Annotated in this window: 44 protein-coding genes (1 of these 44 running past the window's edge); 21 read left to right on the top strand and 23 right to left on the bottom strand. The window is 71.2% G+C overall.

Annotation, left to right across the window (positions count from 1 at the left end; genetic code table 11):
• Positions 1-248, top strand: the 3' portion of a protein-coding gene (locus ABZU75_RS03495) for a peptidase inhibitor family I36 protein (protein ID WP_355549070.1). 202 nt of this gene lie to the left of the window's left edge; only the last 248 of its 450 coding nucleotides appear in the window; its start codon lies beyond the left edge, outside the window; its stop codon occupies positions 246-248.
• A 74-nt stretch (positions 249-322) separates the two neighbouring features.
• On the opposite strand, the gene ABZU75_RS03490 is transcribed toward ABZU75_RS03495, so the two are convergent.
• The 4 genes from ABZU75_RS03490 to miaA all read right to left on the bottom strand — a co-directional run bounded on the left by ABZU75_RS03490 (position 323) and on the right by miaA (position 5,554).
• Positions 323-1,081, bottom strand: coding sequence for an SDR family oxidoreductase (locus tag ABZU75_RS03490; protein WP_355549068.1), 759 nt, complete (start codon positions 1,079-1,081; stop codon positions 323-325).
• 155 nt (positions 1,082-1,236) lie between these two features.
• The gene (locus ABZU75_RS03485; RefSeq protein WP_355549066.1) at positions 1,237-3,513 is read right to left on the bottom strand and encodes a tetratricopeptide repeat protein; all 2,277 of its coding nucleotides are present in this window, start codon (positions 3,511-3,513) and stop codon (positions 1,237-1,239) included.
• Between the two features lie 147 nt (positions 3,514-3,660).
• Positions 3,661-4,467, bottom strand: coding sequence for a diaminopimelate epimerase (gene dapF, locus ABZU75_RS03480; protein WP_355549064.1), 807 nt, complete (start codon positions 4,465-4,467; stop codon positions 3,661-3,663).
• 181 nt (positions 4,468-4,648) lie between these two features.
• Complete coding sequence (gene miaA, locus ABZU75_RS03475) at positions 4,649-5,554, bottom strand: tRNA (adenosine(37)-N6)-dimethylallyltransferase MiaA (protein WP_355549062.1); 906 nt, start codon at positions 5,552-5,554, stop codon at positions 4,649-4,651.
• 74 nt (positions 5,555-5,628) lie between these two features.
• Here miaA and ABZU75_RS03470 point away from each other — a divergent pair, with 74 nt between their 5' ends.
• Positions 5,629-5,904, top strand: coding sequence for an Rv0909 family putative TA system antitoxin (locus tag ABZU75_RS03470; RefSeq protein ID WP_355549060.1), 276 nt, complete (start codon positions 5,629-5,631; stop codon positions 5,902-5,904).
• Between the two features lie 36 nt (positions 5,905-5,940).
• Here the strand turns inward: ABZU75_RS03470 and ABZU75_RS03465 are convergent, their stop codons facing one another.
• The 4 genes from ABZU75_RS03465 to miaB all read right to left on the bottom strand — a co-directional run bounded on the left by ABZU75_RS03465 (position 5,941) and on the right by miaB (position 9,752).
• Entirely contained in the window at positions 5,941-6,456 is a 516-nt protein-coding gene (locus ABZU75_RS03465) for a methylated-DNA--[protein]-cysteine S-methyltransferase (protein ID WP_355549058.1), read from the bottom strand.
• 98 nt (positions 6,457-6,554) lie between these two features.
• Positions 6,555-7,244 carry a hypothetical protein gene (locus ABZU75_RS03460; RefSeq protein ID WP_350955596.1) on the bottom strand — a complete coding sequence of 230 codons (690 nt, stop codon included), beginning with the start codon at positions 7,242-7,244 and terminating at the stop codon, positions 6,555-6,557.
• Positions 7,245-7,384: 140 nt separating this feature from the next.
• Entirely contained in the window at positions 7,385-7,930 is a 546-nt protein-coding gene (locus ABZU75_RS03455) for a hypothetical protein (protein WP_355549056.1), read from the bottom strand.
• Positions 7,931-8,258: 328 nt separating this feature from the next.
• Entirely contained in the window at positions 8,259-9,752 is a 1,494-nt protein-coding gene (gene miaB / locus ABZU75_RS03450; protein WP_355549054.1) for a tRNA (N6-isopentenyl adenosine(37)-C2)-methylthiotransferase MiaB, read from the bottom strand.
• Between the two features lie 173 nt (positions 9,753-9,925).
• Between miaB and ABZU75_RS03445 the strand changes: the two genes are divergently transcribed.
• From ABZU75_RS03445 to ABZU75_RS03425, 5 genes are all read left to right on the top strand, one after another.
• A complete protein-coding gene (locus tag ABZU75_RS03445) occupies positions 9,926-10,681 on the top strand; it encodes an amino acid ABC transporter ATP-binding protein (RefSeq protein WP_326637213.1) in 756 nt (251 codons plus the stop codon).
• Positions 10,682-10,745: 64 nt separating this feature from the next.
• Positions 10,746-11,540 carry a glutamate ABC transporter substrate-binding protein gene (locus ABZU75_RS03440; RefSeq protein ID WP_355549051.1) on the top strand — a complete coding sequence of 265 codons (795 nt, stop codon included), beginning with the start codon at positions 10,746-10,748 and terminating at the stop codon, positions 11,538-11,540.
• A gap of 59 nt (positions 11,541-11,599) precedes the next feature.
• The gene (locus tag ABZU75_RS03435) at positions 11,600-12,268 is read left to right on the top strand and encodes an amino acid ABC transporter permease (protein ID WP_350913151.1); all 669 of its coding nucleotides are present in this window, start codon (positions 11,600-11,602) and stop codon (positions 12,266-12,268) included.
• Positions 12,265-13,209, top strand: a complete 945-nt coding sequence (locus ABZU75_RS03430) for an amino acid ABC transporter permease (RefSeq protein WP_355549048.1) — start codon at positions 12,265-12,267, stop codon at positions 13,207-13,209. The genes ABZU75_RS03435 and ABZU75_RS03430 overlap by 4 nt, the downstream gene beginning before the upstream one ends.
• Positions 13,210-13,459: 250 nt before the next feature.
• Positions 13,460-15,337 (top strand): prolyl oligopeptidase family serine peptidase, encoded by a 1,878-nt coding sequence (locus tag ABZU75_RS03425; protein WP_355549046.1) that lies wholly within the window; start codon positions 13,460-13,462, stop codon positions 15,335-15,337.
• A 72-nt stretch (positions 15,338-15,409) separates the two neighbouring features.
• Here ABZU75_RS03425 and rny read toward each other — a convergent pair whose 3' ends face one another.
• The 3 genes from rny to recA all read right to left on the bottom strand — a co-directional run bounded on the left by rny (position 15,410) and on the right by recA (position 19,259).
• Positions 15,410-17,020, bottom strand: coding sequence for a ribonuclease Y (rny, locus tag ABZU75_RS03420; protein WP_355549044.1), 1,611 nt, complete (start codon positions 17,018-17,020; stop codon positions 15,410-15,412).
• Positions 17,021-17,305: 285 nt separating this feature from the next.
• Positions 17,306-18,109, bottom strand: coding sequence for a recombination regulator RecX (gene recX / locus ABZU75_RS03415; RefSeq protein WP_355549196.1), 804 nt, complete (start codon positions 18,107-18,109; stop codon positions 17,306-17,308).
• A 19-nt stretch (positions 18,110-18,128) separates the two neighbouring features.
• The gene (gene recA, locus ABZU75_RS03410; protein ID WP_355549042.1) at positions 18,129-19,259 is read right to left on the bottom strand and encodes a recombinase RecA; all 1,131 of its coding nucleotides are present in this window, start codon (positions 19,257-19,259) and stop codon (positions 18,129-18,131) included.
• Positions 19,260-19,585: 326 nt separating this feature from the next.
• On the opposite strand from recA, the gene ABZU75_RS03405 reads away from it, so the two are divergent.
• The gene (locus ABZU75_RS03405) at positions 19,586-19,864 is read left to right on the top strand and encodes a hypothetical protein (protein WP_355549040.1); all 279 of its coding nucleotides are present in this window, start codon (positions 19,586-19,588) and stop codon (positions 19,862-19,864) included.
• A gap of 17 nt (positions 19,865-19,881) precedes the next feature.
• On the opposite strand, the gene ABZU75_RS03400 is transcribed toward ABZU75_RS03405, so the two are convergent.
• On the bottom strand, positions 19,882-20,076 hold the full coding sequence (locus tag ABZU75_RS03400; protein WP_030904097.1) for a DUF3046 domain-containing protein: 195 nt from the start codon (positions 20,074-20,076) through the stop codon (positions 19,882-19,884).
• Positions 20,077-20,312: 236 nt separating this feature from the next.
• On the bottom strand, positions 20,313-20,801 hold the full coding sequence (locus ABZU75_RS03395; protein ID WP_355549037.1) for a VOC family protein: 489 nt from the start codon (positions 20,799-20,801) through the stop codon (positions 20,313-20,315).
• A gap of 275 nt (positions 20,802-21,076) precedes the next feature.
• On the opposite strand from ABZU75_RS03395, the gene ABZU75_RS03390 reads away from it, so the two are divergent.
• Together ABZU75_RS03390 and ABZU75_RS03385 are read left to right on the top strand one after the other, a co-directional pair.
• Complete coding sequence (locus ABZU75_RS03390; protein WP_355549035.1) at positions 21,077-26,125, top strand: ATP-dependent helicase; 5,049 nt, start codon at positions 21,077-21,079, stop codon at positions 26,123-26,125.
• A gap of 134 nt (positions 26,126-26,259) precedes the next feature.
• Positions 26,260-26,406: a bacteriocin gene (locus ABZU75_RS03385; protein WP_355549033.1), complete on the top strand. Its 147-nt coding sequence runs from the start codon at positions 26,260-26,262 to the stop codon at positions 26,404-26,406.
• A gap of 128 nt (positions 26,407-26,534) precedes the next feature.
• On the opposite strand, the gene ABZU75_RS03380 is transcribed toward ABZU75_RS03385, so the two are convergent.
• Genes ABZU75_RS03380 through ABZU75_RS03350 form a run of 7 tightly spaced genes read right to left on the bottom strand, consistent with a single transcriptional unit; the run spans position 26,535 to position 38,277 of the window.
• Positions 26,535-32,219 (bottom strand): amino acid adenylation domain-containing protein, encoded by a 5,685-nt coding sequence (locus tag ABZU75_RS03380; protein ID WP_355549031.1) that lies wholly within the window; start codon positions 32,217-32,219, stop codon positions 26,535-26,537.
• The gene (locus ABZU75_RS03375) at positions 32,216-33,445 is read right to left on the bottom strand and encodes a 2-oxo acid dehydrogenase subunit E2 (protein ID WP_355549029.1); all 1,230 of its coding nucleotides are present in this window, start codon (positions 33,443-33,445) and stop codon (positions 32,216-32,218) included. Before ABZU75_RS03375 ends, ABZU75_RS03380 begins: the two co-directional genes overlap by 4 nt.
• Positions 33,438-34,421 carry a transketolase C-terminal domain-containing protein gene (locus ABZU75_RS03370; protein WP_355549027.1) on the bottom strand — a complete coding sequence of 328 codons (984 nt, stop codon included), beginning with the start codon at positions 34,419-34,421 and terminating at the stop codon, positions 33,438-33,440. Before ABZU75_RS03370 ends, ABZU75_RS03375 begins: the two co-directional genes overlap by 8 nt.
• A complete protein-coding gene (locus ABZU75_RS03365; protein ID WP_355549025.1) occupies positions 34,412-35,335 on the bottom strand; it encodes a thiamine pyrophosphate-dependent dehydrogenase E1 component subunit alpha in 924 nt (307 codons plus the stop codon). Before ABZU75_RS03365 ends, ABZU75_RS03370 begins: the two co-directional genes overlap by 10 nt.
• Positions 35,328-35,567, bottom strand: coding sequence for a phosphopantetheine-binding protein (locus ABZU75_RS03360; protein WP_350913125.1), 240 nt, complete (start codon positions 35,565-35,567; stop codon positions 35,328-35,330). Before ABZU75_RS03360 ends, ABZU75_RS03365 begins: the two co-directional genes overlap by 8 nt.
• A complete protein-coding gene (locus ABZU75_RS03355; RefSeq protein ID WP_355549022.1) occupies positions 35,546-36,811 on the bottom strand; it encodes a condensation domain-containing protein in 1,266 nt (421 codons plus the stop codon). The genes ABZU75_RS03360 and ABZU75_RS03355 overlap by 22 nt, the downstream gene beginning before the upstream one ends.
• Positions 36,811-38,277: a class I adenylate-forming enzyme family protein gene (locus ABZU75_RS03350; RefSeq protein ID WP_355549020.1), complete on the bottom strand. Its 1,467-nt coding sequence runs from the start codon at positions 38,275-38,277 to the stop codon at positions 36,811-36,813. The genes ABZU75_RS03355 and ABZU75_RS03350 overlap by 1 nt, the downstream gene beginning before the upstream one ends.
• A 366-nt stretch (positions 38,278-38,643) precedes the next feature.
• Between ABZU75_RS03350 and ABZU75_RS03345 the strand changes: the two genes are divergently transcribed.
• The 7 genes from ABZU75_RS03345 (at position 38,644) to ABZU75_RS03315 (ending at position 50,313) form a co-directional block, all read left to right on the top strand.
• Positions 38,644-44,862: an amino acid adenylation domain-containing protein gene (locus ABZU75_RS03345; RefSeq protein ID WP_355549018.1), complete on the top strand. Its 6,219-nt coding sequence runs from the start codon at positions 38,644-38,646 to the stop codon at positions 44,860-44,862.
• Position 44,863: 1 nt separating this feature from the next.
• Complete coding sequence (locus ABZU75_RS03340) at positions 44,864-45,037, top strand: MbtH family protein (RefSeq protein WP_350913117.1); 174 nt, start codon at positions 44,864-44,866, stop codon at positions 45,035-45,037.
• Positions 45,038-45,039: 2 nt separating this feature from the next.
• On the top strand, positions 45,040-45,336 hold the full coding sequence (locus ABZU75_RS03335; protein WP_350913115.1) for an acyl carrier protein: 297 nt from the start codon (positions 45,040-45,042) through the stop codon (positions 45,334-45,336).
• A 28-nt stretch (positions 45,337-45,364) separates the two neighbouring features.
• Positions 45,365-46,744 (top strand): hypothetical protein, encoded by a 1,380-nt coding sequence (locus tag ABZU75_RS03330; protein ID WP_355549015.1) that lies wholly within the window; start codon positions 45,365-45,367, stop codon positions 46,742-46,744.
• A gap of 124 nt (positions 46,745-46,868) precedes the next feature.
• Entirely contained in the window at positions 46,869-48,713 is a 1,845-nt protein-coding gene (locus ABZU75_RS03325) for a N,N-dimethylformamidase beta subunit family domain-containing protein (RefSeq protein WP_355549013.1), read from the top strand.
• 41 nt (positions 48,714-48,754) lie between these two features.
• Entirely contained in the window at positions 48,755-48,964 is a 210-nt protein-coding gene (locus ABZU75_RS03320) for a hypothetical protein (protein ID WP_355549011.1), read from the top strand.
• A gap of 389 nt (positions 48,965-49,353) precedes the next feature.
• A complete protein-coding gene (locus ABZU75_RS03315; protein WP_355549009.1) occupies positions 49,354-50,313 on the top strand; it encodes an NlpC/P60 family protein in 960 nt (319 codons plus the stop codon).
• Here the strand turns inward: ABZU75_RS03315 and ABZU75_RS03310 are convergent.
• From ABZU75_RS03310 to ABZU75_RS03300, 3 genes are all read right to left on the bottom strand, one after another.
• Positions 50,252-50,521 carry a LuxR C-terminal-related transcriptional regulator gene (locus ABZU75_RS03310; RefSeq protein ID WP_355549194.1) on the bottom strand — a complete coding sequence of 90 codons (270 nt, stop codon included), beginning with the start codon at positions 50,519-50,521 and terminating at the stop codon, positions 50,252-50,254. The genes ABZU75_RS03315 and ABZU75_RS03310 overlap by 62 nt on opposite strands.
• A 27-nt stretch (positions 50,522-50,548) precedes the next feature.
• On the bottom strand, positions 50,549-51,193 hold the full coding sequence (locus ABZU75_RS03305; RefSeq protein WP_355549007.1) for a M15 family metallopeptidase: 645 nt from the start codon (positions 51,191-51,193) through the stop codon (positions 50,549-50,551).
• 266 nt (positions 51,194-51,459) lie between these two features.
• On the bottom strand, positions 51,460-52,632 hold the full coding sequence (locus tag ABZU75_RS03300) for an ROK family transcriptional regulator (RefSeq protein ID WP_355549005.1): 1,173 nt from the start codon (positions 52,630-52,632) through the stop codon (positions 51,460-51,462).
• Positions 52,633-52,839: 207 nt separating this feature from the next.
• On the opposite strand from ABZU75_RS03300, the gene ABZU75_RS03295 reads away from it, so the two are divergent.
• The 4 genes from ABZU75_RS03295 to ABZU75_RS03280 all read left to right on the top strand — a co-directional run bounded on the left by ABZU75_RS03295 (position 52,840) and on the right by ABZU75_RS03280 (position 57,630).
• On the top strand, positions 52,840-54,177 hold the full coding sequence (locus tag ABZU75_RS03295; RefSeq protein ID WP_350913098.1) for a sugar ABC transporter substrate-binding protein: 1,338 nt from the start codon (positions 52,840-52,842) through the stop codon (positions 54,175-54,177).
• A 2-nt stretch (positions 54,178-54,179) separates the two neighbouring features.
• Positions 54,180-55,190 carry a sugar ABC transporter permease gene (locus ABZU75_RS03290; protein ID WP_355549002.1) on the top strand — a complete coding sequence of 337 codons (1,011 nt, stop codon included), beginning with the start codon at positions 54,180-54,182 and terminating at the stop codon, positions 55,188-55,190.
• Positions 55,187-56,068, top strand: coding sequence for a carbohydrate ABC transporter permease (locus tag ABZU75_RS03285; RefSeq protein ID WP_355549000.1), 882 nt, complete (start codon positions 55,187-55,189; stop codon positions 56,066-56,068). The genes ABZU75_RS03290 and ABZU75_RS03285 overlap by 4 nt, the downstream gene beginning before the upstream one ends.
• Positions 56,069-56,175: 107 nt before the next feature.
• Positions 56,176-57,630, top strand: coding sequence for a glycoside hydrolase family 3 protein (locus tag ABZU75_RS03280; RefSeq protein WP_355548998.1), 1,455 nt, complete (start codon positions 56,176-56,178; stop codon positions 57,628-57,630).
• Positions 57,631-57,671 lie beyond the last annotated feature (41 nt).

The raw sequence follows: 57,671 nt of genomic DNA, 5'->3' as shown, positions 1-57,671 counted from the left end.
GCTTCAACGGACCGGGATACAGCATCCCCGCGGGCTACCCGACCGATCTGAACAACGTGCCGATGCCGGGCGGGGTGGGTGGCTCCTCCACCGCCGCGAACAACGTCTCGTCATGGATCAACAACACCGGCTACTACGTCCTGCTGATCGACTACGAGGGCGAGGAGCGCACGCTGTATCCCGGCAACTCCTTCGAGGAGCCCCCCGAGACCAACGACAGCGTCGACGCCGTCGACTGGCGCTACTGACCCCGCCCCCCTTTCTTCTCCCCGCGCGCCCGCCCGTCCGGGCCTCGGGGAGAAGGTCTCCGCGACCGCCCAGGTCAGGTGATCAAGATCCCGCCGTCGACCGGGATCACCGCACCGGTGACATACGAGGCGGCGTCCGAGGCGAGAAAGATCGCCACCGCGACGAGTTCGGCCGGATCTCCGGGGCGCTTCATCAGCACCCGGTGCTCAAGCTGCCAGGCCAGGTAGCCCTCCGCGTACTGGTCGGTCATCTCCGAGGCGAAGAAACCCGGCTCGACGCAGTTGACCCGGATCCCGCGACGTCCCGTCCACTGCTGGGCGAGGTCACGGGTGAGGCCGACGACCCCCGCCTTGGACGCGCTGTAGGCGGCCTGCGGCAGCCCGGCGGTCGTCTCGCCCAGGATGCTGCCGACGTTGACGATCGAGGAGCCGGGCTTCATGACCCTGGCGCAAGCCTGCGCCATCCAGTAGGTGCCGTGCAGGTTGATCTCCACCACCTGCCGGAACTGCTCGGGCGTCTCCCTCAGCGCCGGGACCGCGGTGCCCACACCCGCGTTGTTGATCAGGATGTCCACCGCACCCAGTTCGGCGACCGCGGCTTCGGCCAGGGCCTGACAGTCCTCGGGCTTGACCACGTCGGTGACGAGGGCCACGCAGCGCCTGCCGGTCTCCTCGACCAGGGCGCGGGTCTCCTCAAGACGGTCCTTCCTGCGAGCGCCGATCACGATGTCCGCACCCGCCTCGGCCAGGCCCCTGGCGAACGCGACACCGAGCCCCGAGGACGCGCCGGTGACGATCGCGACCTTGCCGTCCAACCGGAATCGGTCCAGCATTTAATCCTCCCCAGTCCGCCCCACATGCCGAACAAGATTCTAATGACCAAGAAAAGAACCGCCCGTGAGGGGCCTCCTCACGGGCGGTGCGCTTTTCCGGGCTCAAGGCTCCGAACGGCGCCGCGGGCTTCGGGAACGGCCCGCGGCGATCCGTCCTACAGGCCGTACTCCTTGGTGATCCGCTCGTGCCGCTCCACCTCGACATCGACGGCCTTGGCCAGATCGAGCCAGGCCAGCGGGTGCACCCAGCGCTCGGTGGCGTCGTCCAGGAGCGCGTCGAGCTCGACCGGGCTGATGTCCGGCGGGACCGCGATCCAGCCGAACACGCCGGGCAGCGGCTCGCCCGTGGTCGGGTGGGTCACGGTGTAGTTGTCGTCGCTGTAGACCCACATCGGCCAGCCACGCTCGGCCATGACCTCGTTGAACTCCGTCCAGTCGGCCTGGCTGGGCGCGGCACCGTCGAAGAACCAGCTGGTGTAACCACCGGGGCGGAGCATGCTCACCGCGGCGAAAGGCGGGACGAACTTCTCCTGCTCCTCGGCGCTCTCCGGAATCGGCTCCAGCAACTGCGGCTCGAAGACGACCAGGTCACCGGCGTTGTACTCCATGCCGGGAGGCTGGGGAATGGCCAGGCGCGCCGTCGCGGGGCCCGTGCGCACGCTCAGGACCTGACGCTGGCTGCCGTCGGGGGCGGGGAGGATGATGCGCACCAGGCCCATCTCCTCCTCGATCGGTCCCTCGCTCGACTGCAGCGGAATCCCGATCCTGGCGGCGCCCAGGCGGACGGTCTCCCAGTCTTCGGCGGCCGTCGCCATGACGACCATCCTCCACAGATCCTGCTGCTCGATCTCCTCGGAGTCGAGGAGATCGCGCAGGATGCCCGCGCCCTTGGCGTTGTCGCCGAGCTGCTGCGCCGCGGCCGACCACAGCCTGGCCGCGTCGATACCGCCGCCGGCGGCGACCGCCGCCTCTCCCTCGGCCGCCGCCTGCTCCCAGCGCTCCCGTGCGGTGTGCAGGCGCCCCAGGGCCATGTGGCGCTGCACGGCGGGCAGCCGCTCGGCCATCTGCTCCAGGCGCTCGTCCTGACGGGCCTCGATCAGCAGGCTGCTGAGGTACGCGGAGTCCTGCGGGTCGGCGTTCTCGATGTCGCCGGACTCGACCAGCATGGTCCAGTAGATGTCGGCACCCCTCGCCGGGTAGCCGAGAAAGCCCAGCGTGGTGGTGTGGCGCCGGGTGCCCTCCACGTCGCGGCCGGACAGCGGGGCCAGCCAGCCCACCCAGCGCTCCGGGTCGGCGTTGAAGCCGTCGGCGGCGTCGAAGGAGCCGACCAGCTCGTCCTCGGAGACCGGGGCAGGAAGCGCGGTGGCCTCGTCGGCGGCGGCGCGCAGCGCGGCGATCCGCTCGGCGACGTCACCGGAGTTCCTGAGCTCTCCCGCCGCCGACTCCGCCAGGTCGGCCAGGAGACGGACCTGCCAGATTCCCTGGCGGGCGACCGCCAGTTGCCCGGCGACGAGCGCCAGCTCGACCCGGGCGCGGTAGCCGCCCATCATCGCGAAGTAGTCGATCCACTGCTTGAGCACCCGGCCCAGCTGCCAGGTGTTGGTGATCTGCGCCGACCCGGCGAGCGCACGGATGGCGTACGACCACTCGACCCAGGCGCGGGGGTGCTCGCCGACCACGTCGAGATCGGGCAGGGCGTCGACGGACTCCTGCACGCGATCGAGGGTCACGAGCACGAGCGCACGGAGCACTCCCTCGCGATACCCCTTGGCCACCGGGTCGTCCGGCTTGAAACCGGCCGCGGCGTCGAGCGCGGTGAGCGCGTCCTCGGCGCGGCCCGCGGCGAGCAACGCGCGGGCCGAGGCGGCCCCCAGCTCCCAGCTCGCCTCGCGGCCCGCGCCGCCCAGCGCCGCCACGGCGGTCTCGGCGTGGGAGACGGCCTCCTCGACGCGCCCCGCGTCGAGGAGCGCCGCGACATAGTGCTCGGCGACGGAGGCGAAGGCCAGCGAGCCGGGCTCGACCTCCAGTGCCGAGAGCGCGGCCAGCCGCTCGGCGGCGTAACCGGGGCCGTCGGCGTTCGCCTGGGCGAGGGCCAGCGCCACGACGGCACCGGGCGCGGCCGGGCATTCGCGGACGTCCTCGCGCCTGGTGAACTCGACCAGTGCCTCGGCGTCGGAGATCGCGACCGCCCCCTGCGCGCGGTCGCCGATACGGCCGATCAGATGCCAGTAGCGGGCGTAGAACTCCAGCCAGGGCATCTGCAGGTTCTCCGCCTGCTGCGCGATCGCGGGCGCGAGCACGTCGAGCTGCGCGTATCGGCCTTCCAGCGCCTGCGCGGGCACATCTCCGATCGCCATAGCCAGACCGGTGTTACCTGCTTCATGCAGTTGCCGCTGGGTGTCGCCCACCCAGGCCCAGATGTCCACGTCCATGAGACGTCAGTCTGCCAGGTCGGGAAGCATGCCCCAAACGACTTGGCGATCCCGCACGGTCCAGAGGGGCGGCGTTACGGCTTCTGCCTGCACGGCTTGGAGCGTGACCTCACCGGACCCGACGCGCCCGCGACGGTGCCGCGCGGGTCAGAGCGTGATCTCACCGGACGCGACGAGGACGGCGGGCCCCGCCAGATAGCTGGTCCGCTCGTCCAGGGTGACGGTGACGGTGCCGCCGAGCACCTCGACCGCCCAGGTGCCACTGGTCTCACCGGCCAGTCGCGCGGCGGCCACGGCCGAGGCGACCGCGCCGGTGCCGCAGGAGCGCGTCTCACCGGAACCGCGCTCGAAGACCCGCATGACGACCCGGCGCGGACCCACCGGATTGAGCAGCTCGATGTTGACTCCGGAGGGGAACACCTCGGGATCGAACGCGGGCTGGTGGCTCAGGTCGAGCTGGGCCACCGGATCGCCGATGACGCAGGCCAGGTGGGGGTTTCCCATGTCGACGTGGATGCCTTCGTACTCGTGGCCCGCGACGATCGCGCGGCTCGACCCCAGCACCCGGGGCGGGCCCATGTCGACGGTCACGTCCCCCGTCTCCGCCAGCCGTACGCGCCTGACCCCCGTGCGTGTCGCGACGCCGAACTCCCCTGGCGCGGCGAGCCCCTCGTCGACCAGGTAACGGGCGAAGACCCGCACCCCGTTGCCGCACATCTCGGCGATGCCGCCGTCGGCATTGCGATAGTCCATGAACCACTCGGCCTCGCCGGCCTGGCCGGACACCTCCGGGCTGAGCTTCGTCCGCGTCACCCGTAGCACGCCGTCCGCGCCGATCCCGGCGCGCCGGTCGCACAGCGCCGCCACGAGTGTCGCGGGCAGCTCCAGCCCACCGTCCGGGTCGGGAAGGATGACGAAGTCGTTCTCGGTGCCGTGCCCCTTCGCGAATCGCATGCCCCAACTCTATCCAGGCCCGCGTCCGCCCCCCGTCGCCCCGGTGAACGGCCCATCCTCCGGCACATCGGCCGGGGAACCGCCGGATCGCCGGCCGGCGCGTCAGAGCGGGTCAGGCCGGTTCGGCGTGGTTCCCGGTCCCGCCCGGCCGGGAAGGCCGGCGCCGGGAAGGTCAGCGCGGTCAGCCGCGAATCGCGGCGAGCGCGCGTCCCAGCAGGTCGGGTTCCTGCTGGGGGAGCCAGATCACCCGGGGGTCGCGACGGAACCACGACTCCTGACGGCGGACGAACCTGCGCGTCGCCCGTACCGTCTCCTCCTTCGCCTCCTCCTCGGTGCACTCACCGCCGAGGAAGCGCAGCACCTGCGCGTACCCGAGGGCACGACTGGCCGTGCGGCCTCCGGCGAGCCCATGTGCGGCGAGCTCCCTGACCTCGTCCACCAGCCCGGCCCGCCACATGCGCTCGACCCGCGCCTCGACCCGGGCGTCCAGCACCGCCCTCGGCACCTCCACCCCCAGCTGAACGCTGTCGTAGACGGCGTCGTACGACGGCATCGTGGCCGAGAACGGCCGCCCGGAGATCTCGATGACCTCCAGTGCGCGGACGATCCTGCGGCCGTTGCTCGGCAGGATCGTCTCGGCCGCCTTGGGGTCGCGCTCGCGGAGCCGCTCGTACAGCGGGGCGGGGCCGTGCAGGTCGAGCTCGGCCTCCAGCAGGGCACGGACCCGCGGGTCGGTACCGGGGAACTCCAGGTCGTCCAGGGCGGCCCGCACGTACAGCCCGGACCCGCCCACCAGGATCGGCACCACCTCCTTGGCCCGCAGGTTGTCGATCAGCGGCCGGACCAGCGACTGGTACTCGGCCACGCTGGCGGTTCTGGTCACGTCCCAGATGTCCAGCAGGTGGTGGGGAACCCCCCGCCGCTCCCCCATGGAGAGTTTCGCCGTCCCGATGTCCATACCTTGGTAAAGCTGCATCGAGTCGGTGTTTATCACCTCGCCCCCCAGTTCGAGGGCGAGATCCACGGCCAGATCGGACTTTCCGGCGGCGGTCGGGCCGACGACGGCTATGACGGGTAGCTGAGGCACGGGGTAATTCTGCCAACTCGCTGGGTATGGGGGAGAGGCGATGCATCCCGTGCATCGGGATTGGGGGATACATCATGTCCATCTTCGACAAGGTCAAGAACATGCTGGGCGGCGATGCCAAGACCGAAGAACTCGTCAAGAAGGGCATCGACAAGGCGGAGCAGATCGCCAGGGAGAAGACCGGGGGGAAGCACGACCAGCAGATCAGCACCGCCGCGCAGAAGGCAAGGGAGATGGCTGACAAGATCGACGATCAGCCGGGCACGACACCCGGCACCGGCCAGAGCGGCGCCGCGCCCGATCCCGGTCAGACCGGCCGGCCCGACGCGCCTCCGCCCTACGGCCCGTAGGCGCCGGCCGCACGATGGAGCGGATCCCGATCCCGGTCAGTCCCAGTCGAGCGTCGGCTGCAGATAGCCTTCCAGGGTCAGCAGCCACCGCTTCGACTCCACGCCTTCGCCCCCGCTGAACCCGCCGAGGCCGTTTCCGGCGACCACCCGGTGGCACGGCACGATGACGGGGATCGGGTTGGCTCCCATGATCGACCCGATGGCCCGCGCCGGAACGCCCGTCCCGCTCCGGGCCGCCAGTTCCCCGTAGGTCACCGCCTTGCCATACGGCACCGTTTCGTACAGCGTGCCGAGCACCCTGCGCTGCACCGGCGAGGTCAGCCGCCAGTCCACCGGCACGCCGAAGACCTTCAGCCTGCCCGCGTAATAGTCGCCCAGCTCGGCGAGCACCCCGGCGGTCCTGCCTGGATCGTCCACCTCGTCCAGCCTCAGCCGCTCAAGCGCGCGGGTCCTGAACGCCGCCGGGTCACCCCAGCCCACGCTCACCACCCCCTCCTCGGTCACCGCGGCGACCATGTCCCCCAACTGCGTCGCGACACTCCCGAACGCCACGGTTCCCACCATCGACCTCGCATCCCCATCACCTCGGGCACGGCGCCCATCCGTCACCGTGACCACTGCGGCCTACCTGTTCGTTGCCATCTCGCGCGTCAGTCCGTCGGCGGGGCCGTCCGTTCCGTCCAGCGGGCGGCGAAGTAGCCGACGCCGTAGGGCGCGTCGTCATAGAGGAGCTCTCCGCGCAGGGCACTGCCGCAGCCGCCCAGGACCTGCAGGGCCGCACGGCCGGCGACCCACAGCTCGGCGGCCTCCCCGGGGTCGAGCGGCGGGATCTCGGCGCGGGCCAGCGCCAGGGCGATCGCCCTGTTGTACGGCTCGGCACGCGAGTCCAAATAACCGGGGGACTTCTCGGTGAGGCAGGCCGAACCGTCGGCCATGACGAGCATCGCCACGCGACCGGCCGTGGCCGCCAGCCGCTCGCCCAGGGCCGCGCACTCCGCCGGGGGCGCGTCGAAGGAGATCGCATGAAATGCCGAGGCGGTCAGGTGCTCCCTGTCGAGGAGCCAGCGGCCGACCGACAGCGACAGTGGCAGGACGGGCTCCCCCTCGCCGCTTCGCACGTCGACGCCCCAGGGAGCGAGGCTTCCCGCGGCGTCCGCGCCGTACGTGACGGTCCGGTCCGCGCCGCCGACCACCACGATCGTGTCGGCTCCGGCATCACGCAACGCGCCGAGCGCGGCCGCGCAGGCCGCCCGGAGATCGTCGAGTTCCACAGCCGCCGCTCCGGCCAGTTCGGGGAGCAGCAGCGGGGGGTGCGGGCACACAGCCGCGGCGACAAGCACCCGGCCAGACTAACCGAGTCCTCCCGGGGAACCTCCCCGGGAAAGAGCGCCGGGGCACGGTGATTCTCTCAGCGCGCCCCGGCGTCCCGCTCATGACCGAAAGCCGCGCAGAGGCAGGAGGCACGGCTGTCGGCCCCGCGTCAGCCGCCGATCGGGCCCTGGGGGTGCACGTAGCCGGTGGCGCCGTCGGCACGGGGGTCGTCCGGAACCTCCGGTGGCTTCTGCGGACTGCTCTGCTGCTGCGACGGCTTGTCCGCCGCGGGTTTCCCCGCGGCCGAATCGGCTCCCGACTCGCTCTGGCCCGTCCGGTCGGTGCCCGTGCCCGTGTCGGTACCCGCGCCTCCGGTGGAGGTGTCATCGCCGCCGGAGGCGGTGTTCGACTCCTTCTCCGGCTTCTGCTTCTCCTCCTGCGGCGCGTTCTGGTCAGGCTCGGGGTTCTGAGCGGCCTCCTGGGTGCTCTCCGGCGCCCTTGGCGGCGGCGCTCCAGGGCCGTCCTGGCCGCCGTTCACGACGGCGAAGACGACGCCCCCGCCCAGGAGGGCGGCGGCGAGGACGGAGAAGACGGCTATGGCCGGGCCGCTTCTCCGCCGGGACTTGCGGGACCTGCGTGGCTTGCCGGGCTCACCGGCGGGACCGGTAAGGATCTCTGTTTCTCCGGGACCGCCCGGAGATGGAGGGACATGCATGGGGAAAACTCCCTGCGGTTCTCGGGGGGAAACCTCCTCGGTTTCCGAAGGGTGCCGAACCACAGTAACCACAGTGGGGAAATGCTCACACACCAATCACAAATGAATCACGAAATATCGTCCCTTAGAGGACTCATGATGTCATCATGCGCGTATGCCCTGGCAGGGAAGGTGACAGCGCCGGAATCCCCGCTCCCGCAGGGGATTCCAACTATTCGATCATGAGCGTACGCCCCCCGGAACGGCCACCTCCGCAAGGGACGTCCCGGGGGAGATCCGTCCGGAAAAAAATCTCAGCGGAGGCGTACCCGAAGCCTCGTGCGGGACCTCAGGTGGCGGAGCAGCCCGAGATGTCCGGGAGCGGAGCCGGGCGGCCGATCGAGGGCATGCCGAGCATGACACCGGAGCCGGAGCCCGCCGGGGCGCCCTGGCGGGCCTCCCAGGCATCGCCCGCGCGGGTACGGCGGAGCCTCAGGGCGGGGCCGTCGGCCACCAGGTGGTGCGGCGCCGCGTAGGTGACCTCGGCGCTCACCACGTCGCCGGGGCGCGGGACCTCGGCCCCCGGGGTGAAGTGCACCAGGCGGTTGTCGGGGGCCCGCCCCGACATGCGCCTGGTCGCCTCGTCCTTGCGGCCCTCGCCCTCGGCCACCAGCACGTCGAGGATCCGGCCGACCTGCTTCTTGTTCTCCGCCCAGGAGATCTCGGTCTGCAGGGCGACGAGTCGCTCGTAGCGCTCCTGCACGACCTCCTTGGGGATCTGGTGGTCCATGGTGGCGGCAGGGGTGCCCGGCCTGATGGAGTACTGGAAGGTGAAGGCGTTGGCGAACCGCGACTCGCGCACCACGTCGAGGGTGCCCTGGAAGTCCTCCTCGGTCTCGCCGGGGAAGCCCACGATGATGTCCGTGGAGATGGCCGCGTCGGGCATGGCGGCGCGGACCCGCTCGATGATGCCGAGGTAGCGCTCGGCCCGGTAGGAGCGGCGCATCGCCTTGAGGACCCGGTCGGAGCCCGACTGCAGCGGCATGTGGAGCTGGTGCATCACATTAGGCGTCTCGGCCATGGCCGCGATGACGTCGTCGGTGAACGCCGCCGGGTGCGGGCTGGTGAAGCGGACCCGCTCCAGCCCCTCGATCTCGCCGCAGGCCCGCAGCAGCTTGCCGAAGGCCAGCCTGTCTCCGAACTCCACACCGTAGGTGTTGACGTTCTGGCCGAGGAGGGTGATCTCCAGCACGCCCTGGTCGACCAGGGTGCGGACCTCGTTGAGGATGTCGCCGGGGCGGCGGTCCTTCTCCTTGCCGCGCAGGGCGGGCACGATACAGAACGTGCAGGTGTTGTTGCAGCCCACGGAGACCGACACCCAGGCGGCGTAGGCGGACTCGCGCTTGGTCGGCAACGTGCTCGGGAAGGTCTCCAGGGATTCCTTGATCTCGACCTGGGCCTCCTGCTGGACGCGCGCGCGCTCGAGCAGCACCGGCAGCGAGCCGATGTTGTGGGTGCCGAACACCACATCCACCCAGGGCGCCCTGCGGACGATCTCTCCCTGGTCCTTCTGCGCCAGGCAGCCGCCCACGGCGATCTGCATGCCGGGATTGCCGAGCTTCGAGGGGCGCAGGTGCCCGAGGTTGCCGTAGAGCTTGTTGTCGGCGTTCTCCCGTACGGCACAGGTGTTGAACACGACCACGTCGGCCGTCTCCCCCTGGGCTGCCGGAACGTATCCGGCGTCTTCCAGCAGACCCGACAGACGCTCGGAGTCGTGCACGTTCATCTGGCACCCATAGGTACGGACCTCGTACGTGCGGGCGCTCTCCACGGTGGCAGTCATCTCACGACAAGGGTAGGCGCTCAGCCGAACCTTCGGGTACGGCCCGCCATCGGCCGGACTCAGGGTAACGGGCACGTCACCGTCCGCCGATTACCAGGAGGTAAGTAGGCCGTGATCTGATCGGTACCGCAGGGTTAGCACGGGGTGCCCTTTACAGAATTACGTTATCCACCATGACGGAGAACGGGGACAAGACTCCTTTGGTGGTGCTCGAAGGCGTCAACAAGCACTTCGGTAGCCTGCACGTCCTGCGGGACATCAACCTGACGATCTCTCGTGGTGAGGTCCTCGTCGTCATCGGCCCCTCAGGGGGCGGCAAGTCGACCCTCTGCCGGACGATCAACCGGCTGGAGGCGATCGACCAAGGGACGATCACCTTCGACGGGCAGCCGCTCGCCGTCGAGGGCAAGGCGCTGGCCAAGCTCAGGTCCGAGGTCGGGATGGTGTTCCAGTCCTTCAACCTGTTCGCCCACAAGACGATCCTGGAGAACGTCACGCTCGGGCCGATCAAGGTCCGCGGCATCGCCAGGGCCGACGCCGAGCGGCGGGGCATGGAGCTGCTGGAGCGGGTGGGCATCGGCGCGCAGGCGTCGAAATATCCCGCGCAGCTCTCCGGAGGCCAGCAGCAGCGCGTGGCCATCGCCCGCGCCCTGGCCATGGACCCGAAGATGATCCTGTTCGACGAGCCGACCTCTGCGCTGGACCCCGAGATGGTCCAGGAGGTGCTCGACGTCATGATCAGCCTTGCCCAGGAGGGCATGACGATGATGGTCGTCACCCACGAGATGGGCTTCGCCCGCCGCGCGGCCGACCGCGTGGTCTTCATGGCCGAGGGCCAGATCGTGGAGGAGAACACCCCCGAGGAGTTCTTCACCAACGCCCGTACCGACCGGGCCAAGGACTTCCTTTCCAAGATCCTCACTCACTGACGGCTCTGTTCAACCCCTGAGGAAAGACGAGGTAGCAAGAATGCGTGTACGTCGTATTGGAGCCGTGGTGATCGCAGCCGCCGCGGCGATGGCCGGCCTGACCGCGTGCGGTGACGGCGGCAGCGGAAGCGACAAGTTCGTCGTGGGTATCAAGGTCGACCAGCCCGGCCTCGGGCAGAAGCAGCCCGACGGCTCCTTCAAGGGTTTCGACGTCGATGTGGCCAGATATGTCGCCAAGGAGCTCGGCTACGCCGACGACAAGATTGAGTTCAAGGAGGCCATCTCGGCCAACCGTGAGTCCTTCATCCAGCAGGGCCAGGTCAACGCGGTGATCGCGACCTACTCGATCACCGACGACCGCAAGAAGAAGGTCTCCTTCGCCGGCCCTTACCTGGTCACCGGCCAGGACATCCTGACCCGGGCGGACGACACCACGATCAGCAGTGTCGAGGACCTCAAGACCAAGAAGGTCTGCGGCGCTCAGGGCTCGTCCTCTCCCGCGCGCCTGGTCGAGAAGTTCGGCGACGAGTGGAAGAGCCAGTTCCTCACCGAGCAGCAGGGCTACGGCGCCTGCCTGCCGCTGCTGGAGAACAAGCAGGTTGACGCGATCTCCACGGACGCGACGATCCTGGCCGGCTTCGCCGCCCAGTCCCCCGGCAAGTTCCGCCTCGTCGGCCAGCCCTTCTCCGAGGAGAAGTACGGCATCGGCCTGAAGCTGGAGGACAAGGAGACCCGCGAGAAGGTCAACGCGGCGGTGGAGAAGATGTTCCAGGACGGCAGCTGGAAGAAGGCCGTCGACGCCAACTTCGGGGAGTTCGGGAAGTTCTTCACCACCCCGCCGGCTGTCGATCGCTACTGACCGGTCACATCTCGGCCGGGGCGCGCGGACGCCCCGGCCGGTGACCACTGGAGGGACGAGTGCAGGCACTCTTCGATGAATTCCCGGTCATTCTGGGCGCTTTCTGGCTGACGATCCGGCTCACCCTCGCCAGTGGGCTGGTGGCGCTCGTGCTCGGGACGATCCTCGCGGGGATGCGGGTCAGCCCGTTACCTGTGCTGCGCGGAATCGGCACGACGTACGTGAACGTCCTGCGGAACACCCCGCTGACCCTGGTGATCGTGTTCTGCGGGCTGGGCCTCGGCCTGGTCCTGGACGTCTCGTTCTCCACAAGTTTGTCCACCAACTACATGTGGCTCTCCATCATCGGCCTGTCCGCCTACACCGCGGCGTTCGTCTGTGAGGCGATCAGGGCCGGGATCAACACGGTGCCGGTCGGCCAGGCCGAGGCGGCCCGCGCCATCGGGCTCACCTTCGGCCAGAACCTGAGGCTGATCGTGCTGCCCCAGGCGTTCCGCGCGGTGATCGCCCCGCTGGGCAGCATCCTGATCGCGCTGACCAAGAACACCACGATCGCCGCCGCCATCGGGGTCGGAGAGGCGTCCCTGACGATGAAAACGCTCTTCGAGGCGCACGGCGACGCGGTCGTGCAGATCTTCGCCGGGTTCGCGCTGGGCTTCCTGATCCTGACCCTGCCGACCGGGCTGCTGTTCGGCTGGCTGGCCAAGCGTCTGGCGGTGGTCCGATGACCGCGGTGACCACCGAGCGCCCCCGGCGCCCGGCGCGCGGGCGCGCCGGGAACTCCGAGCGCGTCAGCGTCCTGTACGACATTCCCGGTCCCAGGGCCAGGATCCGCAACACCGTGCTCACCGTGCTGGTCATCGCCGCCACGCTGTTCGCGGTGTACGTGATGGTGACCAAGCTCGACGAGAAGAACCAGCTCAGCGCCGAGATGTGGACGCCGTTCCTGCGCGGCGACGTGTGGCTCAACCTGATCCTGCCCGGCCTGCTGAACACGCTCAGCGCGGCCGCGGTCGCCGCCGTGATCGCGGTGCCGTTCGGCTTCGTCTTCGGCATCGGCCGGCTCTCGGAGCGGGCCTGGATCCGCCTCGCGGCGGGTGCGGTGGTCGAGTTCTTCAGGGCGATCCCGCTGCTGATCATGATCTTCGCGGTGATGTTCGGCGGGAGCGCGGTCTTCGGGCTCACCGTGACGCCGTTCACCGCGGTGGTCGTCGGCCTGGTCCTGTACAACGGCTCGGTGCTGGCGGAGATCGTACGGGCGGGCATCCTGTCGATCCCCCGGGGACAGCGGGAGGCCGCGCTGGCGGTCGGCCTGCGTCCCGGTCAGGTGATGCGGATGATCCTGCTGCCGCAGGCTGTCACCGTGATGATGCCGGCCATCGTCGCGCAGCTGGTGGTGCTGCTGAAGGACACCGCCCTGGGCTTCATCGTGTCGTTCGAGGACCTGCTGAACGCGGGGGCGCGCGTGCTGCCCTCCAACTTCAACAACATCATTCCCGCGGTGATCGTCATCGCGATCATCTACATCATCATCAACGTGATGGTGGGCACCGTCGCCACCTGGCTGGAGATGCGGAGCCGTCGCAGCAGGAAGACGGCAGCACAGCCGATCGCCCGGCCCGACTCACCGACCGCGGTCGAGGGCGGCCCGGGAAATCCGGCGCCATAGAAACCACAGCGGTCGAGGGCGGTCACCGGGTCCGGTGGCCGCCCTCCTCCTATGCCGGGCCGGGTGCTCCGCGGCAGGTGAGGGTCCCACCGGCGGTGAAATCCTCACCTGTGGAAGAGGTCGGATCAACTACCTCTACCCCCTCATTCCCCCCCGATCCTGCGGCTCGTGCCGACCGCCGGCGGCATATCTCTGGTGACGCGAGCGTGATACCGGCGACACGGAGCGGGTTATCGGGCAGGATTGCGCCATGTCCCCCGAGCAGGCCATCCTGCCGTACGCCACCTGGCCCTCGCCGATCTCCACTTCCGACGTCGCCCGCTCCGGGCTGCGCCTCGGGTTCCCGACGGTGCTCGGCGAGGAGGTCTGGTGGACCGAGGACCGTCCCGCCGAGGGCGGGCGGACCACCATCGTGCACCAGAGCGCGGACGGCACGCGGCGCGAGTTGCTGAGCGCGCCGTGGAGCGCCAGGACCAGGGTCCACGAGTACGGCGGGCGGTCGTACGCGGTGGTGCCCGGCGAGGGCCTGGTGTTCACGAACTTCACAGACCAGCGGCTCTACCTGCTGCCCACCGATGGCGAGCCCCGGCCGCTCACACCCGAGCCCGAGCAGCCCGCCGCCCTGCGCTACGCGGACCTCCTCGTCCACGACGGTCAGGTCTGGTGCGTCAGGGAGCGGCACGACGACGGTGAGGTGAGCCGGTCGATCGTGTCGATCCCCCTCTCCGGCGAGGCCGAGCCCCGCGAGCGGATCAGCGGGCACGACTTCTACGCCTCCCCCACCGTCTCCCCCGACGGCGAGCACCTGGCCTTCATCTGCTGGAACCATCCCCAGATGCCGTGGAACGGTACCGAGCTGCGGGTCTGCCGGCTGGCCGACGGCACCTCCTGGAAGGTCAAGGGGGGCATCTCCGAGTCGGTGCTCGCCCCGCAGTGGCGTGACGAGCGGCACCTCTACGCGATCTCCGACTGGTCCGGCTGGTGGAACCTCTACCTGGTCGGGATATACGGCACCGCGACCCGGGCGCTCTACCCGGCGGAGGAGGAGTTCGCGGGCCCGCTGTGGCAGCTCGGCGCGACACCGTACGCGCTGATGGCCGACGGCAGCCTCGCGGTCCTGCACGGGCTGGGCGGTCTGCGGCTGGGCGTCTTCGACCCGGACAGCGGCCTGCTGAGCGACCTGGACGTGCCCTACGACGGCTGGGATCCGGCGCTGGCCACCGACGGGCACGCCCTGGTCGGTATCGGGTACGGCCCGGCGCTGTCCCGCTCGATCGTCCGGGTCGACACGGTGACCGGCGACGCGCAGGAGCTGCGCAGGGACATCAACGAGCTGCCCGACCCCGCCTACCTGCCACTCCCCAGAACCGTGGAGTTCGAGAGCCGGTTCGGGCGCGAGGTGCACGCGTTCCTCTACCCGCCGTCCAACCCCTCGGCGCGCGGCGAGGGTCCCCCGCCGTACGTCGTGTTCGTGCATGGCGGGCCGACCGGGCACAGCGTCGGAGCGCTCGACCTGGAGAAGGCGTTCTTCACCAGCAGGGGCATCGGGGTGATCGACGTCAACTACGGCGGTTCCACCGGCTACGGCCGCGCCTACCGCGAGCGGCTGCGCGGCCAGTGGGGCGTGGTCGACGTCGAGGACTCGATCGCCGCGGCCGAATGGCTGGCCGCGGAGGGACTGGCCGACCCGGCGCGGATCGCGATCCGGGGCGGCAGCGCGGGCGGCTGGACGGTCATGGCGGCCTGCTGCACGTCCGACGCGTTCGCCGGGGGCGTCTCCTACTACGGCATAAGCTCGCTCGCCACGTTCAGCGCGACCACCCACGACTTCGAGTCACGCTACATCGAATGGCTGATCGGCCCGGAAGATCCTGTTCTGTACGCCTCGCGCGAGCCTCTCGGCCAGGTGGCCGGGGTGAGCTGCCCGATGCTGCTCCTGCAGGGCCTCTCCGACCCCGTGGTCCCGCCTGAGCAGTCGCAGGCCTTCGTCGACGCCCTCGCCGAGCGTGGCATTCCCTGCACCTACCTCACGTTCGAGGGCGAGGCCCACGGCTTCCGCCGCGCCGAGACCCGCAGCGCGGCGCTGGCCACCGAGCTCGCCTTCTACCAGCAGATCTTCCACGTCTGAACGCTCACCTGCGGCCTCCCGCCCCCGGCGCGAGTCTCCGTCCGGCGGGCGACCTTTCGAGTGCCGGGCCGGTCAGCGGGCGAACTCGGTGGCCCGGGACTCACGGACGACCGTGATGCGGATCTGACCGGGGTAGGTGAGCTCCTCCTCGACCTGCTTGGCGACGTCGCGGGCGATCACCTGAGCCTGGATGTCGTCGACCGAGCCCGGCTTGACCATGACCCTGATCTCACGGCCCGCCTGCATGGCGAAGACCTTCTCGACCCCCTCGTAGGAGGCGGCGATCTCCTCCAGGCGCTCCAGTCGCTTGACGTAGGCCTCCAGCGACTCTCGGCGGGCGCCCGGACGGCCGCCGCTGATCGCGTCGGCGGCCTGGGTGAGGACGGCCTCGACGGTCTTGACCTCGACCTCGTTGTGGTGGGCCTCGATGGCGTGGACCACGTCCTCGTGCTCGCCGTACCGCCTGGCGATCTCGGCGCCGATGAGCGCGTGGCTGCCCTCGACCTCGTGGGTGAGGGCCTTGCCGATGTCGTGCAGGAGCGTGCAGCGCTTGAGCAGCGTCGTGTCGAGCCGCAGCTCGGCCGCCATGATGCCGGCGATGTGGGCGGACTCGATGAGGTGGCCGAGCACGTTCTGACCGTAGGAGGTGCGGTAGCGGAGCTGGCCGAGGAGGGTGACCAGCTCGGGGTGCATGTCGGTGATGGCGAGCTCCACCAGGGCGTCCTCCCCCGCCCGCACGCACAGCTCCTGGACCTCGGCCTTGCTGCGCTCGTGGGCCTCCTCGATGCGCTGCGGATGGATGCGGCCGTCGAGGACGAGTTTCTCCAGGGTCAGCCGCGCGGTCTCGCGGCGGACCGGGTCGAAGCACGACAGCAACACGGCTTCCGGCGTGTCGTCGATGATCAGGTTGACTCCGGTGGTCGACTCGAAGGCACGGATGTTACGGCCCTCGCGGCCGATGATGCGCCCCTTCATCTCGTCACCCGGCAGGTGCAGGACGCTCACGACGGACTCGGCGGTCTGCTCGGTGGCCACCCGCTGGACCGCCAATGTAACGATCTTAGTGGCGCGCTTCTCGCCCTCCTTGCGTGCCTCGCTCTCGATCTCCCTGACGATCAGGGCCGCCTCGCGCTTGGCCTGGTTCTCGATCTCCCGGACCAGCTCGGCTCTGGCCTGGTCGCCGGTGAGCCCGGACACCCGCTCCAGGATGGCCTTGCGCTCCTCGGCCACCCGTTCGAGATCCTCGCGGCGATCGGCCAGCTCGGTCTCCGTCTCGGCGAGCTTGCGGGCCCGGTCGGCCTGGCGCCTGGCCTCATCGTCGAGGCGCTGCTCCCGCTCGGCCAGCCGGTTCTCCCTGCGTTCGAGGTCTGCCCGGAGTTCCTTGAGCTCGTATTTCAGCACCTTGCCCTCGGCCTCGACCTCCTTGCGCATCTCGGCCGCCGCCTCGACCGCCGACTCCGATTTGCGCAGGAGCTCTCCGGCGTCGTCCTGGGCCTTCGCCCGGATACCGGCGGCCTCACGCCTGGCCTCCTCCAGCTGGGTCGAGACCTCGGCCTCCTGCTCCGAGGTGAGGCCCCTTGGCCCGGCTCCTCCGATGCGACGCAGCAACACGACCAGCACGGCTGTCATCACGACAAGAGCCACAACCGCCACTGCCAATATGACGACCACGACCGGATCCATGCGCGCCTCACCTTCCTCGCGTCGCAAATATCAAGCACACGAGGGGTCACACGCACGGCACGGAAAGCTCAAGAGACGGCGCTGTCGGGACAGAAGTGAGCCCAGAGGGATCACTCACCGGCTTTTCCCGCCGGCCCGCTCTCTCGCCCTCATCCGCCAAGCCTGCTTGTCCGTATTACACCGCTATGACAATCCGCACTGCGCAGAGTAACTCCTCACTGCCGTTGAGATTAAGCGTCAGAGAGGTAACGAGCAAGCAAAGACCTAGCGTCAGGCTGCTTTGAGCTAGTCGAGGGGATAGCCCGAATCTTCCGTGAATGGCGCTGTTTCTGCCTCATCATCCTCCAGCACTTCGCGGATAACGCGAAACGCCAGGCCAGGACCGTAGCCCTTCCGAGCGAGCATGCCGGCCAGCCTGCGGGTCCTGACCGCGGGGTCCAGGCCACGGGTCGAGGAGAGCTTGCGCCGCACGAGGCCACGGGCGGTCTCCGCCTCCTGCTCGGGGTCGAGCTGCTCCATCGCGTCCTTCACGGTCTCCTCGTCCACCCCCCGGTGCCGGAGCTCGGAGGCAAGGGCCTTTCTGGCAAGCCCCCGCCCGGCATGGCGAGAGCTCACCCATGCCGCGGCGAACGCCTCATCGTCGATGAGCCCGACCTCGGAGAAGCGCTCCAACACGGCGTCCGCCGCCTCCTGGGGCACCTCACGCTTGCGCAGCGCCTCCGCGAGCTGAGCTCGGGTGCGCGGCGCCATCGTCAACAGCCGCAGGCAGATCGCCCGCGCCACCGCCTGCGGATCGGCCCCGGCTCCCTTCCCCGCGGGAGATTCCTCGACCGGTCCGTCAGGAAGGAAGCCATCAGGAAGGGCGCCCGGGGAGCCGACCCCGGACCGTCGCCCACCACGCCGGGAGCCACGTCCCTTCCGGCTTCGCGGCTCGCCACCGGCAGGACCTGCGGCCTCCCCCTCGGAAGCGGGGAGACCATCGCCCCGCCCCCGCCCGCTTCTGCCCGGCGAGCCGACCTGGGGCTCGTCAGGCCAGGCACCCCAGTCTCTCGGCCCGACCTCACCGGGCGGACCGAGGTCGGCTCCCATCATCATCGTTCAGCCCGAATCAGGCGTCACCCGGCTTGGGAGTGGCCGCCTTGGAACCGCGACCGGACGCGGCGGCCGCCGGAGCCGGGCCGGAACCACGGCCGGACGCGGCGGTCACCGGAGCGGCAGGCGGCGGGGTGGCCGGGCTGTCGACGCGCGGGCCGACGCCGAGCTTCTCCTTGATCTTCTTCTCGATCTCGTTCGCCATGTCCGGGTGGTTCTTGAGGAAGTTTCGCGCGTTCTCCTTGCCCTGGCCGAGCTGGTCGCCCTCGTAGGTGTACCAGGCTCCGGACTTGCGGACGAAGCCGTGCTCCACACCCATGTCGATCAGGCCGCCCTCGCGGGAGATGCCGACGCCGTAGAGGATGTCGAAGTCGGCCACCCGGAAGGGCGGGGCCATCTTGTTCTTGACGACCTTCACCCGGGTGCGGTTGCCGACCGCCTCGGTGCCGTCCTTCAGCGTCTCGATACGGCGGATGTCGAGACGGACCGAGGCATAGAACTTCAGCGCCTTTCCACCGGTCGTGGTCTCGGGCGAGCCGAACATGACGCCGATCTTCTCGCGGAGCTGGTTGATGAAGATCGCGGTGGTGCCGGTGTTGTTGAGCGCGCCCGCGACCTTGCGCAACGCCTGGGACATCAGGCGTGCCTGGAGGCCGACGTGGCTGTCGCCCATCTCACCCTCGATCTCGGCCTTGGGCACCAGGGCCGCGACCGAGTCGATGACCAGCAGGTCGACGGCGCCGGACCGGATCAGCATGTCGGCGATCTCCAGCGCCTGCTCGCCGGTGTCCGGCTGGGAGACGAGCAGCGCGTCGGTGTCGACGCCCAGCTTCTGGGCGTACTCGGGGTCGAGCGCGTGCTCGGCGTCGATGAACGCGGCGATGCCGCCGCCACGCTGGGCGTTGGCCACCGCGTGCAGGGCGATCGTGGTCTTTCCCGAGGACTCGGGACCGTAGACCTCGACGATACGGCCGCGCGGGAAGCCCCCGATGCCGAGCGCCACGTCGAGCGCGATGGAACCGGTGGGGACCACCTCGATGGGCGCCCGGGTCTCGTCGCCCAGGCGCATGATGGAGCCCTTGCCGAACTGCCGCTCGATCTGAGCGAGCGCGGTCTCGAGCGCCTTCTCGCGGTCGTTAGCTGCCATGGGAGCCCCCCTGGAGGGTCGCGGGTTGGATCGGTTGCCAGAAAGCTACGGGGTGCCGCCGACAATTTCGGGAGGGCACGCCAGGAGTGACGGCCTGTTCAATATAGCCGAACGACTGTTCGATCGCGGCCCGTTGGCATCACGTGTTCCGGGAACCGTGATCCACCGCGGGACTCTTCCGCGCGGGGCCGGTCACAGACCTGGGGCCGTGGCCGCGAGGAGCGCGGACCCATCCGGGAGGCGATATTTCCGGGAATTGTCCTGAGCCTGTTGTAACCAGGCTGACCTGGGGTGATCCTGAGGGGAAACGACCCGAGGTGCCCGACGTGCCCAACACGTTCACGCAGCAACGCCTAGCCCATCTCGACTCCCTGGCCGCCGAACTGCGACAACGGGGGCTGGTGAGCCGCACCCTCGGAGGCGCCGCTCCGGTGTTGTGGGTATGGCATCCGGACAGCGGCCGACAGACCATCGTCTTCGCCACCCCCGTCAGGGACGGCTGGCTGTTTCTGTGGTCGCCGGACGGCGAGGAGAGTGCCGACGACCCCGTGCACGCGGCCGGCTCGGTGGAGAGACTTCTCGCTCCACCCACGGAGCCCTTCTGACCATCCCCGGCCACTCCTCAGCGGAGCCTGGGAGAGACGTCGGTCACCCCGCACACGGCGTGCCAGACCTCCTTCGCCCCGACCCCCTCGGCCAGCGCCTGGATCACGGTCCGGCCGCCGAGGTCGGCGATGACGTAGTCATGGGCCCACGACTCGGCGTACTGGTCACCGAAGTGCAGCTTCATCCGCTTCCAGAAATCCGACAGGCGCATGCCCCAAGTATGAGACCACACCGGCGTGCCGCGGCCCGCGACCGGCACGCCGCACGTCGGCGGCGTCCCGGTCGCCCGGTCCCGGTGAAAGGGAGACCCGGGGACGGGGACCGGCGGGGGCGGGGTCCGCGCGTCGGCGGGAGTACGGGCCGCCACGGGGGCAGGGCGGACCGTCGGAGCACGCGGGAACCGTAACCGAGGGCGACCGGCTCGCGGCTGAGGGGCGGCGCGGACCGTCAGAGCACGCGGGAGCCGTACATCTCGCCGAGGGGGTCGGCGAGCAGTTCCACGCGCGCCCCGTCCGGGTCGGTGAAGTAGATGGAGGTACCGCTCTCCACCTGGTGCGGCACGCCCGCCGCCGCCAGCTTGCCTCGCAGGCGCTCCCAGGTGGAGGGGTCCACGGAGATGGCGACGTGGTGGAGCCCGCCGAGGACCTCCCGGTAGGGGCCGAGGTCCAGCCCCGGGAAGTCGAAGAAGGCGAGGAGGTTGCCGTTGCCGATGTCGAAGAAGAAGTGGTTCGACCCCTGGTAGTCGCGGTTCTCGAAGATCTCCGTGAGGGGGAACTCCAGCAGGTCCTGGTAGAACCTGATCGTCGTCTCGACGTCTGAGGAGATCAGCGCGAAGTGGTGCAGCCCTCTCGCGCTGCTCGGCGGACGGTTCTCCCCGAGGTGCTCCGCCTTGATCCGCTCGCGTTTCGCCTCGATGGCCTGGTAGTCGATGCTCACCGTTAGCTCACCACTCAATGCGTCCTGTGTTCGCCAAAGCATGCCTGTGGCGACAGGAGCCAACCTACTCCTGGGGCGAGCCATACCGGCGGTGCCCCGTCGAACGCCTCCGGCGTACAGATCCGGTGATCTGGCGGTGGCACCGATGGATCACGTATCCGCAGCCGATGAGCCGGCCACCGGCCCGCGGCAGGCGGTGACGGGTTCTGTCGGTGGCGCCGTGCAGTATGGGCGGTGGCCCGGTTGGTCGGCCGAGCCGGGAGGCAGGGGGCGCGATGAGCGAGACGGCGGGCGCGGACGGGGCGCTGGGGCACTTCACCCGGATGACCAGGGACTGGTTCACCGGGGCCTTCGCCGCGCCGACCGCGGCACAGGAGGGGGCGTGGGCGGCGATCGCCCGGGGTGACAACACCCTGGTGGTCGCCCCCACGGGCTCCGGCAAGACGCTGGCCGCCTTTCTGTGGTCGCTCGACCGGCTGGCGGCCGGGCACTCGGCCACCGGGTCTCCCCCGCCCGGCGAGGACGCCGGGTTCCCCGGAAGCGCCGGAGCCGCCACCACGATCATGGACGCCCCGGCGGGCGCCGCCGTCCCGGACATGACGGGCGGCACGGGCGCCGGGGGGAGGCGGAGCCGTTCCCGGCGGGACGAGAAGCCGCCGAGGCTGTGCCGGGTCCTCTACGTGTCGCCGCTCAAGGCTCTGGCCGTCGACATCGAGCGCAACCTCCGGGCGCCGCTGGCCGGGCTGCGACAGACCGCGAGCAGGCTCGGCCTCCCGGTGCCGGAGATCTCGGTGGCGATCCGCTCGGGCGACACCTCAGCCGAGGAGCGGCGCCGGTTCGCGACCAGGCCGTCAGACATTCTGATCACCACCCCCGAGTCGCTGTTCCTACTGCTCACCAGCCAGGCCCGCGAGGCACTGCGCGGCGTGGAGACGGTCATCGTCGACGAGGTGCACGCGGTGGCCGCCACCAAGCGCGGCGCGCACCTGGCACTCAGCCTGGAGCGGCTCGACGCCCTCCTGCCCCGGCCCGCGCAGCGCGTCGGCCTGTCGGCGACCGTACGGCCGGTGAGCGAGGTCGCCGCCTTCCTGGGCGGGCCCCGTCCGGCGACCGTGGTCCAGCCGCCCGCGGGTAAGGAGATCGAGGTCGAGGTGGTCGTCCCGATCGAGGACATGACAGAGCTCGACACGCCGCCCACCTCCCCCGCCTCCGACGACGACCGGTGGCTGACCGAGACCCCGGCCAAGCGGTCGATCTGGCCGCATGTGGAGGAGCGGCTGTTCGACCTGATCGGGGGGCACGGTTCCACGATCGTGTTCGCCAACTCACGGCGGCTGGCCGAACGGCTCTGCACCCGCCTCAACGAGCTGGCGTGGGAACGGCGGGCCGCCGAGGCGGAGCGGTCCGAGGAGGGCACGGAGGCGGATCCCGCGCACTGGGCCGAGAACTTCCCCGAGCTCCCCGCCTCCCTCTCCACCCCGGCGGCCATGATGGCGCAGGCCGGTTCGGCCAAGGGGGTCGTCCCGGAGATCGTGCGGGCCCACCACGGGTCGGTGTCGAAGGAGGAGCGTTCCCAGATCGAGGAGGCGCTCAAGTCCGGGCGACTGCCCGCCGTGGTCGCGACCTCCAGCCTGGAACTCGGCATCGACATGGGTGCGGTGGACCTGGTGGCCTGTGTGGGGGCACCGCCGAGCGTGGCGAGCGGCCTGCAGCGGATCGGCAGGGCCGGGCACCAGGTGGGAGCCGTCTCACGTGGTGTGATCTTTCCCAAGTACCGGGGTGACCTGGTCCAGACGGCCGTGGTGGCCGAACGGATGAGAAGTGGGGAGATCGAGGAGCTGCGCTATCCGCGCAATCCTCTCGACGTCCTCGCCCAGCAGATCGTGGCGATGACCGCGCTGGACGAGTGGACCGTCGACGAGCTGGAGGAGGTGGTACGGCGAGCCGCCCCCTACCGGACGCTGCCCAGAAGCGCGCTGGAGGCGACCCTCGACATGCTCGCCGGGCGCTACCCGAGCGAGGAGTTCGCCGAGCTGCGACCGCGCATCGTCTGGGATCGGGTGGCCGGCACCCTGCGGGGCCGTCCCGGAGCCCAGCGGCTGGCGGTCACCAACGGCGGCACGATCCCCGACCGGGGGTTGTTCGGCGTGTTCCTGGTCGGGGAGAAGTCCTCCCGGGTGGGTGAGCTGGACGAGGAGATGGTCTACGAGTCGCGGGCCGGTGACGTGTTCGTGCTGGGCGCGACCTCCTGGCGGATCGAGGAGATCACGGCTGACCGGGTGCTGGTCACTCCCGCGCCCGGACAACCGGGGAAGCTCCCGTTCTGGCACGGCGACACCGCGGGGCGCCCGGCGGAGCTGGGGAAGGCCATCGGCGCGTTCCTCCGCCAGATGTCCTCGGCGGGCGCGGACGCCGAGGCGGGAGACGGTGGTACGGAGAGCGCGCTGCCGAGGGACGCGGAGGCGGGAGCCCGGGGAACACCGAGCTCGGTCGCGGGGAACGCACGGACGGGAAGCACGAGGACAGGGCATCCGGAAACACCGGGCTCAGGGACGGGAAACCCGAAGTCGGGAAGGGCGAAGGCAGAAGCGGAAAGCGCGGGGGCGGGAAACGCGGGGACGGAAAACGCCGAGGCCGGAAACGCGGCACGGGATGGGGCGCTGGAGAGGATCAGGGCGGCGGGGCTGGACGGGTTCGCCGCGGCCAACCTGCTCGCCTACCTGGCCGAGCAGCGGCAGGCGACCGGTTATGTGCCCGACGACCGGACGTTGCTGGTCGAGCGGTTCCACGACGAGCTGGGCGACTGGCGGGTGGTGGTGCACTCCCCGTACGGAGCACGGGTACACGCGCCGTGGGCGCTGGCGATCGGGCGGCGGCTGCGGGAGCGCTACGGCGTCGACGTGCAGGCCGTGCACTCCGACGACGGGATCGTGCTGCGCATCCCCGACACTCTCTCGGAACCTCCGTCCGACATCGCCGCCTTCGACCCGGACGAGATCGAGCGGATCGTCACCGAGGAGCTCGGCGGTTCGGCGCTGTTCGCGGCACGGTTCCGCGAGTGCGCGGGGCGGTCCCTGCTGCTGCCGCGCCGCGTGCCGGGCAGGCGGTCGCCGCTCTGGCAGCAGCGGCAGCGCGCGTCGCACCTGCTGAACGTGGCCGGCCGCTACGCGTCGTTCCCCGTGGTGCTGGAGACGATGCGCGAGTGTCTTCAGGACGTGTTCGACGTTCCGGGGCTGGTCCGGCTGATGCGCGACATCGAGGCGCGGCGGGTCCGGCTGGTGGAGGTGGAGACCGGGAAGGCGTCGCCGTTCGCCGCGTCGCTGCTGTTCAACTACATCGGCGCGTTCATGTACGAGGGGGATGCTCCGCTGGCCGAGCGCCGCGCCCAGGCACTCGCGCTCGACACGAGCCTGCTGGCCGAGCTGCTGGGCCAGGCCGACCTGCGCGAACTGCTCGACCCCGATGTGATCGCCGACACCGAGCGGGAGCTGGCCCGGCTGGACCGGCCGCTGCGCGACGCCGAGGACCTGGCCGACCTGCTCCGCTCCCACGGCCCCCTGGTGGCCGAGGACGTGAGCGTGCGCGAGGGTGACCCGGCGTGGCTGGCCATGCTGGAGGGTTCCCGGCGGGCGATCAGGGTTCGGGTGGCCGGGCAGGAGCGGTGGGCGGCGATCGAGGACGCCGCCCGGCTGCGCGACGCGCTCGGCGTGCCGCTGCCGATGGGAGTGCCGCACGCGTTCCTGGAACCGGTGGACGATCCGCTGGGCGACCTGCTCGCCAGGCACGCCCGCACGCGCGCCCCCTTCCCCGCGAGCACGGCCGCGGCCAGGTTCGGCCTCGGCACCGCGGTCGTCACCGACGCGTTGCGCCGCCTGGCGGCCTCCGGGCGGGTGGTGAGCGGGGAGTTCAGGCCGGGTGGCCGAGGCGAGGAGTGGTGTGACGCCGGGGTGCTGCGGATGCTGCGCCGCAGGTCCCTGGCCAGGCTCCGCAAGGAGGTGGAACCGGTCTCCGCGGAGACTCTGGCCGTCTTCGCCCCCGCCTGGCACGGCATCACCGACTCCCCGCGGCGGGGCAGGCCGCCGATCGACGCGCTGGTGAGCGCGATCGAGCAGTTACAGGGCTCGGCGGTGCCCGCTTCGGCGCTGGAGACGCTGATCCTGCCCTCGCGGGTGCCCGGATACGACCCGTCGCTGCTGGACGAGCTGACGGCCTCCGGCGAGGTGATCTGGGCGGGGCAGGGGTCTCTGCCGGGTGGCGACGGCTGGGTGTCGCTCTACTTCGCCGACACCGCGCCGCTGCTGATGCCCGATCCCGCCGACATCACGCTGACCCCGGTGCACGGGGCGGTGCTGGAGGTGCTGGGCGGTGGGGGCGCGCTCTTCTTCCGCGAGCTGGCGAGCCGGGCCGGCGTTCTTCTGGCCGGTTCGGTCCCGGACGACCGTGCCCTGTCGGCCGCCGTGTGGGACCTGGTGTGGTCGGGCCGGATCACCGGTGACACGCTGGCGCCGCTGCGGGCCACGCTCGGGACGGGGCGCCCCGCGCATCGCCCGGCTCCGACCCGGCGTCGGCGGGCGGTGCTGCCGAGCCGGAGCGGCCCGCCCACGGTGGGCGGGCGCTGGTGGACGCTGCCCGCCCCCGCCGAGGACGCCACCCAGCGCGCCCACGCCCAGGCCGAGGTGCTGCTGGAGCGGTACGGCGTGGTGACCAGGGGCGCGGTGACCGCCGAGCGGCTGCCGGGCGGGTTCGCCGCCGTCTACCAGGTGCTTCGCGCCTTCGAGGAGAGCGGCCGGTGCCGCAGGGGCTACTTCGTGGAGGGGCTGGGCGGCGCCCAGTTCGCCCTTCCCGGTGCCGTCGACCGGATGCGCGCCATGTCCGTCTCACTCACCGCACCGCCGAGCGCGGCACCGGTACCCGACCCGTGGAGCTCCCGGAAGCCCGAGGGCGCGGGGGAAAGCGGCCGGCGAGCGGTGGTGCTGGCGGCGACCGACCCGGCCAACCCGTACGGGGCGGCCCTGCCGTGGCCCGCCCATCCTGGCGAGGTGTCCCACAAGCCGGGCAGGAAGGCCGGATCCCTGGTCGTGCTCGTCGACGGGCACCTGATCCTCTATGTCGAGCGCGGCGGTAAGACCCTGCTCTCCTTCTCCGGAGACGACCGCCTCCGGCCCGCCGTCGACGCCCTCGTGCTCGCCGTACGCGACGGCGCCCTCGGCAAGCTGACCGTCGAGCGCGCGGACGGCACCGCCATCAACGACTCCCCCCTGGCCGCCGCCCTGGAGTCCGCGGGTTTCCACCCGACCCCAAGGGGGCTGCGCCTGCGGGCCTGAAGTGCCGCACGCCTTTCTCAAGCCGCACGCCTTCCAGCCGGTCGACGATGCTCAAGCCGGTCCCTAGTAATTCTCAAAAGGTTTCCAAGCGCCGTCGCGATGCTGGTCATGCAAGTCAATCGAAGGGGGAACAAATGGTGACCAACGGCAAGTCGGAGCTCTCCGCTCTGTCCGCGCTCGGCCGCGAGCTGGACGATGACCAGCTCGCGCAGGTCAACGGTGGCTACTACTGGGCGTGCTACCACTGGGAGGACTTCATTCCCGGCGCCCCGGGCTACTGATCCGACCAGGCGTCAGCCAGGCCATCGCGTTGAACGGACGCGGGTAGCCATATAACGCAGGTGGACGGGGCGCGACCGGTGGCCGCGCCCCGTCGGCGTTCCCCCACGATGATCACCGTGCGCATGGGTCATCTTTGGAGGGAGGCCACCTCCGCGACCGGCCGGCTTTCCTGCCGCATGTGACGCTTCTGGATGGTCTGGAAACCGACCAGGTCGTCCGGGAGCGCGTCGGGCACGTCCAGGTCGAACCTGGACAGCGTGCGGGTCCGCATCGCGACCAGCGCCGTGACCGCGATGGCGACCGCGAACAGCACGTACATCAGGCCGACGCCGCGGCCCTCGCCGGTACCGAGCACGAGGCCGACCGTGCCGGCGAGTGGCCCTCCTGGCGTGAGCAGCGGCTCGAACAGGGCGCTGCCGTACGGCGCGACCAGGCCGAACCCGATCGGCAGGGTGGACCAGGCGATGAGCGTGTTGAGCGCGATGACCCGGCCGTGGAACCGCTGCGGCACCTTGACCTGGATGATCGTGGCGTAGACGCCGTTGAGCATGGTCAGCCAGAACGACATCCCGAAGGCGCCCACCGCGATCAGGGGCAGGTTCTGCCGCAAACCAGTGACCAGGCAGAAGAGGCTCAGCACGAGGGTGGAGAGCATGACGCCGCGCAGCCGCCGCCGCCTCGGTCCTCCCCAGACGGTCATGGTCAGGCCGCCCAGGAAGACCCCGAGGCCGCCGGCGAAGGAGATCCGGCCGACGTCCTCCAGCGTGGCGAAGCCAAGGACCAGCGGCGAGATGAGCAGGAAGAGCGGGGACAGGAAGACGTTGAGCACCGCGAAGAAGAACAGCATGCCGCGGAAGCCCCGGTTACCCCAGGAGAACCTCCAGCCCTCGACCATCTCGGCGACCAGCGACTCCCTGCGCTTCCACGCCATGGTCCTCGGGAAGCGGACGAAGAGCAGCACCCCGATCGCGAAGACGTAGGAGACGACGTCCAGGACGAGGATGCCCTCCAGGCCGACCACCGCCATCAGGCCGACCGCGAGCAGCGGGACGACCAGTTGCGCGGTGCCGGTGACCATCTGGACCACCCCGTTGGCGTGGCCGAGGAAGCGCTTGGGGACCAGTTGCGGTACCGCCGAGTTGTACGCGAGGCGCTGGAAGGTCAGCGCCACGGAGAGCAGTACCAGGAGCGGGTAGATGTGCCAGACCTGAAGGTTTCCGGTCCACAGCAGGACGCCGAGGGCCAGCTGGGTGCCGAACGCGCCGACGTCTCCGGCGAGCATGACCCGGCGCCGGTCGTAACGGTCGACGAGGGCACCGGCGAGGGGGGAGACCAGCATGCCCGGGACCAGCGCGAGGACCGAGAACAGGGCGAACCTGGCGAGCGAGCCGGTGGTGATGTAGATCCACAGCGGTACGGCGAACTCGGTCAGCGACGACCCGACGATCGAGATGAGTTGTCCCGCGGCCACGGTGGCGAACCGCCTCATGCTCGGCTGGGGGCCGGGACTCACCGAGGAGACCGCCGCTCCGGGGTGCCCGGTCGCCGGTGGCGCGCCGCCCGTGCCGGGACCGGCGAGAGCGGGCCCGGCCGGGGTCCGCCCGGCCCGGACGACGGCTCCGGTGGGTACGGTCTGCTCACCGGGGTCCTGACCGGTTCCGGCCTCCGTGTCCTTTACCGGCCCGGCCGGAGGCGTGACGGCTCGGGTGAAGGCGGCCCGGGCCGATGTGTCCTGAACGGAGACGCTCCGAGCAGAGGCGTCCTGGATGGAGACGCCGTCGAGCCACCAGGTGGACCTGTCGGTGCGGCCCAGCTTCGCCGTGTCGCCGGAGGCGATGGCCCGGTGGATGCCGGTGACGATGGCCGCGAGCTCCTCCGCCCGATATTTCAGGAAAAAGTGTCCGGCTTCGTCGAGGACGACCACGGCCGTGGAGCCGGTCAGCAGGTGCCACTCGCGGTAGCGCTCCTGGTAGAACTCGGTGGCCGGATCGCGGTCGCCCGCCACGGAGATGATCGGCGCCCTGAGCGGTTCGACGCCGTCGGTGAAGAGGCGGGTGAAGTAGCGCTCCGCCTCCCTGGTGCCCTTGCGGCGGTTGTCGATCATCAGTTTGAGCTGGTCGCGCTCCAGGTCCTCCACGTCGAGACCGGCGGCCTGCAGGGCGTTGGCCCAGACCTGGTCGCTGCGGAGGCGGTCGGTCAGGTTCGACAGCCGGGCCAGCAGCGAGTTGGGGCGCGCGAAGGGGAAGATGCCGCCGAGGTAGATCGCCTCGACCTGGCGGCCCGCCGCCTCCAGGTGACGGGCGATCTCCACGGTCAGCATGACGCCGAGCCCGCAGTGCCCGTACAGCGCGAGCGGCCCCCGGACGTCCCTGAGGATCTCCGCCACGCAGCCCCGCGCGACCTCCTCCACCGGCCGGGTCTCCTCGATCAGCCCCATCTCCTGGCCGGGGACGGCGACCGCGTGCAGTGCCCAGTTCGCCGGCAGCGCGTCGGCCAGCGGCTGGTAGATGGCCGCGCTGCCACCGCCGTACGGCACGCAGACCAGGGTCGAGGTGGCCGTGCGGGCCGGGGTGAGCCGGTGCAGGAGCATACGCGGGCCGTCGTCGGCCGTCTCGACGAGCCGGGCGAGCTCGCGGACCGTCCGGTTCTTGAACAGGTCCAGGATGGTGACCTGGCGCCCGCCCTCCGGGATGGCCTTCCTGAGGCGGGCGACCACCTGCGCGGCGAGCAGCGAGTGTCCGCCCAGGTCGAAGAAGTCGTCCAGCACGCCGACCTGGACGAGTCCCAGCACCTTCGCCCATACCGCTGCGATCGCCTCTTCGAGCGGCGTTCCCGGCGGGACGAATCCGGCCTCCTGGTCGGGTCGTGCCTCGTCGGGTTCCGGCAGCCTTGCCCGGTCGACCTTGCCGTGCGACTTCAGCGGCAGCTCGTCCAACCAGACGAACCGACCGGGGATCATGTACTCGGGAAGCCGCTCGCCGAGCCTCGCCCGCAGCTCGCTGACGCTGCTCCGGTCGCCGGTAGTCTCCGCGACGACGTACCCGACCAGCCGGTCCGCGCGCAGCTCGACGACGGCGTGGGCGATCCCCGGCTGGCCGGCGAGTACCGACTCGATCTCCGGCAGCTCCACCCGGTAGCCCCTGACCTTGACCTGCAGGTCGCGGCGGCCGAGGAAGCACAGGTCGCCCGAGGGCAGCCAGCGGCCCAGATCACCCGTCCGGTACATCCGGGCACCGGATTCGCCGTACGGGTCGGGCAGGAACCTGTCGGCCGTCAGCCCGGGGCGGCCGAGGTATCCGCGGGCGAGCCGGTCACCGCCGAGGTAGATCTCGCCGGTCATGCCCGGCGGAACCGGCCGCAGGTGCTCGTCCAGCACGTAGACCCGGGCGCCGGGCAGCGGCCTGCCGATCGGCAGGCTCAGCGCCCGCTCCTCCTCGCCGGTGACGGCGTGGGTGGAGATGCCGACCGTGGCCTCGGTGGGGCCGTAGTGGTTGACCACCGTGGTGTGCGCGGCCAGCTCGCGGGCCCAGCTCCACCCGGAGGCCTCACCCCCGAGGATGAGGAGCCTGCGCGGGAGCAGCTCGGCGGGGTCGTCCACCGCGGCGAGCAGCGAGGCGAGGTGGGAGGGGGTCATCTTCAGGTAGTCGGTGCGGCTCAGCTGCCCGGCGAGCTCCTCGGCCGGGGCCTGCGGGTCGGCCAGGTGCAGCTCACCGCCGGTCATGATCGACAGGTAGAGGATCGTCACCCCGAAGTCGAACGAGAGCGACTGCAGCAGCGTGTGGACCGAGGCGGGCTCGACCTCGAAGCGCTCCCTGACCCCGGTGAGGTAGTTGAGCACCTGCCGGTGCTGCACCCCGACGCCCTTCGGCCGCCCGGTGGTCCCCGAGGTGTAGATCACGTACGCCAGGTGGTCCGGTGAGACCCCGGGAGGCTCGAACCCGGTCTCGTCCAGCGCCTCGGAGTCCAGGCGGATCACCGGCGCCTCGGGGAGATCGGGGACCAGGTCGCACAGGTCGGAGGCGGTGAGGACGGCGACGACCCCGGCGTCGGCGAGCATGTACGCCAGGCGGTCGCGAGGCTGCTTGGGGTCGAGGGGCAGGTACGCGCCACCGGCCTTCAGCACGCCGATGACCGCCGCCGCGAGGTCCGTGGACTGTTCGAGAAGGACACCGACCCTGCTGTCCGGCCCCACGCCGTGGCGGTTCCGCAGCAGGGCGGCGATCCGAGTGGAACGCTCGTCGAGCTCGGCGTAGGTCAGCGAGCCGCCGCGAACCCCGGACGTCACAGACGCCGCGGACGCCGTGCCCGAAGCCGGCGAGCCGGCGTGGACCACCGCCGTCGCGCCGGGGGTCAGCGCGGCCTGCGCGGTGAGGAGGTCGTGGAGCAGGTCATGGCCGGACGGCCGGAGCGCGGGTCCGGCCCCGAAGCCCAGGACCCGGTCCCGCTCGTCATCACCGAGCAGCGAGAGCGCGCCCACCCGCGCACCGGGATCCGCCACGATCGAGCGCAGTAGCGTCTCGAACCGCGCCGCCAGCAGCTCCACGGTCTCGGGGTCGAACAGCGCGGTGCTGTAGGAGAGGTGACCGACCAGCCCGTCCGGGCTCTCGAACAGGTAGAGGCCGAGGTCGAACCGGGTCGTCCTGGCCGGGAGGGTGAGGTAGGAGACGCGCCCGTCCTCCTGGCCCGCCTTGAAGTTCTGCAGCGCGAACGTGACCTGCGCGAGCGGCGAGCGGCTGACGTCGCGGACCACGTTCAGCTCGCTGACCAGCTGGTCGAACGGGAGCTCCTGGTGCGCGAAGGCGTCCAGCGCGCTCTCCCGGGTACGGGCCAGGAAGGTGGTGAACGGCGGGTCGTCCGCCAGGTCGGCGCGGAGGACCAGGGTGTTGACGAACATGCCGACGACACCGTCCAGCTCGGGCAGCCCGCGTCCGGCGACCGGGGAGCCGACGGCGAAGTCCGCCTGCCCCGAGTAGCGGGCCAGCAGCACCTGGAAGGCGGCCAGCAACGTCATGTACGGCGTGGCGCCGGACGCGGCACCCAGCTCGGCCAGCCGCCGGGTAAGGTCGGCGTCCACCCGGACGTCGAGCGCGGCTCCCTCGTGACGCTGCTCGGCGGGGCGCGGCCGGTCGGTGGGCAGTTCGAGGGCGGGCAGCCCGGCGAGCCGGTCGCGCCAGTGACCGAGCTCGCGGCGGTGGTCCCGGCCCCGCTGCCAGAGCGCGTAGTCGCCGTAGCCGACCGGCGCGGGCGGCGGGGTCTCGCCGTCGTGCAGGGCGAGCAGCTCGCGGATGAGCAGGTCGCTTGACCAGCCGTCGATGACCGTGTGGTGGGCGGCGAGCAGGAGCACGTGGTCGTCGGGCGCCACCCGGACCAGCACCGTGCGGAAGAGCGGGCCGCGCTCCAGGTCGAACGGGACGGCGAGATCGGCGTCGAGCAGCTCGATCGCGGCGGCCACGTCGGCCGCCTCGGTGACGCGCAGCTCAGCGGGTCCCGGCTCGTCGACGACGAGCTCGGGGGTGCCGTCCTCGGTGGTGAGGAACCGCATCCGCAGGGCCTCGTGGCGCGCGACGATCTCGTCCAGCGCCCGGCGCAGCGCGTCGGCGTCCAGCTCCCCGCGCAGGCGCACCGCGACGGGGACCGTGTAGGTGGTGGTGCCGGGGCGGTACTGCTCCAGGAACCACAGGCGCTCCTGCGCGTGGGACAGGGGCGGGGCGGTTCCCTGAGCGCGGGCGACGACGGCCCGCGACTCCCCCCGGTTCCGGAGCCTTCTCGCGAGCAGTGCCTTCTTCGCGTCCGACAGCGTTGTCTCGCTCAAGCCCGCAGCTCCGTTCTGAGGGCCGCGAGGAAGAGCGCGGCGTCCCGGCCGTTGATCAGTCGATGGTCGTAGGCGAGGCCGATGTTGGCGACGGTTCGCACGGTCACCGTGCCGTCCTCGGCGAGTACCGGCTCGGACTGCGGCGAGGTGATCGCGAGGGCGCAGACGGTGCCGGGGAAGATGATCGGGATCGCGAGGACGACGTCGGCGTCGGTGTGCAGGGTGACGGCGATGTTGGCGCCGGTGAGGTCCTTCTCGCGGAAGTCTCCCTCGGCCGCGGCGAGCCGGTAACGCATGAGCGCCTCGGCGATCTCCCTGAGCGACCCGGTGTCGCGGACGACCGGCACGTACAGGCCCTCGCCCAGGTCGAACGTGACGCCGACGCGCGGGGCGTCGGCCAGCCGTGCCTCGTCCCCGTCGATCGAGGCGAAGAAGAGCGGAAAGGCGGGGTGCAGCGCCGCCACGGCCTGTACGAACAGCTCCGCCAGGCCGACCGGCCTGCGGACCTGTCTGCTCAGCTCCCCGGTCCGCGCCAGCAGCGGGCCCACCTCGAACCTCACGACCGTGTACGCGGCGGGGATCGCGGCGTGCGAGACGGTGACGGCGCGCGCGACGGCGCGCTGCACCCGCGACAGGCGGTGGGTGCCCGCCTGTCGCCCGCCGGCTTTATCCGGATCCGTGCCGGGTTCCGGCGCGTCGGCCCGCACAGTGGTGGTCGTCTCCCCGGTACGGCGGGCGACCAGGGCCGCCACGTCGGCCCGGCGGATGACGGCCAGGCCCAGGGCCGCGACATCGGAGTCGGAGACTCCGAACTCCTCCATGGCGGCGCGGGCGGGATCGGTGACGACCGGTTGGAGAGCCGGTGCGTTCCCTCGTCCCGCCATACCCTCGCCTGCCACCGGCTCGGGGCCGGAGAGGACAGAGCCGGAGAGGACAGAGCCGGACGGGGCCGGGGCGGGACTCTCCAGGACGGGGGAGGCGGGCGGCGGGGTGGCCTCGGCGGTGACGCGGGCGAGGAGCGCGCCGGGAGCGATCCAGGTGTTGAGAGCGGCGGCGTGGTGCAGGTGGCCGGACTCCCCCGCCTCCAGCTCGTCGGCGGCCTTGGAGGTCTCCAGCACGGCGACCGCCTCCCCCGCGACGACGGGACCGCCGTCCTCGACGAGCCACTCGACGATCAGGTACTCGGTGTCGTTGTTGTTGAGCTTGGGGACGCGGATGTCAGCCACGCAGGGCCTCCCGTACGGCACGGTGAATCGTGGACTCCCCGACCAGGACCTCGTTCTCCAGGTGCGCGGCGGTGGGGATCACGGCGGCCCGCGAGTGGACGAGGCGGACGGGACCGCGCAGGCGCTCCCAGACGCGGGCGTGCAGCAGGTGGGCCACCTCGCTGCCCCAGGTGCCCCCGGCGGTGCTCTCCTCCGCGACCACGACGACGTCCGCGAGGTGTGGCAGGAACGCGTCGGCGTCCAGCGGATAGAGGCGGGAGGGCACCAGCAGCCGGGTGGAGATCTCCTGTTCCACCAGCAGGGAGCGCATCGCGGCCAGCACCCGGTGGGCCATCCCGCCGGGGGCGATGACAACGCAGTCGGGGCGCTCTGTGGAGTCGCGGATGTCCACCACGGCCAGGTCTCCGTCGCGGCGGAGGAGGAACAGCGGGTCCACCCGGCCCATCGGCCGGGTGTAGAGGATCTTGTCCTCGAAGAACACGCACGGCTCGCCCCGTTCCAGCATCGCCGCGAGCACCGCGCGGTTGTCGTGGAAGGGGGACATCTCGTACAGCGACAGCCCCGGCATGCCGACGAAGTGCTTCTGCAGGCTCTGGCTGTGCGTGGGGCCGTAGCCCCGGCCGCCGCCGGTCGGGCAGCGCACCACCATCCGCAGCGGCAGCCGCCCGCCGTACATCGACACCGACTTGGCGGCGAAGTTGCAGAGCTGGTCGAAGGCGAGCGACACGAAGTCGCCGAACATGATCTCGGCCACGGCCGTGTTGCCGGTCAGCGCCAGACCCGCCGCGACGCCGGTCAGCGCGCCCTCGCTGATCGGAGTGCCGATCACGCGTCCGGGAAAGCGGCTGGACAGGCCCTTGGTGACCTTGAAGGCGCCTCCGTACGGATCGAGGATGTCCTCGCCGAGGACGTAGGCGGTGGGGTCGTCGTCCAGCAGCCCGTGCAGTGCCGCGTTGAGGTTCTCCGCTACGCGCACGGTGCCTCCCAGCGGGAGAGCGGGCGCGCCGCGACCTCGTCGGCGACGGCCTGGACCTCGGCCCTGACCACGCCGTCGATCCGGTGGAACTGCCCGGGATGGTCGTGGGCGTAGCGGCCGTACCAGTCGTTGCCCCTGGCGGCCCGTACCGCGTCGGCCGGGCGCACGTCGTCGCCCTTGCTGTGCGGCCCGAGGCGGTGGGTGACGAACTCGACCACCAGCGGCCCCGCCTCGCGCACCCGCGCCACCTCCTCCTCCAGCGCGAGGCGGATCTCGTTGACGTCCGTGGAGACGACCAGCAGGTGCGGGATGCCGAAGGCCGCCGCCCGACCGGCCACCGTGCCCGCCATCTGCGACGCGGTCGGGGTGGACTGGGCGATGCCGTTGTTCTCCACCACGACGAGCAGCGGGAGCCGCCAGAGCGCGGCGAGGTTCAGTGCCTCGTAGACCGCTCCCTCGCCCCAGGTGCCGTCGCCGATGTGGACGCAGGCCAGGGCCCCTGGCTCGGCGCGCTTGAGATGGAGCGCGACACCGGCGGCGACCGGCATGCTCTCGCCCTGCACCCCGGTGGACAGGTAGCGGTCGCGGTGGATGTGCTGGCTGCCGCCGACGCCTCCGCAGACCGCACCCTGCCTGCCCATGATCTCGGCGAGCAGGCCGTGCGGGTCGCGGAACCTGGCCAGGTAGTGGCCGTGGCCCCGGTGGTTGCTGAAGACGTGGTCGGCCGGGCCGAGCAGGGGGCGGAGCGCGACCGGGACGTACTCCTGGCCGAGGCAGGTGTGGGTGGTGCCGTTGAGCTCGCCCCTGCCGTACAGCTCCAGGAGCTTGAGCTCGAAGTGCCTGACCAGCAGCAGGAGCTCCAGGTCCTCGTCGGCGAGGCGGGAGAGACGGAGCCCGTCGAGGGTCTCAGTCATCGCCGAGGGAGCTCGCGATCCCGGCGATCCCGGCGATCGTCGGGTTGTCGAAGAAGTCGTCCAGGGAGACCTCGATGTCCAGGCGCTTGCGCATCCGGGCGATGATCTGGGTGATGGTCAGCGAATGACCGCCCAGGTCGAAGATGTCGTCGTCGTCCTCGATCGGCGAGATGCCCAGGACCTCCTCCCAGATCTCGCGTACCTGGTCGGTCAGCGTGGTGACGGAACCCATTCGTTCTCCAGAAGTTCGTGCAGTGGCAGGTCGGGGTCATCGGTGGCGCGTTCCAGCAGGAGACGCAGGTCCTCGGCCACCCCGGCGGCGTCGGGCACCGTCTCGGGGTCGTGGCGCAGGCTGATCTCCAGCCCGCCGGGGCCGTCCACGCACTGCAGGTGCAGCGCGCCGCGTACCCCGTGGTTGAAGACCGTCCACTCCACGGACGCGTCGAGGCCGGTGAAGACCGGGTCGGCGGCGCGGCGGGTGCGGTAGCTGACGGAGACGGGCACCAGCGCGGCGTGCGGCCGGATGCGGGGCAGCGCCCGGGAGAGCGGCACCTGGCGGAACCGGTAGACCTCGCGCAGCTCGGCGCGGAGCGCGGTGGCGAACTCGCGGAAGGTCTCCCGCCCGGACGGGGTGGAGGCGACCGGGAGCTCGTTGACGAACAGGCCGATGTGGCCGGTGGCCTGTTCGGGCCGGGTGGACAGGTCGACGGCGGTGGTCACCGAGGTGTTGCCGTAGCCGAGGAGCCGCGTGTGCAGCGCGGCCAGCAGCACCTCGAAGCGGGTCAGGCCGGGAACCGAGGAGACCTGTGGGTCGAGGGTGAACCGGAGCACCCGCCCCTCGCCCGCCCGCCGGGACCTCAGCGTCCGGCCGAGCACGACGGTCTCGCCCGGATCTCGCCAGCGGGGCTTCCAGAACTCGCGCGCGGCGGGAAGCACGGCGGCCACCCGGTCGCGCTCGGCCCTGCCGTGGTCGATTCCGGGCAGCGGGGGCGGCGGCTCGCCGTTGTAGAAGGCGGCCAGGTCACGCACCAGGATGTCCTTGGACTGCCCGTCGAAGATCAGGTGATGGGCGACGAAGAGCAGCAGGTGCCGCCCGGGGCCGGTCTCGAACAGGGTGAAGCGGGCCAGCGGGCCCTTCTCCAGGTCGAAGGCGCGAAGGATCTCCTCCCGCACGCCCGGCCCGTGGTCCGGGGAGCCCGGGGTGTCGGCCGGGAGATCAGCGAGGAAGGCCGCCGCCCGGCGTACCGGAACCTCGGCGCCGGGCACGAGCCGTAGCTCGTCGCCCACCTCCGCCACCACGCCGCCCAGCGCCGGGTGCCGGTCGACCACCGCGGCGCAGGCCGCCAGCAGCGCGCCGGTGTCCAGGTCGCCGCGGAGGTGAACGACCAACGGCATGTGGTAGGCGGTGCCACCACCCGCGGCCTGCTCGGTCACCCACATGCCCTGCTGGGTGAACGTGACCTCGGACCCGGACATCACACGCCCCCCATCGTCCGGCGCAGCGCCTTCTTGTCGACCTTGCCGCCGTCGTTGCGCGGCAGGGCGCCGACGGTGACGATGTGCGCGGGCAGCTCGTGCGGGGCCAACCGGCCCTTGAGGAAGATCCGCAGTTCCTCCGGCGCGAGGGGCGCCCTGGTGGCGAGGGCGACGGTGACGACGCTTCCGAGCACCGGATGGGGAACCCCGAACGCGGCCGCCTCGATCACCGCCGGGTGCCGGTGGACGGCCTCCTCGACGTGGATCGTGGAGACCTTGAAGGCCCCGGACTTCACCACGTCGCTCTCCCGGTCGACGAGGTAGAGGTAACCGTCGGCGTCGAGGTAGCCGAGGTCGCCCATCCGCACCCAGCCATCGCGGAAGGTCTCGCTGCCGGGGTCGCCGTAGTAGGCGCGCGGTACCGCGGGGGATCGCATCCAGACCTCTCCGGTCTCCCCCCGCGCCAGCGGCTCGCCCGTCGCGGTGGCGATCCTGACCCGTCCCCCGGCGATGGCGCGGCCGACGCTTCCCGGCCGCTCCGGGTCGAACATCATGATCGTCTGAGCCGGGGCCGCCTCGGTCGAGGTGTAGTAGTTGGCGATCGTCGCGCTGGGGAAGGCCGTGGTCAGCGCCTGGGCGACGGCCGAGGGCAGCGGCGCGGCGGCCGAGCCGAGCAGCAGCACGCTGGACAGGTCGTGCCGCTCGGCCACTCCCGCGTTGATCAGCTCGATGGCCATCGCGGGGACCAGGAAGACCGTCCCCGCCCGGTAGGACTCGATCAGCGACGCGAAGCGGCCGGGGGTGAAGCGCGGCAGCGTCACGACGGCCGGCTGGGCGTCGAGCGCGTTGATCAGCATCGTCTGCCCGGCGTTGGTGCCGATCGGGAAGGCGTGGACGAGATGCCGGGAGTGCGCGAACGGGCGGCGTCTGGAACCGCAGCCATAGGTCAGGTTGGCATGGGTGGCCGAGACTCCCTTGGGGCGGCCCGTGGTGCCGGAGGTGTAGAGGATCTGGGCGAGATCTCCCGGCTCCGGTGCCGCGAGGTCGGCCTTCTCATAGGACGTTTCGGCGCTCAGGCGGTCGACGGTCGTGCTCCAGCCGACCTCGGGCACGGCGAGGTCGGCGGTGAGGCCGGCCGCGTGGACGATCCCGGTCGCACGGCAGTTGGCCAGCATGAGACGCAGGTCATCGGGGGCGAGGCGGTCGGAGAGCGGTACGGCCACCGCCCCGGCCGCCAGAACCCCGCAGAACGCCACGGCGTAGTCCGCCCAGTCGGCGGCCCCGAACACCAGGCCCACCCGGTCACCCGAGGTGACACCGCGCGCGAGCAGGCCGTTCGCGAGCGCGAGGGACCGCTCGTGCCACTGCTGGTAGGTGAGCCGGGCCGAGCCGTGCACGATCAGCGCGACCCCGTCGGGGTCGGCGAGTGCCCGGTCTCCGAGCAGTTGGGGGACGGTCAGGTTCACCGGGTGAACCTCCCACTAAAGATCGGATGTATATGCGATCAAGGCGCGTGGCCATTGAGGACACTACAGGAAAGAATCTTTACTATTCAAAATCGAGCGCCAGTCTTACATGATCGCCACAGCCTTGCAAGGCCTTTGGCGGAGGTTCGATGGGAGGACAAAACCCTCGCGAGAGTGGGCCTTGCGCCCTTGGAGTGAAGGTGTAACACTGACCACCCAGAACTAACTGAAAGGTTTCTTTCCAGAAAGTGACCTTTCCCGAGGCCCGCCCAACTGGGCAAATATGCACGGAGTGGGCCTTTTGCGTACCAATTTCCAGCGCGATTGCGCGAGTTACCGGACCCGCGGCCGAAAAAGGAGCCCTGCGTGTTCCAACCAGAGACCGTTCCAACCGGCCGGCCGGCGACGGAGTACCCCCTGTCACCCGGCCAGCAGCGGCTCTGGTTTCTGCACCGGCTCGACCCGGGCGACTCGACCTACAACACATCCTATGTTTACAGATTGAAAGGTCGCCTTGACAGGGCCGCCCTGGAGGCCGCGTTCACCGCCGCGGCCACCCGGCACGAGAGCCTGCGGACCAGGTTCCGCGAGGTGGACGGGAAGCCCCTGGCGATCGTCGACCCGCCCTCGCCGGTACCGGTCGAGCGGCTGGCGGCCCGGGACGCGCGGGAGGCCGCCGCCCTGGTCTCCGCGGTCACCAACACGGCCTTCGACCTGGCCGCCGCGCCGCCGTTCCGGGTCTCGCTGATCGAACTCGGCCCCGAGGAGCACGTGCTCTGCGTCGTCCTGCACCACATCAACGGCGACGGCTGGTCGCTGAACGTGCTCCGCTCCGAGGTCGCCGTCCACTACGGCAGCCGGGGCGGCGCGGCGCTGCCCGAGCTTCCCCTGCAGTACGGCGAGTACGCGCGCGACCTGCGCCCCGCGGACTCCGAGCTCCGCTGGTGGACCGAGCGGCTCGCCGGGGTGCCCGCCCTGGAGCTCCCGACCGACCGGCCGCGCCCCGCCCTGCGGACCGGCGAGGGCGCCGAGGTCGACTTCCGGATCGAGGCCGGCATGGCCGCCTCGATCGGCGCCCTCGCCCGGCGTGCCCGATGCACGCCCTTCATGGTGCTGCTGGCGGCCTACCAGGTCCTGCTCCACCGGCACACCGGCCAGCACGACTTCTGCGTGGGCACCCCCTCGGCCGGTCGCGGCAGCACCGAGCTGGAGACCATGATCGGTTTCCTCTCGACCACGCTGGCCCTCCGCTGCGACCTGTCCGGCGACCCCACCTTCGACGACCTGCTCAGGCGCACCCGCAGGATGGTGCTGGACGGGCTCTCGCGGCAGGAGGTCCCCTTCGAACGCCTGGTGGCGGACCTCGACATGGAACGTGATCTCAGCCGCACGCCGCTGTTCCAGACCATGTTCGCCTTCCACACCCACGGCGAGTGGGCCGAGCCCCTGCCCGGCCTCGACGCCACACCCTTCCCCAGCGGCTGGTCCCGTGCCCGGCTCGACCTGTCCATGGACCTCTCCCCCGGCGACGACGGCCACCTGTACGGCACCGTCATCTACAGCACCGAGCTGTTCGACCGCGAGAGCGTGGAACGGCTGGTCGCCCGCTTCCAGGAACTGCTCGCGGCCGTGGTGGCCGACCCCGGCTCGCCGGTGAGCTCACTGCGGATGCTGCCGGAGGCCGAGCTCGCCCTGCTGGAGGAGTGGAACGACACCGGGACCGAACCGCCCGAGATCACGCTGGTCGACCTGCTGCTCGAACAGGCCGCGGCGACCCCAGGCGCGATCGCGGTACGGGCCGCGCCCGCCGGCACCGCGCCGGCGGGCGGGTCCGGAGCTGAGGAACTCACGTACGCGGAACTGGCCGGGCGGGCGGCGGAGCTCGCCGGGCGGCTGAGCGCGGTGGGTATCGGGCGCGGCTCGCTGGTCGCGGTCCGGATGGAACGCGGTGCCGACATGCTCGTCGCCCTGCTGGGCGTGGCGATGAGCGGCGCGGCCTACCTTCCCGTCGACCCCGACTACCCCGAGGCCCGCGTCGCGTACGTGATCGAGGACTCCGCGGCGGCGCTGGTCCTGACCGGCCTCGACGACCTTCCCCCGGCGACCGCGGCCCCCGCCGTGACCACGCGGCCACGCCCCGGCGACACCGCGTACGTGCTCTACACCTCCGGGTCCACCGGGCGGCCGAAGGGGGTGGTGGTGCCCCACCGGGCGCTGACCAACTTCCTGCTGGCGATGCGCGCGCTGCTGCGCTCCGCACCCCGGGACGTGTGGCTGGCGCTGACCTCGCTGTCGTTCGACATCTCCGCCCTGGAGCTCTACCTGCCGCTGGTGACCGGTGGCCGGGTGGTCGTCGCCGACGCGGAGAAGGCCCGGGACGGCGCGCGGCTCGCGCGCCTGATCAGGGACGAGGGCGTGACCCACGTACAGGCCACCCCCTCGGGCTGGCGGGTCCTGCTCACCGGGGACCTGCCGCGCGTGGTGGGCCTGACCGGCGGTGAGCCGCTCGCGCCCCGGCTCGCCCGCGAGCTCCGTCCGCACCTCGACCGGCTCGTCAACGTCTACGGCCCGACCGAGACAACCATCTGGTCCACGGCCTGGGACGTCCCGGAGGATCCCGGCGAGATCGTCATCGGCCGCCCGATCGCCAACACCGTCGTCCACGTCACCGACCCCGCCGGCGGACCGTGCCCGATCGGGGTGGCCGGAGAGCTGCTCATCGGCGGCGCGGGAGTGGCCACCGGCTATCTGGGCCGCCCGGCCCTGACCGCGGAGCGCTTCGTCCCCGGCCCCGGCGGCTCGCGGCACTACCGGACGGGAGATCGCGTCCGCCTCCGCAACGACGGCACCCTGGAGTTCCTCGGCCGTACCGACAACCAGGTCAAGCTACGCGGTCACCGCATCGAGCTCGGCGAGATCGAGGCGGTGCTCGACACCCACCCCGGTGTGCGGCAGGCGGTCGTCGCGGTGCGCGGGGACCGGCTGGTGGCCTTCGCGGTACCCGCCGCGCCGCCGCCCGCGCGGTCAGGACCGGACGGCCGCGGAGCGCTCGACGGTCTCGGGGAGCACGCCGCGCGCGAGCTGCCCGGCTACATGGTGCCCAGCGTGTTCGTCGAGGTGGCGGCGTTGCCGCTGACCCCCAACGGGAAGGTCGACCGCAACGCGCTTCCCGAGGTGGGCGGGACGCCCGCGCGGGACGCGACCGCCCCCCGCACCCCCGCCGAGCGGATGGTCGCCCAGGTTTTCGCCGAGGTGCTCGGGGCGGCGGAGATCGGGGCGCACGACGACTTCTTCACCCTGGGCGGGCACTCGCTGCTGGCCACCATGGTCACCTCACGGCTGGCGGCGCTGTCCGGAGCGGAGGTTCCCGTCCGCGAGGTGTTCACCCGGCCGACGGTCGCCGGGCTGGCGGAACTGCTGCCCGACCCCGGCGTCCCGATCGCGGGGGCGAGGTCCGGCTTCGGCGTCCCGGTCCGTGAGAGCGACGGGCCGCGCCCGAGGCCCGAGGGAACCGCCCCGCCGCTCTCCTTCGGCCAGGAGCGGCTCTGGTTCCTCAACCGGCTCGACCGAGACGACGCGTCGTACAACATGTGCCTGGTCAGGCGGCTGCGCGGGCCACTGGACCGGGACGCCCTGGCCCGCGCCCTGGCGGGCACGGCCGCCCGCCACGAGAGCCTGCGCACCCGCTTCCCCGAGGTGGACGGCGCGCCGGTCGTGGTCATCGATCCACCGGGTCCCGTGGCCATCGACGAGATGAGCGCCGCAGCCGAGGCCGAGGCACTGGAGCTGGTCTCGGCTCTGACCAACGCGCCCTTCGAGCTGGGTGCCGAACCGCCCCTGCGCGTCGCGCTGATCCGGATCGCCGAGGACGACCACGTCCTGTGCGTCGTGCTCCACCACATCCTCGGCGACGGCTGGTCGCTCAACCTCGTCTTCGACGAGGTGTCACGCCTGTACTCCGGCGACACCGCCCTGCCCCCGGTCCCGCTCCAGTTCGGCGACGTCGCCCGCTGGCAGCGTGAGCGCGACCTCGGCGGCCTGCTCGGCTACTGGCGGGACAGGCTCGCCGGCCCCACCCCGCTGGACCTGCCGGTCGACCGGCCACGCACCGCCGGGGCCGCCAGGCGCGGCGAGGTGGCCACCGTCCGCCTGGCGGAGACCGAGGCCGCCGCCCTGGCCCGGCTGGGCAGGGAGCACGGCGCCACCATGTTCATGGTCCTGCTCGCCGCCTACCAGGTTCTCCTGTCCCGGCACAGCGGCCGGAGCGACATCCTCGTCGGTACGGCCACCGCCGGCCGGGACCGGGTCGAGCTCGAACCGGTCGTCGGCTATCTCAGCGACACCCTGGTCATGCGCGGCGACCTGTCGGCCGACCCCACCTTCTCGGACCTGCTCCGCGAGACCAGGACCGGTGTCCTGGACGCCTTCTCCCACCGCGGCGTGCCGTTCGAGGAGCTGGTGCGGGCCCTGGGGGTCGAGCGCGACCTCACCCGCACGCCGCTGTTCCAGACCATGCTCATCCTGCACACGCAGGACTCCGGGCAGGCCCGAGACGCCTTCGCCGGGCTGACCGCCACGGCGTTCGAGCACGGCATGCGGCAGGCCAAGCTGGAGCTGATGCTGGAGGCGTGGCAGGACGAGCACGAGCTCATGCTCAGCTTCGTCTACGACGCCGAGCTCTTCGACCGGGCCACGGTCGAGGCCATGGCCGCGCGGTTCCGCCTGCTGCTCACCGCGCTGCCCGGCGCGTCCGGCGACCGCGTCTCGGAGCTGCCGCTGCGCACCGGGGACGACGACGCCCTGCTCCTGCGCCTCTCCCGTGGCCCGGTACGGCCCACCGCCGCCCTGGTGCCCGACCTGTTCGCGGCGACCGTACGCGACACGCCGGGCGCGGTCGCGATCGGATCCGGGGACGCCACGCTCGGCTACGCCGGGCTGGACGCCCGCGCCGACGAGCTGGCCGCGCTCCTGCGGGGGCACGGCGTCGCCGGGGGCGACGTGGTCGGCGTCTGCCTGGACAGGTCACCCGACGCCGTCGCGGCCCTGCTCGCGGTCTGGCGGGCGGGGGCGGCCTACCTGCCGCTCGACCCGGACCACCCCGCCGAGCGGCTCGCCTTCATGCTGGACGACAGCGCCACCCGCCTCGTCCTCACCTCGGCGGCCCTGCGCGACCGGCTGCCCTCCACCACCCCGGCCGTCCACGTGGACGACCGGCCTCCCGCTCCGGAGACCGGCCGGATCGCCGATCCGGCGGCGCCGGACGGCGGGGCCGCCTACGTGATCTACACCTCCGGGTCCACCGGAACACCGAAGGGCGTCGTGGTCTCGCACCGCAACCTGGCCGCCCGCGTCGCGTGGATGCGCGAGGCGTACGGGCTGGGTCCGGGCGACCGGATGGTCCAGTTCGCCTCGCTGAGCTTCGACACCCACGCCGAGGAGATCTACCCGGCACTGGTCGCCGGGGCCCGGCTGGAGCTGCTGCCCGAGGGCGGCGTCACCCTGCCCGACCACCTCGACCAGGTCACCGTGCTCGACCTGCCCACGGCCTACTGGCACGCGCTGGTCGACGACATCGACGAGATCCCCTGGCCGCCGACCCTGCGTCTGGTGATCCTCGGCGGCGAGCAGGTGCACGAGGCGGCCGTGACCCGCTGGCGCGAGCGTTTCGGCGACCGGGTGCGGCTGGTCAACACCTACGGCCCGACCGAGGCGACGATCATCGCCACCGCCGCCGAGCTGGACGGCTCCCTGGGACGGCCGCCCATCGGCGTCCCGATCGCCGACACCTCGGTCCTGCTGCTGGACGGCACCGGCCAGGAGGTCCCGCCGGGAGCCCCCGGCGAGCTCTGCGTCGGCGGGGCCGGGGTGGCCACCGGCTACCTCGCCAGGCCGGGCCTCACCGCCGAGCGCTTCCCCGTCCTGCGTGGAGAACGGATCTACCGGACCGGCGACCTGGCGCGCTGGCGGTCCGACGGGCGGCTGGAGTTCCTCGGCCGCCTCGACGACCAGGTCAAGGTCCGCGGCTTCCGGATCGAGCCCGGCGAGATCGAGGCATGGCTGCTGACCCACCCCGGTGTCGGCCAGGCCGCGGTGGCGGTGCGCCGGGAGACCCTGGTCGGCTACGTCGTCGGCACGGCCACCGGCGAGGAACTGGCCGGATATCTGGCCGGGGCGCTGCCCGCCCACATGGTCCCCACGCTCTGGGTGAACCTCACGACCCTGCCGCTGACCGGGAACGGCAAGCTCGACCGGGCCGCGCTGCCCGCGCCCGAGGCCGGCCCCCGGACGAGAACCGCCCCGCGTGGCGACGCCGAGGAGCTGGTGGCCGAGATCTTCGGCGAGGTGCTGGGGATCGAGGAGGTCGGTGCCTTCGACGACTTCTTCGCGCTGGGCGGTCACTCGCTGCTGGCCACCCGCGCCGTCGCCAGGCTCCGCGCCGCCATCGAGGTGGACGTGCCGATCCGCACCCTGTTCGCGCGGAGCACCGTGGCCGACCTCGCGGCGGCGGTGGAGGAAATGCTCGTCGCCGAACTGGCCGAACTGTCCGACGAGGAGGCCGCGCGCCTCATGGAGACCGGGAGCTGAGTTGGACTACCACGTCGTGGTCAACCACGAGGAGCAGTACTCGATCTGGCCGGACGGCCGGGACCTGCCGGACGGCTGGCGGCACGAGGGCGCCCGCGGTACCAGGGAGGACTGCCTCGCCCACATCGACCGCGTCTGGACCGACCTGCGCCCGCTCAGCGCGAGGAGGTCCTGAAGATGTCCGACCGAGTGGTGCCGGGGAGCGTACGAGAGGAGATCGTCATGGTCAGGGAACGGCTGGCGGCGATGGTGGCCTCGGCCTCCGACGGCGCGGTCACGGCCGGGGAGGCGTTGACCGCCACGGTCCCGCTGTCCGCGCTGGGGGTCACCTCCCTGGCGCAGATGCGGCTGATCGACGCGGTGGAGACCGAGTTCGGGGTGGAGATCGACCTGTCGGGCGACGGGCTCGACCTGCTGGACGACCTGGACGCGCTGGAGCGCCACATCGACGAGGCACGGCGCTCGCGCTCCTGACCTCCGACTCCTACAACAGGGGGAGCACATGGACATCCGGTTCTCGGGGAGCCGATCGGGGACGGCACCGCTGACCTGGGGGCAGCGCGCCATCTGGGACACGATCCAAAGGACGGCGCCGGACGACCACTACTTCAACTTCGGCCGGGTGCTCGCCGTGCCCCGGCGGGCCAGACCGCTCACCGTGGCGCGGGCCGCCGAGGTGCTGCGCGCGCTGGTGGAACGGCACGAGTCGCTGCGAACCAGGCTGGGCGAGCCCCCGTACGGAACCGCGCGACCGTACCTTCAGGCCCCCGCGAAGGCTCACGGGTACGGAGGCGGCGGCACGGAGCCGTGGCAGGTGCTGGAGACCACCGGGACCGTCCCGGTCACCGTCTCCGAGGGCGACCCCGAGCGGCTGCGGGACGCGCTGGCACAGACCGCCTTCGACTACGGGAACGAGTGGCCGCTGCGGATCGGGCTCGTCGTCGAGCGCGGCGAGGTCACTCACATCGTGCTCGTCTTCTGCCATCTGGCCGCCGACGGCCTCGGGGCCGAGGTGGCGGTCACGGACCTGCGGCTGCTCCTGCTGCGCGGCTCCCTGCCGGGCCCGCCCCCGCCCTCACCGCTGGATCTGGCCCGCTGGCAGGGCTCCGAGCGGGGTCTGAAGGTCGCGAGGATCGCCGCCGAGCACTGGGAGAGCGAGTACCGGCGCATTCCGCCGACCATGTTCGACCGGCGCGAGGACGTACCCGCGGATCCGCCGATCTGGCGGGCGCGACTCGTCTCGCGGGCGATGGACCTGGCGGTGCGGCGGATCGCCGCCGTGCGCGGCACGAGCACCTCGACGGTCCTGCTGACCGCCGCGTCGGTACTGGCCGGGAAGGTGAACGGCCACGACGTGTGCGCGATGCTGCCGATCGTGGGCAACCGCTTCCGCGGCGACACGGCCGGCGCCGTCACCACGCTCTCCCAGGAGGGCCTGTTCGTGCTGGACCTGCGCCGGGGCGACTTCACCGAACTGCTGCGCGCGGCCAAGCCCGCCGCGCTGCGCGCCTACCGATCCGCCTACCACGACCCCGCCGAGCGGGACGGGATCACCGAGCGGATCAGCCGGGAGCGGGGCACGCCGATCCACCCGTACTGCTGTTTCAACGACATGCGCTTCGCCGACCAGGTGGACGCCTCCCCCGACGAGCGGACCGTGCGGGACGCGCTGGCGGAGACGACCCTCTCCTGGCCGCTCAGCCAGGAGAGGCTCAACTGCCGGTTCTGCCTGCACGTGACCGGCGAGCCCGGCGGGCTGGGCGTCTCGCTCACCGCCGACACCCGCCACCTGTCCCGCCCCGCGATGGAACGCTACCTCCTCGATCTGGAGTCCCTGCTGGTCGAGGCCGCGTTCCGCGAGGTGCTGGAGCCCGTCGGTTGACTCCTCCGCCACTTCCTTCCCCGGACCAGAACCCGGGTACTCCCCGCCGGAGGTGCCCGATGACGGTCCACGCCCACCCCGGCCGGCGCCCACCGCCCGGCCTCCTGCCCGGAACCGGAGCCCGATGACGGTCCACGCCTACGCCGAGTCGACGTCCTGCGTCCAGGGCGGCTCACTCCGCTTCCACCTCGCCCGCGCCTCCCGGGCCCCGCTGCGCGGCTCGGTGCTGATCGAGGACGTGGCCACGGACCTGGCGGTGCTCGAAGGGGAGTTCACCGGCCCGTCCTGGACGCTCGACGTCTCCGCCGGCTGGCCCAGCTCGCTCTACCGCGCGATCTTCACCACCGACGAGGGGGTCTGCGAGGTCTACTTCGTCGTACGGGCCGCCAGGGCCGGCTCGCCGATCCTGCTGTCGATCCCGTTCCCGACCTGGCAGGCGTACAACCGGGCGGGCATTCCCGGCGAGTCCATCTACTGGACCGAGCAGGCCACCCGGGCCTCGCGCGTCTCCTTCGACCGGCCGGGCGGCGGGCCGCCGCCCGAGCGCTGGGAGGAGGGCATGATCCGCTGGCTGGGGCCCGCCGGATACGACGTCGACTACTGCTCCGCCCTGGACCTGCACTCCGGGCGCGAACTGCTGGCCGGCTACCGGCTGCTGATGGTCAGCGGGCACGACGAGTACTGGTCGGCGGGGATGCGCGACAGCGTCGAGGAGTTCGTCGGCCGGGGTGGAAACCTGGCCGTCTTCTCCGGCAACACCTGCTGGTGGCAGTTCCGGCTGGAGGACGACGGGCGCACCATGGTCTGCTACCGCGACGCGGTCGCCGATCCGATGGCCACGGTGAATCCCGCCCTCACCACCGTCGAGTGGTCCAGCGCGCCGGTGAACCGTCCGGAGAACAGCCTGACCGGGGTCAGCTTCCGGCACGGCGCGGGGACCTGGGGTCCGTACATGCGGCTCATGCACGAGGAGTCCTACACGGTCCGCTTCCCCGAACACTGGGTGTTCGAGGGCACCAAGCTGGGCGAGGGCGACACGTTCGGCAGGGGCGCCATCGGCTACGAGACCGACGCCTGCGACTTCACCGAGGTGGACGGCGTGCCGGTGGCCACCGGGCGCGACGGCACCCCGCCGTCCTTCGTCATCCTGGCCACCGCCGACCTGCGGCACTGGCACCGGTACGGCCAGGGCGGCATGGCCACCATGGGCGTCTTCGGCCTCGGCGCCGGGACCGTGTTCACCGCCTCCACCGTGAACTGGGGAAACACCCTGCACGACCCGGCGGTGGAGCGGATCACCCGCAACGTGCTCGACCGGCTCTCCCGCCGCGTCTCCGGCTGGGAGGTGATCGGCCCCGGCGGCTCGATCCGCGCGCTGACCGCGTGCGACTCGCGGCTGTACGGGGTGGGCACCGACGACGCGCTGTACCGCAGGGACGTCTGCGGCCAGAACCTGCGCTGGCGCCGCATCGACTCGGGCGGCGGCGTCGTGGCCATGGCCACCCCGCGCGAGGCGTCCGGCACCAGGCCCGTCGGCCTGTACGGGCTGACCGGCGACGGCCGTCTCGTCTACCGCGACCCGGGCACGCGGGCCCCCTGGGTCACGCTCGGCGACGCCCCGCCGGGCGGGGTGGGGCTGGCCCTGGTGGACGGCGACCTGTGGGCCGTCACCGCCGCCGGCGGGCTTTGGTACCTGCCCCCGGACACCGCGGAGTGGATCCCGGCCGACGAGAGCACGGGCGGACTCGCGAGCGGGCCGACGGGCGCGGTGGCCATGACCGCCATGAACGGCCGCCTCTACGCCGTCGACAGCGCCGATCGCGTCCGCACCCGGCTGCCACTGCCGGGACCCGGCGAGTGGGCCGACCTGTGTTCCGCCGCCGGGAGCACCACCCTCACCGCCCACGCCGGCCGCCTGATCGGCACCACTCCCGACGGCCCACTGCGCTGGCGGCCCCCCACACCCTAGGTACTGGTCCCGCGGATCCCGCCGCGGCGAGAAACGGCCGGGTGGTACGTCGCGAGGCGAAGATCGTCAGCACATTCCACGAGTTCGGCGCCTCCATCGGAGCCGCCGCCATCTCCAGCGTCGCAGCGGCCAGCCTGATCGGGGACACGCTTTCCGGGTTCACCAGCGGCCATATCCTCGCCGCGGTCACCGCGGTCGCCGCGGCCCTCGTGGCCGCCGTCCTGACACCCGGCCGAGCCGACACAGGCTGAGGAGACACCGCCGAGGCCGGTCTGTCCCCCAACGCGCCGACCGCACACGCTCGGCTGCCCGGCACGACATAGGGGGCCTTCTACTACGGCTGATAGTCATTCCATTCGCCCAACGACCTCTCACCCTCAGGCGGGTCGGCAGCCGGTGAGACCTCCGAACAAGCTTCGGAAATCCATGTTGAACAGCAAACATGTGACAGGGCGCATCGCGGGCGGATCCACAGCCCCGCCCGGCCGCCAAGCATGATCGTCTCGCACCGGTGCGGAAATACGGAGTAAAGGGTGAATAGCCTGTCCTGCTTCTGTAGCATTTCGCCCGACATCGGGACAAGGGAAGGCATCACACAGTGGCCGTTGCAGGCATGCCGGTGCGAGTCAGACGGATACCTGTGGCGGCGGGAGTCGTGATCGCCGTCCTGCTGTCACCTCTCGACGGAGCGGTCGCCGAACCACGGCCCACCCTCTCCCAGGCCAGGGCGAAACTCGCGAAGCTCAATGACCAGGCCGGCAAGATCGTCGACCGCTACAACCTGGCCAACGAGCGCTGGAAGAAGGCCAAGAAGCACTACGACAAGCTGAACAAGGTCTACGGTCAGCAGCGCGAATCAGTCGACGCCCTGCGCCGCAACCTCGTCACGTTGGCCGTCAGCACCTACCAGGCCGGCGGGCTGAGCGGCGGGGCGGGGCTCATCTCCAGCGACGACCCACGCTCGCTCCTGAGCGGCATGGCCGCGGTCGACCAGATATCGGCCGGGCACGCGGAGTCGCTGCGTACGTTCGACGCCGCCACCCGAGCCCTCAGACTGCGGCACGGCAAGGCCAAGGACGCGCTGACCGAAGCGGACAAGGCGCGAGACACGCTGGCCGCGGAAAGGACCAGGACCAAGCGCCTGATCGCCGAGCAGACGAAGCTGCTGCGCAGGCTCGGCGCCTTCCGGGTCGGCGACCCCAACAGTGCCGGCATCACCTACACCGGCTCGGCCTCCGGCAACGCGAGGACCGCTCTGCAGTTCGCCTACGCGCAGATCGGCAAGCCGTACCAGTGGGGCGGGGAGGGGCCGGGATCGTATGACTGTTCAGGCCTGACGCAAACCGCCTGGCGCAACGCCGGGGTCAGCATCCCCCGCACCACCTGGGAGCAGTGGAGCTGGGGGGCCGGCAGGCGGGTACCCCTGGATCTGAACCGGTTGCAGCCCGGTGACCTGCTTTTCAGCAAAGGTCTGGGCCACATGGGCATGTACGCGGGCAACGGCAAGATGGTGCACGCCCCGCGGACCGGCGACATCATCAAAGTGGTCGACCTCGACGACTACTGGTGGGGCCGCCTCCTCGGCGCGGTCCGTCCCTGACACCGCTCCCGTCGACGCCGGACGCTCCGACCCGGCGGCCGAGGCCCGCTTCGCGGGCGCGGATGACGGCGTGGGCGCGGACGGTCTTCGGTGACAGGGCCAGGCACTCGGCGATCCGGCGGTTGGACAACCCCGCCGCGATGAGATCGAGGATCTGGCGTTCGCGCGTGGTGAGCCGCGAGAACGGTTCCTCGGCGGCGGGGCGGATCGCGGCCGGACGGGCGAGTAGCCGTGGTCAGGTGGAGGTCGGGCCGTAGACGGCGCAGGGGGCGCCGGTGGTCATGGCCCAGTAGCGGTCGCCGTAGGACCAGTGCCACCACTCGGTGGGATAGTTGACCAGGCCGACCGCCTCCAGGGCCGCGCCGAGGATCTTGCGGTGGCGCCGGGCCTCGGCCGACAGGCCGGGGGCCTCGGTGTAGCAGGCGCCGCCGCTCTGCTCGGGGGTGGCGTTGAGCGGGGTGCCCATGTCGAGCTCGGTCCCGTCCTCGGCGGACAGGGTCAGATCGACCGCCGCTCCCGCGGTGTGCGGGGCGATCTCGACGGGCGAGACGTAGCGGCTCGCCGCACTCCGGAGCTCCGCGGGCGACATTTCCGGAAATGTCGTCCGCAACTCCGCCGAGTAGTCATCGAAGATCTTTTTCTGGGTCGCCAGTGGCCGGTAGCCCTCCACGACCAGCAGCCGGTATCCCCCGGGAAGCTGCGCCTGCGCCTTCTCCAGCCGGTCCAGCAGCCCGAGCCGCAGGTGGGCGAAGGCCCCCTCGGTGTCGGCGAGCCGCCCGTCCGTCTCCAACCGCCCCCGCACGTCGATCAAGGGCTCACCGGACTCCTCGACGGGGATCGAGGCGACTCGGGCGTCGGAGATCAGCACGATGTCACGCATGACGGCAATTCTTCACCAAACACCTGCCGGTTGGAGACCCAGTCCTCCAGAAGGGGTCACGGGCCGGTCGGCGGATCGTCAACTTCGCCCTTCCCGGCAGAGCGGCGCTCCGGAACCCCGCCGGCCACCGTCACCGGCCACCGTCGCCGTCCGGTGTCGTCGTCCGGTGTCGCCGTCCGGTAAGGAACCCGCGAGGATCGAGAACGGATCGGCCGCCGGCGTCCTCCGGGCGGAAGAACGTCAGACGGTGACATCAGACGGTGACATCAGACGGTGTCGGAGAACACCTGCTCCCGAGCCTGCTGCAGCGCCGACACCAGCGCGCCGCGCAGCACGGGGTTGCCCCTGACCCGCGAGACCACGACCCTGGGCTGGCTCGGGCAGACCCGGGCCACGGCATCCTGCACCCTGGCGGCGAGCGCGTCCCCACCCGCCCTGCCGACGTCGCCGCTGAGCACGATCAGCCCGGGGTCCAGGACCACGGCGACCGCGGCGACGCCGACCGCCAGCCGCCCGGCCAACTCGTCCAGAAAGGCCTCGGCACCCTCCGCGACGGCCGTACGGACCCGCTCCCCCACCGGAGTCGCGTCGGCGGCGGAACCGATGCCGTAGGCGCTCGCGAGCCCGGCCACGGCGTCGCCGCCGACCAGGCGCTGGAACGAGCCCGACTGGGGTTCGCTCACGTCGGTGGGGAGCGGCTCGCCCGGGACGGGAAGCCAGCCGATCTCACCCGCGCCGCCGGTGAAACCGCGGTGCAGCCGCCCGCCCAGCATGACGCCGAGCCCCTGGCCGACCCCGGCCCAGACGAGTACGAAGTCGTCGACGCCCAGCGCCGCGCCGTGCGCGCGCTCGGCCAGCGCGGCCAGGTTCACGTCGTTCTCGATCGTCACCGGGACGCCGAGGTCGCGACGGAGCTCGGCGAGCACGCCGTTGTGCCAGGAGGGCAGGTCGAAGGAGAACCGCACGTCGCCGGTGCCGGGGTCGACGACGCCCCGGGTGCCGATCACGAAGGCGCGGAGCCGGTCCGCGCCGATGCCCGTGGCCCCGCACGCCTGGCCGACCGCACCGCGCACCAGCCGTACCGGATCGTCGTGCCCGCTGGGGTCGGCCGAGACCTCGGCGACGAGTGTGCCGGTGATGTCGGCGATCCCGGCGCTGATCCGGTCGGGGAGCACGTCAAGCCCGGCCACGTACGCGCAGGAGGGCACCACCCCGTAGAGCGCGGCGTTGGGGCCGCGCCCGCCGGCCTGCTCGCCGACCACCGCGACAAGGTCTCGCTCCTGGAGCCTGGCGAGCAGCTGACCCGCGGTCACCTTGGAGAGCCCGGTGTGCTCTCCCAGCTCAGCCCGGGTTAGCGGGCCACTGGACAGCAGGAGCTCCAGCGCCGCACGGTCGTTGAGCTGGCGCAGCAACCGGGGGGTCCCCGGGCGTGTGGACAAGGCCGTCCTTCCCGTCACGATCCGCTAACGATCGTTTCTTTTAAGAAAGTTTCTTGTTAGTTTATCCCTAGCCAGCCCGCAGGCAAGTGATCGGGACCGCGGGTTGTGACAGTTCCGACAGCTCCCAGTGAGTGCAGAGGGTCGCGGGGACCCCGGCCATAACAGATGAGCGCAAACTCCGGCGAAAGCCTGAAAGGGAGAACTCCAGTGAAGTTCGCGAGAATCGCCACCACGACGGCCACCACGGCCGCCCTCGCCCTGGGTCTCGCCGCGTGTGGCAGCAGCGAGCCCGCCACCCCGGCCGCCGGCTCCGACGCGTCGGCACCCGCCGCGTCCGGACCCAAGTTCGCAGGTCAGACCCTGACCGTCTGGCGCCTCGGCGCTCCGGACGAGAAGCAGAACAAGCTCATGGGCGACCTGAACGCCAAGTTCAAGGAGACCACCGGCGCCGAGGTCAAGCTCCAGTGGGTGCCGTGGCCCGACGCGCAGGCCAAGTGGACCGCCGCGCTCGCCGGCGGCGAGGGCCCCGACGTCACCGAGTTCGGCAACGACCAGGTCGCCGCCTGGGTGGCACAGGACGCGCTGACCGACATCACCGACATCGTCAAGGCCGCCCCCGACTTCCAGCAGATCCCGCAGAACCTGTGGGGCTACGAGACGGTGGACGGCAAGATCTACGCCGCCCCGTGGGGTGGCGGCACCCGCGCCGTCCTCTACCGCAAGGACTGGTTCGAGGACCTGAAGATCGAGGTGCCCAAGACCTGGGAGGAGCTCGTCGAGGCGGGCAAGAAGATCGTCGCCAAGAAGGGCAAGGACGTCGACGGCTTCGCCTTCAACGGCGGCTCCGACGCCAACATGTCGCTCTCCCCGTTCGTCTGGTCGGCCGGCGGCGACTTCGCCGCGTTCGAGGGCGGCAAGTGGGTCGGCAAGCTGACCGAGCCCGGGTTCAAGGAGGGCTTCCAGTACTACACCGACCTGGTGACCAAGCACGGCGTCTCGCGCAAGTCCGCGCTGACCCAGAACTCGGTGGACATCGCGACCCGCTTCGCCAACGGCAAGGTCGGCATGTACGTGACCGGCGGCTGGGACATCACCACGATCAAGGAGCAGAGCGGCGGCAAGGTCGACGACTCGAAGATGTCCTTCTTCTCGCTCCCGGCCAAGGACGGCAGCGGCCCGGCCCCGGCCTTCCAGGGCGGCAACGACATCGCCATCTGGAAGGACACCAAGAACCTCGAACTGTCCGCCGAGTACGTCAAGCTGGCCGCCGGCAAGGAGTTCGGCACCCGCTACGCCAAGGAGGGTGGCCTGCTGCCGCTCTACCCGGAGGCTCTGACCGAGTACGCGTCCGACCCGGTGCAGGCGCCGTTCGCCGAGACCTTCAAGGTCGCCAAGGGCTTCCCGAACGACACCAACTGGGCCGAGGCCAACGACACCAAGGCGGTCCTGCAGAGCGCGGCCCGCTCGGTCATCGAGGGTAAGAAGGACGTCGACACCGCGCTGGCCGACGCCAACAAGGAACTCGAAGAGATCCTGAACCAGTAGTCATGGCGAACACCTCAACCATCGCCCGGGACGGGGGCTCCCCCTCCGTCCCGGCGCGGGGGCACCGAGGCGCCACGCCCCCGCGCAGGTCCGGGCTGCCCGTTCGGGTGGTCCCCTACGCGCTGCTCGTCCCCGGCCTGATCGTCATCGCGGGCCTGCTGCTCTACCCGCTCTTCCAGATGGTCGTCATGTCCTTCCAGAACGTGGGACTGCGGCAGATCCGGGGGGTACCGGCCGAGTCCGTCGGTCTGGAGAACTACCAGAAGCTCATCGAGTCCGAGCTGTTCTGGACCTCGCTGCGTAACACGGTGGTCTTCGCCGTCGTCACGGTGGCGCTCACCCTGCTGCTCGGCACGCTGGTCGGCCTGCTCCTGCACAAGCTGGGCAAGAAGATGTCGACCTTCCTGATCATCGGCATCATGGCCGCCTGGGCCACCCCGCAGATCGCCACCGCGATCATCTGGCGCTGGCTGTTCGACGCGGAGTCCGGGGTCATCAACTGGGCGCTCAACGCGCTGCCCGACTGGTTCTCCTCCCTGCTGTTCGGCCGCTCCGACTGGACCGGCGAGCCGTGGCTGAACGACGCGTTCACCATCTACCTGGTACTGATCATCGCGGTGGTCTGGGCGTCGTTCCCGTTCATCGCGGTCTCGGTGCTGGCCGGGCTGAAGAGCATCTCCAAGGAGCTGTACGAGGCGGCCAGGGTGGACGGCGCCTCCGCGTGGCGGATCTTCTGGAAGATCACCTTCCCGCTGCTGAAGCCGGTCTTCGCGGTGCTCACCGTGCTCTCGGTGATCTGGGACTTCAAGGTCTTCACCCAGCTGTTCGTGCTGGCGGGCGGCACCTCCAACCGGGAGGCGTTCAACCTGTCGCTGTTCGCCTTCACCCAGGCCTTCAGCGCGCCGCCCAAGATGGGCATGGGCGCGGCCATCGCGGTGGTGCTGACGCTGATCCTGCTCTTCATCACCTTCTTCTACGTCCGCCAGATCGTGAAGACGGAGGACGTGCGATGACGACGTACGGCAGGCGCGGGCCGCGGGAAAATCTCCGGCAGCGTAAGCGACTCGGCAACATCGGCCTGAACACCGCGGCCGTCCTGGTGTTCCTGTTCGCGGTCTTCCCCGTCTACTGGATGGTGAGCACCGCCTTCAAGAGCAGCGAGCAGATCTTCACGACGGACTTCATCCCCTTCCCCACCGATCCCACGCTCGAACACGTGCGGCGGGTCTTCACCGAGGGCGTCGCCGGCCACTCCATCTGGCGCTACCTGCTCAACAGCTCCATCGTGGCCCTCGGCACCGTGCTCATCGGCGCGGTCTTCTCGCTGCTGGCGGCGACCGCGGTGGCCCGCTTCCGCTTCCGCGGGCGCACCTCGTTCCTGATCCTGCTGCTCATCGTGCAGATGGTCCCCGGCGAGGCACTGCTCATCCCGCTGTTCATGATGGTCAGGCGGGCCGGGCTGTACGACCAGCTCCTCGGCCTCATCGTGGTGAACGTCGCGATGACGCTGCCGTTCGCCATCTGGATGCTGCGCACCTTCGTCGCGGCGGTTCCCAAGGAACTGGAGGAGGCGGCCTGGATCGACGGCGCGAGCCGGTTCGCCACCTTCTGGCGGGTGCTGTTCCCGCTGGTGGCCCCCGGCCTCGTCGCGACGAGCATCTTCTCGTTCATCACCGCGTGGAACGAGTTCGTGTTCGCGCTGACGCTCATCGGCGACCAGGGCAGCTACACCATGCCCGTGGCGCTGCGCTACTTCGTCAGCCAGCGGTCGGTGGACTGGGGCGGCATCATGGCCGCCTCCACCCTGATGACCATCCCGGTCATCGTCTTCTTTCTCCTGGTGCAGCGGCGGATGGTCTCCGGACTCGTCGCGGGCGCCGTCAAGGGCTGATCCCCCATCGGTGCTGGTACGGCTCGTACCCACAAGGCGCGAGCCGTACCAGCCCTGCCTGTTCCATGTCCGCTCCCCTACATCTCAGGTAAGGAACACCTACCGCCATGTCTGAGCTCATCGCGGATCGCGGCGATCAGGGGCTGCGTCGTCTCGCGGCCGGCACTCTGCTCGCCGCGTTCCAGGGCACCGAGGCACCCGAGTGGGTCCTGCGGGAGCTGGAGAACGGTCTCGGCGGCGTCACGCTCTTCGGCTTCAACGTCGCCGACGCCGCGCAGCTGTCCGCCCTCACCTCCCGTCTGCGTGAGACAAGCGACCCGGTCATCTCACTGGACGAGGAGGGGGGCGACGTCACCAGGCTCGCCTACCACGTCGGCAGCCCGTATCCCGGCAACGCCGCCCTCGGTGCCGTGGACGACGTCGAGCTCACCCGGCGGGTCTACCGGTCCATCGGCGACGACCTGGCCCGGTGCGGCGTCAACCTGGACATGGCCCCGTCCGCGGACGTCAACACCGCCGAGGACAACCCGGTGATCGGCACCCGCTCGTTCGGGGCTCAGGCCGCGCTCGTCGCCCGGCACACCGTCGCCGCCGTACACGGCCTGCAGTCGGCGGGCGTGGCCGCCTGTGTCAAGCACTTCCCAGGCCACGGCGCGACCCGGCAGGACTCCCACCTGGAGGTCCCGCTCGTCGACGCCTCCGCCGAACTGCTGCGCGAGCGCGAGCTCGTGCCCTTCCGCGCCGCGATCGAGGCCGGAACCAGGTCCATCATGACCGCGCACGTGCGTGTCCCCGCCGTCACCGGCGGGCTCCCCGCGACGCTCTCCCCCGCCACCCTGACCGGCCTGCTCCGCGGCGAGCTGGGCTACGACGGTGTGATCGTCACCGACGCCCTCGACATGCGGGCCGTCACCGACACCTACGGCCTGGCAGGCGGCTCGGTACTCTCCCTCGCCGCCGGAGCCGATCTGCTCTGCCTCGGCCCGATCCCCACCGAGGACGACGTCCACCGGATCCTGGACGAGATCGTCGCCGCCGTACTGGACGGGCGGCTGCCCGCGACCCGCCTGGAGGAGGCCGCCGAGCGGGTGTCCGCCCTGCGCGCCTGGTTCGGCACGCCCCGCACGGGTGAGGCCGAGCGGGACGTGATCGGCCTCACCGCCGCCCGCCGCGCGGTCAGCCTCACCGGCTCGGCACCTCCCCCGGTCGACCCGCTGGTGGTGGAGGTGGACACCCCGCCGACCATCGCGGTCGGCGACGTGCCGTGGGGTTTCACACCGCTGCTGCCGCGGGCGGAGGTGTTGCGGGTCAAGCCGGAGGCCGCCGACGTGCCGGGCATCCTGGAACGCGCCTCGGGCCGCTCCCTGATCGTCGTCGTCAAGGACGCCCATCGCTACGAGGCCAGCAAGTCGGTGATCTCCGCGCTGCTGGCCGCCCGCCCCGACACCACGGTGGTCGAGATGGGCCTGCCCATCTGGCGCCCCGAGGGCGTGACCTACGTGGCCACCTACGGCGCCGCCCGCGCCAACGCGCAGGCCGCCGCCGAACTCCTCGGCGTCTGAGCGCCCGTACCCCTGTCCCCGCCCCGAGCCTAGGAAGGCTC

The sequence above is a fragment of the Streptosporangium sp. NPDC005286 genome (assembly GCF_040607515.1).
Lineage (GTDB): Bacteria > Actinomycetota > Actinomycetes > Streptosporangiales > Streptosporangiaceae > Streptosporangium.
Note: the sequence above shows the minus strand (reverse complement) of the source record. Positions and strands in the feature narration are given on the sequence as shown.

Coding starts and splice junctions, on each gene's coding strand:
- ABZU75_RS03490 (WP_355549068.1), bottom strand. CDS start 1,081: ATGCTGGACCGATTCCGGTTGGACGGCAAGGTCGCGATCGTCACCGGC.
- ABZU75_RS03485 (WP_355549066.1), bottom strand. CDS start 3,513: ATGGACGTGGACATCTGGGCCTGGGTGGGCGACACCCAGCGGCAACTG.
- dapF (WP_355549064.1), bottom strand. CDS start 4,467: ATGCGATTCGCGAAGGGGCACGGCACCGAGAACGACTTCGTCATCCTT.
- ABZU75_RS03470 (WP_355549060.1), top strand. CDS start 5,629: ATGTCCATCTTCGACAAGGTCAAGAACATGCTGGGCGGCGATGCCAAG.
- ABZU75_RS03455 (WP_355549056.1), bottom strand. CDS start 7,930: ATGCATGTCCCTCCATCTCCGGGCGGTCCCGGAGAAACAGAGATCCTT.
- miaB (WP_355549054.1), bottom strand. CDS start 9,752: ATGACTGCCACCGTGGAGAGCGCCCGCACGTACGAGGTCCGTACCTAT.
- ABZU75_RS03445 (WP_326637213.1), top strand. CDS start 9,926: ATGACGGAGAACGGGGACAAGACTCCTTTGGTGGTGCTCGAAGGCGTC.
- ABZU75_RS03430 (WP_355549048.1), top strand. CDS start 12,265: ATGACCGCGGTGACCACCGAGCGCCCCCGGCGCCCGGCGCGCGGGCGC.
- ABZU75_RS03425 (WP_355549046.1), top strand. CDS start 13,460: ATGTCCCCCGAGCAGGCCATCCTGCCGTACGCCACCTGGCCCTCGCCG.
- rny (WP_355549044.1), bottom strand. CDS start 17,020: ATGGATCCGGTCGTGGTCGTCATATTGGCAGTGGCGGTTGTGGCTCTT.
- recX (WP_355549196.1), bottom strand. CDS start 18,109: ATGGGAGCCGACCTCGGTCCGCCCGGTGAGGTCGGGCCGAGAGACTGG.
- recA (WP_355549042.1), bottom strand. CDS start 19,259: ATGGCAGCTAACGACCGCGAGAAGGCGCTCGAGACCGCGCTCGCTCAG.
- ABZU75_RS03400 (WP_030904097.1), bottom strand. CDS start 20,076: ATGCGCCTGTCGGATTTCTGGAAGCGGATGAAGCTGCACTTCGGTGAC.
- ABZU75_RS03390 (WP_355549035.1), top strand. CDS start 21,077: ATGAGCGAGACGGCGGGCGCGGACGGGGCGCTGGGGCACTTCACCCGG.
- ABZU75_RS03385 (WP_355549033.1), top strand. CDS start 26,260: ATGGTGACCAACGGCAAGTCGGAGCTCTCCGCTCTGTCCGCGCTCGGC.
- ABZU75_RS03365 (WP_355549025.1), bottom strand. CDS start 35,335: ATGACTGAGACCCTCGACGGGCTCCGTCTCTCCCGCCTCGCCGACGAG.
- ABZU75_RS03360 (WP_350913125.1), bottom strand. CDS start 35,567: ATGGGTTCCGTCACCACGCTGACCGACCAGGTACGCGAGATCTGGGAG.
- ABZU75_RS03355 (WP_355549022.1), bottom strand. CDS start 36,811: ATGTCCGGGTCCGAGGTCACGTTCACCCAGCAGGGCATGTGGGTGACC.
- ABZU75_RS03335 (WP_350913115.1), top strand. CDS start 45,040: ATGTCCGACCGAGTGGTGCCGGGGAGCGTACGAGAGGAGATCGTCATG.
- ABZU75_RS03330 (WP_355549015.1), top strand. CDS start 45,365: ATGGACATCCGGTTCTCGGGGAGCCGATCGGGGACGGCACCGCTGACC.
- ABZU75_RS03325 (WP_355549013.1), top strand. CDS start 46,869: ATGACGGTCCACGCCTACGCCGAGTCGACGTCCTGCGTCCAGGGCGGC.
- ABZU75_RS03305 (WP_355549007.1), bottom strand. CDS start 51,193: ATGCGTGACATCGTGCTGATCTCCGACGCCCGAGTCGCCTCGATCCCC.
- ABZU75_RS03290 (WP_355549002.1), top strand. CDS start 54,180: ATGGCGAACACCTCAACCATCGCCCGGGACGGGGGCTCCCCCTCCGTC.
- ABZU75_RS03285 (WP_355549000.1), top strand. CDS start 55,187: ATGACGACGTACGGCAGGCGCGGGCCGCGGGAAAATCTCCGGCAGCGT.
- ABZU75_RS03280 (WP_355548998.1), top strand. CDS start 56,176: ATGTCTGAGCTCATCGCGGATCGCGGCGATCAGGGGCTGCGTCGTCTC.